Genomic DNA, 56875 nt, shown 5'->3' with positions numbered 1-56875 from the left:
CGGCCAGTCGTGCCTGCTCGCCCGGCGGTTGGTGGAGGCCGGGGTTCCGCTGATCCGCGTGAACTGGACGCGGGTGCCGAACGCGCCGAACAACGGCCACTGGGACACGCACGCGAAGAACACCGAGGGCGTGCGTGCGCTGATGCCGATCCTCGACACGGCGTACACCGCCCTGCTCGAAGACCTCGCCGACCGCGGGATGCTCGACGACACACTCGTGGTGTGGTGCGCGGAGTTCGGTCGCACGCCGAAGATCAACCCGGCCGGCGGCCGCGACCACTGGGGTCCGGTGTTCTCGGTGGCGCTGGCGGGCTGCGGAGTAAAAGGCGGTGCGGTCTACGGCGCGAGCGACAAGCTGGCGGCGTATCCCAGGGACGGCCGCGTCACGCCGCAAGATCTGCACGCGACGATCTACCACTGCCTGGGCATCCCCCGCGACACCGAGATCCGCGACGCGCAGGGCCGCCCGCTACCCATCTGCCGCGGCGAACCCGTGAAGGCGATTCTGGGGTGAGCGATGACCGAGGAAGAGTGGCTGACAACCGCGGATCCCGCCGGAATGCTCGCTGTGTTGCGCGGCAACGGGAGCAACCGCCGGTTGCTGCTCCTCGCTGTCGCCATATTCCGTGGTGATGACCGGGTGGCTGGGAAGAGTCTGCTTCGCCAACTTGTCATCGAGCAATACGCGGACGGTCAAGCCTCATTAACGAGCCTCCGCAGGCTTTGGGGAAGGAATACGGTCGGAGGTTCTTGGCCAGAACGGCCCTTCGAGTGGGCGGAGGCACTAATTACAGGTGAAGGTGGTGCCTACGAGCCTTTCATCTTGGAGACGACGGCTCGTCGAGTTATTCGCGACATCTTCGGCAATCCGTTTCGCCCCGTGACAGTCGATCCCGCGTGGCTCACGTCCGATGTGCTGGCGCTCGCCCGCGGCATCTACGCGGAGCGCGCGTTCGACCGCATGCCGATCCTCGCCGACGCGCTCCAGGACGCGGGGTGCGACAACGAGGACGTGCTGACCCACTGCCGCGACGCATCCGCGCCGCACGTCCGCGGGTGCTGGGTTGTCGATTTGGTGCTTGGGATGGCGTGACCGCTTACCGTTGCAGCCGCGGATGCGGCGACCGATGGTAGCCAGGGGTGCGGCTCGCTGTGCGAGCAAACCCCTGGTCCAGGGCCATGCCAGGGCGCGTGTCGCCCTCCGGGGCTACGATCCGCGATGCGCCGGGGACCAGGGGTTCCAGTCGTCGTGCTCGCTACTCCAATGGCTACCCTCGGTCGCCGCAATCCGCGGCTACAAACACCACTCGCTGACGCCGCACAAAACAAAAAGCCACGGGGACCTCCCCGTGGCTCGATCGGTTCAGACGTGGGTCAGACCGGCGTGTTGTGCGCGACGACCTTCTTCATCCCCTGGGCGCGGTCGCGGGCCTTCGCCTTGTTGGCACGCTCGACGGCGTTGCCGAACGGCAGCGCCTCGGCGTCGGCCGCGGCCTTCGTCGCGATGTCGGCGGTCACCTCGGTCGCCTTGCGGGCGTTCGCCGTCAGCACCGTCACCACGTTCGCCCGGATCTGGACGAACCCCTCCTCGACGAAGTACCGCTCGGCCGCGGTGCCGGTCTTGAGGCGCAACTCGCCGGCCCCGAGGCGGCCGATGAGCGGGGCGCGGCCCGGCAGCACGCCGAGTTCGCCGTCGAACATCGGCAGCACGATGAAGTCCACGATCGTGTCGATGATCGCCTTCTCGGGCGTCACCACCACGCACCGCAGCTTGCCCCGCAGGCGGTCGTCCTGCGCCTGGGTCGCGAAGCTCGGCATCATCGCGTGTTCGACGGCGGACTGAACGGTCGGCTCGGGGTTCGGCATGGCCATGTGGGTGTGTGGGTTTCAGGCGAGCGGGGGACGTGGGTCCCCCGGTGGTGCCACGGGCGGCGTCACGCCTTCATCTTCTCGGCGGCCGCGGCGGCCTGCTCGATCCCGCCGACGTACATGAACGCTCCTTCCGGCAGGTGGTCCCACTTGCCGTCGCACAGCTCCTCGAAGCTCGTGATCGTGTCCTCGAGCTTCGTGAACTCGCCGCTCTTGCCGGTGAACGGCTCGGCGACGAAGAACGGCTGCGACAGGAACCGCTCGATGCGGCGGGCGCGGGCCACGACCTTCTTGTCGTCTTCCGACAACTCGTCGACGCCGAGGATGGCGATGATGTCCTGCAGGTCGCGGTACCGCTGCAGAATGCGCTTCACGCGGTCGGCCACGGCGAAGTGCCGCTCGCCGACGAACTGCGGGTCGAGCAGACGGCTGTTCGACGCGAGCGGGTCGATGGCCGGGTAGATGCCCTTTTCCGAGATCGACCGCTCCAGGTAGATGAAGGCGTCGAGGTGCTGGAACGTGTTGGCCGGGGCCGGGTCGGTGGGGTCGTCGGCCGGCACGTACACGGCCTGCACCGAGGTGATGGCCCCGTCGCTGGTCGTCGTGATGCGTTCCTGAAGTTCGCCCATTTCCGTGGCAAGCGTCGGCTGGTAACCGACGGCGCTCGGCATGCGGCCCAGCAGCGCGGACACCTCGGAGCCGGCCTGCGAGAACCGGAAGATGTTGTCGACGAACAGCAGCGTCTCGGTCTTGCTCACGTCGCGGAACCACTCGGCCATCGTCAGGGCGGAGAGCGCGACGCGGAGGCGGGCGCCCGGGGGCTCGTTCATCTGGCCGAACACCATCGCCGTCGATTCCAGCACGCTCTTGGCGTCGGCCGCGGCGCTGGTCTTGGTCTCCTGCATTTCGAGCCAGAGGTCGTTCCCCTCGCGGGTCCGCTCGCCGACCCCGGCGAACACCGAGTACCCCTTATAGACCTTCGCGATACGGGTGATGAGTTCCTGGAGGATCACCGTCTTGCCGAGGCCGGCCCCGCCGAACAGCCCGGCCTTGCCGCCGCGGACGAGCGGGGTGAGCAGGTCGAGCACCTTGATGCCCGTGACGAGCACCTCGGACTTCGGCGACAGTTGGTCGAACTTCGGCGGCTCGCGGTGGATGCCGCGGACCTCGGTGTTGCCGACCGGGCCGCGGCCGTCGATCGCCTCGCCGAGCACGTTGAACACCCGGCCCAGGGTCGCGAGGCCGACCGGCACCGAGACCGGCGCGCCCGTGTCGGTCGCCACCATCCCGCGGACGAGGCCGTCGGTGCTGCCCAGCGCGACGCACCTGACGCGGCTGCCGCCGAGGTGCTGCTGGACCTCGCCGACCAGGTTGATCTCGACCCCGCCCTCGCTCTTGGCCTCGATCTTGAGGGCGTTGTAGATCTCGGGCAGTTGGCCCTCTTCGAACTCCACGTCGAACGTGGACCCGATGATCTGGACGATCGTGCCGGCCTTCTTCGCGACGGAAACCATGTGTGCCCTCTCGTAGGGCCGGCGGTGCCGGCCGATCGTATAGCGTGGCCGGTGACCCGGCCCTACTTTGCAGTCAGAAAGCCCAGGTGGTGCTCGCAGTGACGCAACTGCAACCGCACCGCCGTGTCCTTGTCCATCGGGCCGAACAGCGGCGAGGGCACGATCGGCCCCGTGTGCGCCTTCAACCGCTCGGCCGCCTGCCGCAGTCTCGCGACCGCGGCGGCCGGGTCCCCGCCCGCGGCCGGGACCGTCTCGGGCACCGTCCGGGTGCCGGGGACGAACCCGTTGGCGAGGACGCCGTCCCGCATCCGCTTCCCCGCCGTCGTCCGCACCAGCCACACGACCGGCTGTAGTAAAAGCGGAACCTTCGGGAACCCTTCGACCGGGTAGCTCAGCCAGTTCGCCAGGTGCCCCGCGACCTGGGCGAGATCCCAGTTCCCGGCCCGGTCGTAGCCGCGTGCCAGCAGGTTCTCGGCGTCCGCGACCACTTCGTCGAGCGAGGCGAACGACAACATGCGGCGATCAATTCGTTGAGCAGGGCGCATGCGACCGACTCACGACAAGACTCGGTTACCTTCCAAACGCATCGCCATATACTCCAGGCTGAAGCCACTTCTTGCACTCGGCCTCGAACAGCTTCAAACCAGCCATGTAATAGTTCACACCAAGCCTTTTGCGAGCGGTGTTGACAAAAAACGTGCTCGCTATGGGCATATTTTCGATCTTCGTGATGTCATCCCATCGGATCAAAGGGTCAGTTCCAAAGAACCCACGGTGGATGATTCCCTCTTCAGTCAAAACAATCTCGCGTCGCTGAATTTCAAATAGCAGCGGCACTGTAAAGAAGCCAGCTATACACGCCCCGAGCAACAACACGTTAACATTCCCTTTCTGCGGCCCCAACCATTGCGTAAACAGGTCAACCACGTAGCCGATGAGCGACGCAATGGTAATCAGTGTACCGATTGCGCCCAAACCTCGAACGAAGTCGCCGTATCGCATCACAATCCTGTCTTGCTCTTTCGTCACCCCTCCACCGACTAGCCTTCCCAACATCACAGCAAGTGCCAAGACAATCAAAGTCGAAAGCGCGGTTATAGCCGCCTTCAGCAGTCCCTCAGGCATTGGCGATCTCCCGGTGGGGTTCTCACTTGAGAGCCTCGGAGCCGGCGATCAGCTCGCTGATTTCCTTGGTGATGTTCGCCTGGCGGTTCCGGTTGTAGACGCGGGTGATCTCCTTGATGAGGTCGCCGGCGTTCTCGGTGGCGGCCTTCATCGCGACGCGGCGGGCGATCTGCTCGCTCACGGCGGCGTCGAGGAACATCTTGAACAACCGCACCTTCAGCGCCGCCGGCACCAGTTCCTCCAGGATGCCCGAGGCGTCCGGGAGGAACTCGTAGTCCACGCGGCCCGCGTCGGGGCCGGGGGCGGCCCCGCCCTTCGCGCTGGCCTTCGTCTCGACCGACACCGACGACAGCGGCAGGAGCGTCTCTACGACGGCCTGCTGCCGGGCGGGGTTGATGAACCTCATGTACGCGACCTTCACCTCGTCGATCTGGCCCGAGACGAACAGGTCGATGTACCGGTTCGCCAGCACGTCCACCTCGGCGAACGTCGGCTTCTCGTTGAAGTTCAGGTACTCGGCGGTCCGCGGGACGCCCTGGAACTTGAAGAACGCGATGCCCCGCTTGCCGGCGACTTCGAGGTCGAACGGCGTGGCCGCGTCGCGGTGCTGGCGGACGACGTGCATCCCCTCGCGGATGATGCTGCCGTTGTACCCGCCGCACAGCCCGCGGTTGGCGGTGACGACGAGGAGCAGCGACTTCTTCACCGGCCGGGTGACGAGCAGCGGGTGCGACACCTCGCCGGCGTTCTTGCTCAGGTCGGCGGCCAACTCGGCGATCTTCCGCGTGTAGGCGTCCGCCTCCTGCGCGCGGGCGAGCGCCTTGGCGAACCGCGCGGTGGCGATGAGTTCCATCGTCCGCGTGATCTTCCGGATGTTCCGGACCGCCTTGCGGCGCTTCAGCAGGATGCGGAGGTTAGCCATCGGGGTACGTTTCGAGTTTCGAGTTTAAGGTTTCACGTTCGACCGTCACCCGCTCGGCCCGCGGGGAGTTCGAAACGCAGTAATCACGAAGATCAGGTCTTCGTCGCCCCGGCCGTTGTACCGCCAGATGATCTTGACCCACCGCCCGTTCGGGAGGCGCCCGTAGCTCTCGACGCCGGGTTCGGGTTCTATCCACCGATCCACGTCGGTGCGGGCGTGCCACGCGAATTCAACTTCTTCTGCCCCAAGTCCGTGCAGGTCCAGTTTCGCAAGGTTCCAGTCGAGCCAGACGAATTCCGCCATGCCTCCTTTCTTCCGGGGTTAACCCCGCCGGGCGCTGTGGCACCGGCGGGCGGAACGCGAACCTTGAACTCGGAACCTTGTACCGCGGTCACGCCTTGAACTGCGGTTGGAAGTCGGCGATGGCGGCGTTGAGCTTGGCCGCCACGTCGTCGGTGATCTTCTTCTCCTTCGCCAGCAGCGCCCGCACCTCGGTCCGCTGCTCCTTCATGAACTTGAGGAACTGGTCCTCCCACGCCTTCACCTTCGGCCGCTCGACCTTGTCGAGTGCGCCCGAGTTGCCGGCGAAGATGATCATGATCTGGTCGATGACGTTGAGCGGGCGGTATTGGCCCTGCTTCAGGATCTCGACCATCCGCTGGCCGCGGTCGAGCTGCCGCTGCGTGGCGGGGTCGAGGTCGGTGCCGAGCTGGGCGAACGCTTCGAGTTCGCGGAACTGGGCGAGCGTCAGCTTCAGGCCGCCGGCGACCCGCTTGTCCTTCATCGCGCCGATCTGGGCGTTGCCGCCGACGCGGGACACCGAGATGCCGACGTCCACGGCCGGCAGGATGCCCGCGTTCTTCAGGTCGGGCTGGAGGTAGATCTGCCCGTCGGTGATGGAGATCACGTTCGTCGGGATGTACGCCGAGACCTCGCCCTCCAGGGTCTCGATGATCGGCAGGGCGGTCAGCGAGCCGCCGGTGCCGGCGACCTTGGCGATCTTCCCGCCGGGGAAGTGCTTCAGGTCGTGCTCGGCCTGGGCCCTGCCGCCGAGTTCGGCCGGGCCGACGTAGACCATGCCCGCGTCGCCCGGGCCGCGGCGCTCGCCCGGCTTCGCCTTCTTGTTGATGCCCCAGTGGGCGTCGGCCCCGGTCGCGTCGGTGTGGCCGTCGAGGATGACCCAGTGCTCGGCCAGCTTGGCGCTCCGCTCGAGCAGGCGGCTGTGGCAGTAGAACACGTCGCCGGGGTACGCCTCGCGGCCCGGGGGCCGGCGGACGAGGAGCGAGAGCTGGCGGTACGCGGCGGCCTGCTTCGACAGGTCGTCGTACACGCACAGGGTGTCGCGGCCCTGCTCGTACATGAAGTACTCGGCCATCGCCGTGCCCGCGTACGGGGCGATGTACTGGAGCGGGGCCGAGTCGGCGGCCGAGGCGACGACGACGATGGTGTACTCCATCGCGCCGGCCTTCCGCAGCAACTCGACCACGCCGGCGACCTTCGACTCCATCTGCCCGCACGCCACGTACACGCAGATGACGTCTTCTTCCTTCTGGTTGATGATCGTGTCGATCGCGATCGCCGTCTTGCCGGTCTTCCGGTCGCCGATGATGAGTTCCCGCTGGCCGCGGCCGATCGGGGTCATGGCGTCGATGGCCTTGATCCCGGTCTGGAGCGGCTGCTTCACCGGCTGCCGCTGCACGATGCCGGCGGCCGGGCTCTCGAGCGGCCGGCGCTTGTCGGAGACGATCGGCCCCTTGCCGTCGAGCGGGTTGCCGAGCGGGTCCACGACGCGGCCGATGAGGCCGGGGCCGACCGGCACCGACAGCAGCTGGCCCGTGGTGCGGACCTCCATCCCCTCGCGGACCTTCAGGTAGTCGCCGAGGATGATGACGGAGACGGACGCCTCTTCGAGGTTGAACGCCAGCCCCTTGACGTCGGCGCCCGGGAAGTCCACGAGTTCGCCGGCCATGACCTGCGACAGGCCGTAGCACCGGGCGATCCCGTCGCCGACCTCGAGCACCTGACCCACCTCACGCGACTCGACCTTGCGGTCGTAGTCGGTGATCTGCTTGGTCAGCACGCTGATGATTTCGCCGGCATTGAATTTAGAGGACATAGCTGCTGCCCTTGTCGAGCAAGAGAGTTCGGAGGTTGTTGAGTCGCGAGCGCACCGACGAGTCGATGACCCGGTCGCCGATCTGGACGACCATCCCGCCGATCAGGGCCGGGTCCACCCGGACCGCCAGGACGGGCTGCTGCTTGAGCGCGGCGGCGAGCGTTGCGGTCAGCTTCTCGCGCTGCGCGGCCGTCAGTTCGCTGGCCGCCGTGACCTTCACCCGGACCCGGCCGGCCCGGTCGTCGAGCAACTGGCGGTACGCGGCGGCGACCCCGCCGAGGAGGTCGAGCCGGCCGTTGGTGGTGAGCACGGTCACCAGCCCGCGGAACAGGTCCGAGGCGTTGCCCGGCAGGGCTGCCTGGAGCGCGGCGGCCTTGGCCCGCTTCCCGACCGCGGGGCTGGCGAGGAACGCGGCGACGCTCGGGCTCTCGCCCAGCACGCCGGCCACGAAGTCGCCCAGTTCGACCCCGAGGGCGTCGACGACCGCGGGGCCGTCGGGCTGGGCGGCGGCGGCGGCGATCAGCGCCTCGGCGTACACCTTGGCCAGCCGGGACTTGATCGACCCGGCTTCCAGGACGGTTTCGCGCGCGTGCGGTGCGTTGGCCATTGTTGTCTCGGTTCCCCGGCTAACCCGGTCGTCAGGCCTTGCTCGTGACGCCCTTCAACTCGGCGATCGACTCGTCGAGCAGGCGGCGGTGGTCCTCCGCCGTGATGTTCCGCTGGAGGGCCTTCTCGGAGATCAGCGCGGCGAGCGCGACGGCCTGCCCGTAGATCTCCTTGAGGGCGGCGTCCCGGGCGGCCTCGATCTCGCGGCGGGCGCGAGCCCGCTCGTCGGCCGCGTCCTTCACGCCGGCCTCGCGCTCGGTGGTGCGGAGCGCGTCGGCGTCGCGGCGGGCCTCGTCGAGCACTTCCTTGGCCTTGAGGGCGGCGGCGTCGAGGTCGGCCTTCGCCTTCACGAGCGCTTCCAGAGCCTCGGCCCGGTCCCGCTTGGCCTGCTCGCGCTCGCCGAGGATCGTCGCCTCGCGCTTCTCGAGCCCCTGCTTGATGCCGGGCCACGCGAACACGTAGAGGATGGCCAGCAGGAGGCCGAACACCACGAGGGTGTAGACGCCCAGGTCCCACCGCTTGATGCCGGTGAAGTCGAGGCCGCTCTTCTCTTCGCCGTGGCCGGCCGCCGCGAGCACGGGGTCGGCGAGGCCGAGCACGACCAGGGCCGCCAGCGCGAAGAACAGGTGTGAGGTCGAGATTCGCATGGGGGAGTTCCGTCGGCGTCGGAGGCGAGAACCCACACGCCCGCCCGTCGCGACGGGCGGGCGCGAGCCGCGATCACAGGAAGACGAGGGCCAGGCACAGCACGAGGGCGATGATCCCGGCCCCTTCGATCAGGCCGGCGAGGATGAACATCGCGCCCTGGATGGCCCCGGCCTGCTCCGGCTGGCGGGCGATGCCGCCCAGCGCGGCGTAGCCGACGATGCCGATCCCGACGCCGATCCCAATGATCGCCAGGCCCATCCCGATCCCGGCCCCGATGCCGACGTACGGCCCCGAACCCTCGGCGGCGAACAGCGGCGTCGCGGTGGCGAGAACCCCGAGCAGGGCAACAAGCAGGAAGTTGGCGAGGCGCATCGTCGGAACCCTCCAAAGTCAGGTTTAGTTCGTCAGGGCAATTCGGAATTCGCAGTGCGGAGTTCGGGTCGCGGGCACGCTGCCCCAACCCAATCCACCGCCGTCAACACTTCGCTCTGTTGTCTCTGATTCCGCACTCCGCATTTCAATCAGTGCGGCGGGTGCTTGGCGAGGCCGATGAACACCGCGGTCAGGAACGTGAAGATGAACGCCTGGAGGCCCGCGATGAACAGCTCCAGCAGGCTCAGGGCGGTCACCAGCGCCACGCTGAACGGCATCACGCCCCAGAAGACCCACGGGTTCTCCTTCGCGAACGGGACCTGGTAGGCCGGGTCGCTCACGAGCGCGATGAAGAACAGGATCATGAACAGAACGGTGTGCCCGGCCAGCATATTGGCGAACAACCGCACGGCCAACACGCCGACGCGGATGAACGCCGTGGCGTACTCGAGGATCGCCATGCCGAACATGATGGCGAACCCCATCAGCTTCATCGGCAGCCCGCCCTCGAGCTCGATGTGCGGGATGAACGTCTTCAGGTACCCGCCGAACCCGTTCGACGCGACGCCCGACACGTGGATCACCAGGAAGCTCACCAGTGCCAGCGCGGCGGTCACCGGGATCGCCGCCGTGGGCGACCCGAGGAACGGCACCATGCCGATCAGGTTCATCGCGAAGATGAACAGGAACAGGGTCGCGAGGTACGGCAGGTAGGCGTTCGCGTCGTGCTCGCCGACGCCCGGCCGCACGATCTTGTCGCGGATGAAGAACAGCAGGCTCTCCAACAGGTTCCACAGCTTGCCCGTGGGCGGGTCGCCGTCCCGCATCATCTCCGACAGGTAGATCATCGCGGCCGCCACGACCAGCGCGCTCACCGTAATCAGGATGATGAACTTGAGCGGGAACCCCTCGTACTCGAGGTCCTCGATGACCGCCCCGGCCGTCGGCAGGATCTCGATGTGGTTCGAATCGACGACGTGCGCGAACGGGTCGATCTTCGCCTTCTCGTGCTTCTCGTCGGCGTGCTTGGCGTGCGGCGCGGGGGCCGGTTCGGCGTGCGCCGGTGCGGCAGCGCTGGCGGCACCCGCGGCCACAACGGCACCGAGGGCGGCGAGCAAAACGAGGGTCGGACGAAGTCTCGGCATCGCTTTACCTTCTCGCTTTTGCCATCATCTCGGTACCGATGAGCGCCAACTCCACGGTCAGCGTCGTCAGGTACAGTCCGAGCACCCAGCCCATGAACACCAGCGGTTCGCCGCGGAACGCACCGCCGCCCGCGACCAGCAACAACACCGCCCCGCCGAACCCCACCGCGACCCGCAGGAACATCCCGGCCGCCATCGCCAGAACCGGCCCATAGACCAGAACCCGCCCCGACCGGAACGCTAACCGCAGCGTCACCATGCCGACGGGCACCGTCAGGGCGACCGCCGCGGCCGCGAACTTCCCGTGCTGTGGGCCGCGCCACTGTGCCAGTGGTGCGGCGACCGCGACCGCGAGTAACACGGGGACACACAACATGATCGCGAGCCGCCGCGTCACGCCCCGCCCCCGGTCCCGCCCGTCGCCCCGCCGCCCGGCTTCGGCCGCTTTCTCGCCATCACCTTTGCCATCTGCGTCAGGTGGAAGAAAGACGCAACCAACCCCAGCAGCGTCAGACCGATCGTGAACCCCGGCATCGTTCCGAGGTAGTAATCGAGGATCAGGCCGATGACCGAGAACGTCGCCATCTCGGAACCTGCCATCAGGAAGCCGAGTGGCATGTTCGGGCCGCGGTTCGGCTCATTGGCTGGCGGCCCCGCGGACATTGTCTGGGTCCGTGAGCAAGGGCGATCCTAGTGTGGCGGAACGAAGGCGTATTGTGCTTGGTCAACAGGCGAAGTCAACGGGCATCTCGTGAAAAAAATCACAAGGTTACAACACGCGTCGCAAGACCTAATGAGGTATAGACTAACGCAATCTCCACCGACGCGATGAATTTTCGACGCGGGACACGATCCGCCGCGCCCGCGGCCGTTGATCGGACTGAAATGGAGCCCCGCTGCACAGACCGAGTGCAGGGAGGGCGGCTTCAGCGAATCGCGAGAATGCGGCTCGGCAACGCTCTGACGGCGGCGACAGGACGGGAATCTTTGGCACCGCCAATTCAGGTCGTACCGCCTTCGGGTGCGGCCAACTCCCCGCGAACTGCCAAATCGCGTTGACACACCGCGGCCGAAAAAATTAGTATGGAGGTATCGACGGGGTTGTCAGTTACGTCGGATGCTGAGTGAGTCGTTCCGCGGCCCTGCCCCACACCCACTGCAAGAACGCGGGGGGTCTCTCGACCGCACCGCTCCACCGGGTGTTTTGACACCTTGGGCCGGCCGAATGTTGGTGCATGCAATATAATGGCCGGAATGTCCGCCGGGGCGGAGGCTCACTCCCCTTGCGTGGACGGATTCCGGAACCGCCAGGAAGGCCACAGTTTCCGCACGGACGCACCGTGTCCGTCACCGTCCCGTGTGCGTCACCGACGCGAGGGAGTGGCTTCCCGATGAGTAACGCTGGCGTGCTAAACGATCGGCCCAAAACCGAACTTGCCAAGTTGGCCAGTCGGCGCGGCATCCGCGGCTGGGAGTCGATGAACAAGGGGGAGTTGGTGAAGGCTCTTTCCCGTCCTGGTGCTTCCAAGCCCGCGGCCAAGCCGTCGCGGCCGACCCCGACCATCAAGCCCGCCAAGCCCGCCGCCCGGGCCACCACCAAGCCGGTCGCGAAGCCGGCGGCGGTCCCGCTCCCCAAGCCGGCCGCGAAGTCGGCCGCCAAGGTGACGCGGCCCGCCCCGAAGCCCGCGGCGGCCCCGACCGCCTCGCGGATCGCCGGGCACGTCGGCCCCACCAACGGAGCCGCGAAGCCCGCGGCCGCGAAGTCGGCCGCGACCAAGCCCGAGGCCGGCAAGAACGGGTCCGCCAAGCCCGTCGCCAAGGCGCTCCCCGTCGGGGGCCCGAGCAAGGACCGCATCTTCATCGCCGTCCCCGACCCGCACTGGCTCCACGTCATCTGGGAGCTGACCGCGCAGTCCGTGCAGCGGGCCGAGGCCGCGCTCAAGCAGGACTGGTACGGGGCGAAGCTCATCATCCGCCTGTCCGACGTGACCAGCCACGACACGACGAGCACGTCGGAGACCCCGATCCGCGACATCGTGATCGAGGGCGACTGCAACACGTGGTACATCAACGTGTCGCAGCCGCCGCGCCAGTACCGGGCCGACATCGGGTACGTGTCCCGCCGCGGCGACTTCTTCCCGCTCGCGAAGTCGAACGTCGCCACGCCGCCGAAGGCCGGCAGCTCGGAGGCGCTCGACCCGGCCTGGAACCTCGGCGACGCCAAGCAGGCCGAGCGCACGCTGGCCCGCTCGTCGGGGTTCGAGTCGGCCGGGAACCCCGAGCTGCGCGAGTACTTCGAGGAGCGGCTCAAGCGGTCCCTCGGCGCGCCGAAGGAGACCGGGTTCGGCAGCGGCGCGACCCCGCCGGGCAGCATGAAGAAGTTCTTCTTCGACATTGATGCCCGCCTCGTCGTCTACGGCCGCACCGACCCGACCGCCCACCTGACCCTCGGCAACGACCCCGTGTCGCTCAAGCCGGACGGCACGTTCGCGATGTGGTTCAGCCTCCCGGACAGCCGGCAGATCATCCCCGCCGTCGCCACCTCGTCCGACGGCGTCGAGGAGCGGACCATTGTGCTCGCCGTCGAGCGCAACACGAAGTACCTCGACCCGATGATCCACGACCACATGAACGACGTGTAACCCGCTTCGCGGGGAGCACGAAATTCGAAGCACGAAATCCGAAAGGAAGACCCCCGTTTCGGGTTGTCCTTTCGGATTTCGTGCTTCGAATTTCGAATTTTCCCACCATGCTCGATCTCCTCTTCCCCCTTGACGAGCCCGAAACCCCGCCCGGCGAGTTCGTCCTGGTTCGCGTCAGCCGCCGGGCGATGGCCACGACGTTCGAGGTCGCGGTCCCCGTCGGTGCCCACCCCGAGCCCGTCGCTGCCGCGGCCGCCGCCCTCGACCTCATCGACGACCTCGAAGACCAGATGACCGTGTACCGCGACTCCTCCGAGGTGGCGCGGCTCAACGCTTCCGCGGCCGACGCTCCGGTCGAAGTCGAGGAGCAGTTGTTCGACCTGTTCGAGCGGTGCGCCGGCTGGACGCACGAGACCGACGGCGCGTTCGACGTTGCGACCGGGGCGATCACCAAGGCGTGGGGGTTCTTCGGGCGTGGGGGCCGCGTGCCGACGCCGCCGGAGCGGATCGCCGCGATGCGCCGCACCGGGTTCCGGCACGTCGTCCTGAACCCGGACGCCCGCACCGTGAAGTTCCGCGTGCCGGGGCTGGAGCTGAACCTCGGCGCAGTGGGCAAGGGGTACGCGCTCGACCGGGCCGCTTCGCTGCTCCGCGAGTCGGGTGTGAAGTCCGCCCTGCTCCACGGCGGCGGCAGCAGCGTGTACGCGATCGGGCACCCACCCGGCGACCCGCGGGGCTGGCCGGTGCGGCTGCGGCACCCGACGGACACTCGGGCGGGTCTGGGCACCGTATACTTGCGGAATCAGGGACTCGGAACGTCAGCGGCCACGTTCCAGTTCTTCGAATATAAAGGCCAGAAGCTCGGGCACCTACTCGACCCGCGGCTCGGCTGGCCGGCCCGCGGCGTGCAAAGCGCCTCGGTCGTGGCGCCCACGGCGGCCGAGGCCGACGCGATGTCCACGGCCGCGTTCGTCCTCGGCGTCGCCGGGACCGAGCGGTTGCTGCGGCTGAAGCCCAACCTCGCCGCGGTGGTGCTGCCCGACGCGAGCGCCGCCCCGGCAACGTTCAACTTCCGTCCGGACTCGTTCACCCCCGCAACCGCGGACCGACCCACATGAACTCTCCCATCCCGCTCGGCGTCCTCTACGCGGGGCTCGCGGGCACGCTCCTGGCCCTGATCGTTGCGACCGCCCAGCAGAAGTGGTCGTGCAAGGTGTTCTTCCTCCTGGCGCTGCGGCTCGCCATCGGCTGGCACTTCATGTTCGAGGGGTTCCACAAGATCCACTCGACGCACACCGGGCCGACCGAGACGAACCGGCCGTTCACGAGCGAGCCGTACTTCAAGGTCGCCCCCGGCCCGATCGGCGAGAAGATGCGGAAGAACTTCGGCGACCCGGCCGCGGTGATCGACGCGAAGGTGAGGGCCCCGCAGAGCATCAAGCCCGAGGCGTTCGCCAAGCTGAGCGACGCCGATCAGGCCGCCGCGTGCCCGGCCGCGGTCGCGGCGGAGTTCGACGGCCCCGCCTTCGCCGAGAAGGCCGAGGTGGCCGTGAAGGCCGAGGCCGCGAAGGACCGCGAGGCCGCCGAGAGCGCCGAGAAAAAGGCGCTGGAGGCCGCGAAGACCGACGAGGACCGGGCGAAGATCAAGGCCAACGCCGACGAGGCCCGTGCCGCGGCCCAGAAGAAGGACGCCGAGGCGAAGGCGATCGCGGCGAAGCGGATCGTCGAGGCGAAGGCCGCGTACGCCCGGTGGGTGTACGGCGTGGACGGCCGCGAGACCAAGATCAAGGTCATCACCGGGGCCGTGGCCCTCACCGCCCCGCAGCGGCTCGAGCACATCGACTGGCTGCGGTCGCAGGTGACCGACGTGCAGAACCGCACCGCGGCGGGGCTCGGCAACGGGTACGGGATGGAGTCGAAGCGCGGCTCCGAGGTCCGCATGGACTACGTCGCCGGCGAGACCGAGCTGGCCAAGGACGCCGAGGCGTTCGTCCTCGAACTCCAGAAGTCGATCGGCGACAACGTCGCGCCCGAGGCCGCACCCGCCAAGTCGGTCGGCCAGACGCTCGACACGTTCACGATGTGGTTCCTGGTGGTCACCGGGGCGTGCCTGATGGGCGGGCTCCTCACGCGGTTCTTCTGCGTCATGGGGGCGGGGTTCCTGGTGATGACGTACCTGGCGCACCCGGCGTTCCCGTGGTACCCGCTGCCGCCGAACACCGAGGGCAACCCGGTGTTCATCAACAAGAACATCATCGAGTGCCTCGCGCTGCTCGCGCTCGCGTGCCTGCCGACCGGCCGCTGGCTCGGCCTCGACGCGCTGCTGTACCGCGTGTGCTGCGGCCGCGAGACGACGGAGCCGACCGTCGCGACCGCACCGGCGAAGGTGTGACGTGGTCGGGCAGGCATTCGTGCCTGCCTCCCGGCGCCTCACGAGGCAGGCACGAATGCCTGCCCCACCAGAATAGACACAACCGGCAGCGCTCGCCCGAACCCGATTTCCGCTTCCCAAACACCCGCACACCGCACCACAATAAAGACTCACCCTCCCGGAGTGGTTTCATGGCTCTCGACCTGACCCCCGAACAGAAGGCCACCGGCAAGGCCAACTTCGAGCAGGCCGCCGGCGACCTCGCCCGCGCCGGCAAGATGAACACGATGGCCGTCGGCGGCACGCCCGTCCGCGAGGGCGACAAGCCCGCGCCCCCGCCCGACCGCCGCGACTTCCTCAAGGTCGGCCTCGCGGCCGGGGCCGTGGTGCCGGTGTCGGCCGCGGTGTACTACGGCTACCAGTCGTGGAAGGGGAACAAGGCGGTCCGCACGGCGCTGATCGGCACCGGCGACGAGGGCGGCGTCCTCATCGGCGACCACAACCCCGAGTTCAACGAGTTCGTCGCGGTGTGCGACGTCCGCCCGTCGAACCTCGACCGCATCTTCGACGGCGAGCCGGCCGGCCCGCGGAAGGGGCTCAACAAGATCTACGGCAAGGACACGGCCGCGAAGATCGCCAGGTACGACGACGTCGAGAAGCTCCTGGCCGACAAGAGCAAGCTCGGCCTCGAAGCGGTCGTCATCGCGACCCCGCTCAACACGCACGACGTGATCGCCAAGAAGTGCATGGACGCCGGGCTGCACGTCCTGTGCGAGAAGCTGATGGCCCGGACCATTGGCAAGTGCAAGGGCATGACGCAGTACGCCAAGGAGAAGGGGCTGCTCCTCTCCGTCGGGCACCAGCGGCACTACAGCACCCTCTACGCCCAGGCGCTGGAGGTCATCAACGCCGGGGTGCTCGGCGACATCAAGCACATCCGGGCACAGTGGCCGCGGAACAACTCGTTCCTGTTCTCCGCGACCGAGGCCGAGAAGGCCAAGTTCGCCCCGGGGTTCGACCTGCCGTACTTCCGCGACGGGTGGTGCAAGCCGATCCTCAAGCAGGACGCCGACGCGCTGTCGCCCGAGAGGCTCCAGCAGCTCGCGTTCGGCGATGTGGACCAGTACGGGTTCAAGGACGTGAAGGAACTCGTGCGGTGGCGGCTCTACGACAAGACCGGCGGCGGCTTGATGGCCGAACTCGGCAGCCACCAGCTCGACGCCTCGTCGATCATCCTCGGCCACGTCCACCCGCTCGCGGTCAGCGGCATCGGCGGGAAGTTCTTCTACGGACCGGGCCGCAACGACCGCGAGAGCGACGACGGCGTGTTCGTGACCTACGAGTTCCCCGGCCCGACGCACCCCAAGGGCGCGAAGAAGGGGACGAACGAGAACGACATCGTGATCGTGACGTACTCGTCGTTCAACACGAACAGCTTCGAGGACTACGGCGAGTGCGTCATGGGCAGCCGCGGCACCATGATCCTGTCGAAGGAGGCCGAGGTGTACCTGTACAAGGAGCCGGAGCCGGGCAAGAAGGACAGCGGCGGCCGCGACACGAAGGTGACCGTTGGCACCGGCGGCAAGGATGGCCCGGCGCTGGTGTCGACGAGCACCTGGGGCGGTGGCGGCGGGGCCGCGATCAGCAAGGCCCCCGGCGCGGGGGCGTGGGACAGCGCCGTCCGCGGCTACCGGACCGAGATGGAGCACTTCGCGTACTGCCTGCGGCGGTGGCAGGAGCTGAAGCAGCCGGTGAGCTACGAGAAGGACAAGGACGGGCACCTGAAGCACGCCGACATCATCCCCCGGTGCCACGGCGAGGTGGCGATGGCCGACGCGATCCTCGCGCTGACCGGCAACATGGCGATGGCGAAGAAGGAGCGGATCGTGTTCGAGGAGGACTGGTTCAAGACCGAGTCCCCCGAGGTGCCCGAGACCAAGCACGCCTCGAAGAAGGCGTAAAGACGAGACCAACCACAGAGGCACAGAGACACAGAGAAGACAAGAGAGCAGAGTTCTTTGAACAGTACTCGCCTCTTCTTGTCTTCTCTGTGTCTCTGTGCCTCTGTGGTTAATCCTTCTTTTCTGTCCCAAGCGGCGCGATGCGGATGTTGCGGAATAGCAAATCCGTCGTCGGGTCGTGGCCCTGGATCGAGATCGGCCCCTTCGCCGCACGGTAGCCCTGCCGCGGGTTCTCGCTCTCCTTGCGGTCGTCGGTCCAGTCCACGGTCTGGTAGCCGTTCACCCACGTCGCGATGTGCTTCCCGTCGGCGACCACCGTCATCGTGAACCACTCCTTGTCGTTGCTCACCACCTTGCGAGACGCGACCCGGCGGTAGATCGCGCCGGTGCCGAAGTCCTTCGGCTTGGTGCGGTCGTTGTCGAGGTAGCTGTTCTGCACCTGCGTCTCGTACCCGTTCTGGTACTGCCCCGGGATGCACCGGAAGAAGAACCCGCTGTTGAGCCCCTCGCCGAGCGTCTTGCACTCGAATTGCAGGACGAAGTTGTCGAACTCCTTCTCGGTAACGAGGTCGCCGGGACCGTTCTTGACCGACAGCTCGCCGTCCTTGGTCACCTCGAACTTCGACGCCATCCGCTTCGGGTCGGCCCCGTTCACCTTCCACCCGTCGATGGTCTTGCCGTCGAACAGCTTGGTGCTTGCTGCGGCGTGGCTGATTCTGATGTGTCGAAGTTGGACCACGGTCCCGGCCGGCACCGTTACTTTCGGCCGGGTCAAAGCACCGTCCGCGAACGCACTGAGAGCCGATTTGCCTTTGAGCGGAGCGTTCTCAGATTTCGAATTGAGAGAGAGCCGCGCTTGCTTATCGTCGGGCACGTCGCTCGCGTGCTTGATTTCGAGCGCGACGAACTCCGCGGGTAGGGCCGTGTTGCACGTTGCGGTCGTCGCCTTGGTGCCGCCCAACACCAGCCACCCGTCCTTAACCGTTACCTCCCCTTCGATCGTCCACCCGAACGTCGTCTCGCCATCGAACAACAGGAGCCAGCCGTCGGCGATCTCCTTCGGCGTCAGGGTGTTCTGCTTCGGCTTGTCGTCGGCACGGGCAGACGCCGCGAACAGCAGGATCACGCAGGCGGCAGCGGTCGCGAGTCGCATCGGGTGGTCTCCGGAAGGGTGGGATCAGTGTAGTCGGGCTGTGACCGCCGTCCGACGCTCAAAATGTGGGTGCGGTGAGGATTTGGGATGGCCCCTGTGGGAGACGCGGGTAGGCTGGGAGGTGCGTCGCTCGGACGACGTTTATACTGCCCATTCTCCTGCGAGGTGCGCCATGTCGCTCCGGCGTCGCGCGTTCACACTCATTGAGCTGCTGGTGGTGATCGCCATTATCGCGATCCTGATCGGGCTGCTCCTCCCCGCCGTGCAGAAGGTCCGCGAGGCCGCCGCCCGGCTCCAGTGCCAGAACAACCAGAAGCAGATCGGCGTCGCGTGCCACGCCTACCACGACTCGGTCGGCAACCTGCCGCCGTGCGTTCTTCTCAATGCCTCGGTCACCGACCCGACCCGCTTCGGGCAGAACTTCGGCCCGAACTGGGCCGTGCTGATCCTCCCGTACATCGAGCAGGGGAACCTGTACTCGCAGGTCTCGGCGAGCATCCAGGCCTACCCGACTACACTTGCAGAGGCCGGGTGGCGGGCGATCGTCGGCACGCGCATCAAGACCTACCTGTGCCCGTCCGATGTCGGGGGCGAGATCGCCTGCACGCGGGCCAGTAACAACTGGGCGCGCGGCAACTACGGCGGCAACGCCGGGCCGGGGATGTTCTGGTTCACTACTCGCTCTGTCGGGGACGCCAGCGCCGCAGCCATCCTCGACTCCGGCGGGGGCAAGTACGGCGACAACAGCCCAAACTTCAGCGGGGCCGGCGGGTACCCGATGCTCCAATACCCTGGTGGCGGCGTTCTGGTCGTGAACAACGGCATCAAGTTGCTCGCGATCACCGACGGCACTTCGTCCACGATCATGGTCGACGAGTTGCGGATCGGGCCGTCGGCGAACGACCTTCGCGGGACGTGGGCAATGGGCCAGTGCGGCGCGAGCATCTCGGCCGGCAACGGCCGCGGTGACAGCCCCGGCCCGAACATCTCGCAGAGCGGGCAGGACGATATCGACGGCGGCGACGACGAGCCCAAAATCGGGATGGGTGCCTGCGGCGCGGTCCTTGGGTGCGGGAGCCAACAGGTGACGGCGAAGAGCAAGCACACCGGCGGGGTGAACACACTGTTCGGCGACGGGAGCATCCGGTTCATCCGCGACGGCGTCGACCAGCGCACGTGGTTCCTGCTCCACAGCCGGAACGACGGCCAGGTCATCTCCGCGGACTACTAACCGGAGGGACGCCGTGCGCCGCATCGTTCCCTGTGCATACTTCGCAGTCGCACTCGCCGTGATCTTCGCCGGGTGCGGCCCCGACGCCTCGCGGATCACGGGCCGGGTACTCGACAACGGGCAGCCCGTCGCCGTGCCGGGTTCGGGCGCCCCGCAGTCGGTCGTGTTTGAGTCGGTCAGCGCAGACGGGGCGACCGCGACGGGCCGGATGTACTCGGCCGCACTCGGTGCCGACGGGACGTTCGAACTGGTCGCCGCGGGCGGATCGGTCCCGCCGGGTTCGTACCGCGTCTCGTTCGACGTCACACTCCCCGGCAATGACGGCGAGAAGTTCAAGCGGTTCCGCGGCCCGGGCTCGCCACTCCGCCGCGAGCTGAAGCCGGGGTCGAACGACCTCACGATCGACCTCGCAAAGCCCGAGGGCTGAGGTGCCCGTCGCCACCGGCATCAGAAACCCACCCTTCCGGGTGGGTTTCAGCATTTTTGCGGCACTTTCCACATTTTCGCGTGTTGACTCATTTGCGTCTTGTCGTCGAATGTGGTTAGATAAGCCTTCCCGCCAGCGCTTGTCCCTTTTGCGCCCCTGCTAGCGCGACGCTTTGCCCTCACCCGCCAACCCTCCCGAGCCAGCCCGTATGAGCACGATCGTTGAGAACGACGCGGCGATGATCGAGAAACTCCGCGAGGCCCACCAGAAGCTCAAGAAGGAGATCGGGAAGATCATCATCGGGCAGGAGAAGGTGCTCGACGAACTGCTCATGGCCATCTTCTGCCGCAGCCACGCCCTGCTCATGGGCGTGCCCGGCCTCGCCAAGACCCTCATGGTCTCGACGCTCGCGCAGGCGCTCGACCTCAGCTTCAAGCGGATCCAGTTCACCCCGGACCTGATGCCGTCGGACATCACCGGTTCCGAGGTCATCCAGGACGACCCGGTGACCCGCGAGCGGATGTTCAAGTTCATGGCCGGGCCGATCTTCGCGAACATCGTGCTGGCCGACGAGATCAACCGGACCCCGCCCAAGACGCAGGCCGCGCTCCTCGAAGCGATGCAGGAGCGGAAGACCAGCATCGGCGGCGTCGACCACCCGATGAAGGCCCCGTTCTTCGTGCTCGCGACGCAGAACCCGATCGAGCAGGAAGGGACCTACCCGCTCCCCGAGGCCCAGCTCGACCGGTTCCTGTTCCTCATCAAGGTCGACTACCCGACCGACGCCGAGGAGGAGCAGATCATGCGGATCGGCACGTCGGACACGAAGACGACGGTGTCGCCGGTGCTGTCGGGCGAGGACATCATCGGGCTCCAGCAGATCGTGCGGCGGGTGCCGGTGTCGGACAAGATCTTCCAGTTCGCCAAGAAGATCACGCGTCTGAGCCGGCCGGGGACGCCCGAGGCGGCCGACTTCGTGCAGAAGTGGTTCACGTGGGGCGCGGGGCCGCGGGCCAGCATGAACCTGATCCTCGCCGCCAAGGCCCACGCCCTGCTCCGCGGGTCGAACCACGTGGCCGGCGACGACGTGGTCGCGGTCGCGACGCCGATCCTCCGGCACCGCATCATCCTGAACTTCGCCGCCCAGAGCGAGGGCATCACCATCGACCAGGTCATCAAGGACCTGATCAAGGCGGCGGCAAAGGCGACCTCGACCTGAGGTGCCGTTTCGAGTTTTCTTCTTCAGCCGCGGAGCGGCGGCGGACGGTAGCCAGGGGTGGAGCGAGTCCTCGAGCGCAACCCCTGGTCCCCGGCCAATACGGATCGCAGCCCCAGAGGGGCGACAGAGACGACGGGTGTTCTCCGTTCGCCTCGGACCAGGGGTTTGCCCGCACGCGGGCCGCACCCCTGGCTACCATCGGTCGCCCCTCCGGGGCTCAAACACCGGCCCCGCGGAGCGGCGAGAGATCCCATGCCGAACTACCTCGAACCCGACATCCTCGCCCGCGCCGAGTCCCTGGGCATGAAGGCCCGCCAGGTCGTCGAGGGGCTGCGGGTCGGCGACCACAAGAGCCCGTTCAAGGGGTTCTCCGTCGAGTTCGTCCAGCACCGCGAGTACGTCCCCGGGGACGACATCCGGCACATCGACTGGAAGAGCTACGGCCGCAGCGAGCGGTACACGATCAAGCAGTACGAGCAGGAAACCAACTTCAGTTGCCACGTCCTGCTCGACGCGTCCAACTCGATGCGGTACGGGTCCGGGGCCACGAACAAGCTCGAGTACGCCAAGCTCCTCGCCGCGTCGCTCGCGTACCTCGTGATCCGCCAGCGCGACACGGTGAGCCTCCGGGTGTTCAACACCCGGGTCGTCACCGAGCTGCCCCAGAGCAGCCAGATGGGGCACATCAACACCATCACCCGCACGCTCGAGGCGCTGGAGCCCAGCGAGGGCACCAACCTCGGGCCGATGCTCGACCAGGTCGCCGAGCGCACCGGCCGCCGCGGCATCGTCGTGCTGATCTCGGACTGCCTCGAGGAACTCGAACCGACGCTCGCCGGGCTCCGCCAGATGCGGTTCCGCGGGCACGAGGTGATCCTGTTCCACGTCCTGCACCCGGACGAGGTGAACTTCCCGCTCGACGGCAACATCCGGTTCGTCGGTCTGGAGGGGTTCGAGGAGCTGATGACGCGGCCGCACCTGCTCCGCCCGTCGTACCTGAAGATCGTCCAGAAGTACCTCGCCGACATCCGCCGCGGGTGCGACGGCAGCGGCGTCGACTACATGCAACTGCTCACCGACCGGCCGCTGTCGAACGCGCTGGCCGAGTACCTCGTGCGCCGGCTGCAGGCGGGCCGCCGATGAGTGACCCCGTTAAAGGCGAGCAGCCGGGAGCAGGGGGCGCGATCCCCCCCAGCCGGCCCGAAGCGCCGCCACCCTCTCCCGCAAGGGGTGAGGGCAAGAACCAGCGCAAGCGCCGCTGGCTCGTGGTCGGCTCGCTCGGCCTGCTCGTGGCGGTTGGGGCGTGGTACTTCCTGATCCGCACGACCGAGCCGCGGAACGACGGCGAGCGGTTCCAGGGCGACTGGCAGATCGCCGTCGCCGGGCGGAACACGCCCAACGCGGTGACCGTCGCCGGGGACCGCTGGGAGAACCTCGGCGGCAAGGCGTACCGGCTGACGCTCAACGAGGCCGCCGACCCGCGCGAGATCGACCTGGAGTTGATCGACGCGCCGAAGATGACCGGCCCCGCGGTGAAGTTGCACGGCGTCTATGCGTTCGAGGGCAACGCGACCGTGCGGATGCGGCTCGCCCCCGGCACGCAGCCGCGGCCGAAGTCGCTCGACGCCGCCGACGCCTCCGAGTGGGTGCTGACCCGCGTGAAACTGCAAGAGGCTCCCGGACCCGGACGGTGAACCTGGCTCGGGTATGGCTGCCAGGGGTTGACACCCCTGGCTATTGACGGTGACCCCGTTGGGGTCAAGAACCCGATTGCAGCCCCGAAGGGGCGACCGTTAATAGCCAGGGGTGTCAACCCCTGGAGCGCGATCGTTAATAGCCAGGGGTGTCAACCCCTGGTGACTTTCAGGGCTCCCCGCGATGACGTTCCTGGCTCCGATGATGTTGGCGGGTGCGGCGGCGGTGTCCGTCCCGGTCGCGCTCCACTTCTTCTACCGCGCCCGGCACACGCCGCTTCCGTGGGGGCCGATGCGGTTCCTCAAGGAGGCCATCGAGCAGACGAGCCGCCGGCTCAAGTTCCAGGAGGTCATCCTGCTCCTGCTGCGGTGCCTCGCCATCTGCCTCGTGGCGCTCGCGATCGCGCGGCCGGGGGCCGAGAACGCGGCGCTGTCGAGCCGCGGCGACCCGGTGGACGCGGTGTTCGTCATCGACACGTCGTTCAGCATGGGCGCCCGCGACGGCGAGAAGACGCGACTGGAGCGCGCCAAGGAGGCCGCCATCGCGGTCATCGACACGCTCCCCGCGAACTCGTCGGTGCAGGTGATTAGCTGCGCCGACCGCGCCGCGCTCGTCGGCCCGGTCCAGAAGATGAACATGGACCAGGCCCGCCAGGCGGTCGGCTCGGTGCAGATCACCAGCTTGTCGTCGGACCTGCTCCCCGGGCTCTCCGAGGCGCTCGCGGTCGCGAAGGCCGGCACCGCCGGGGCCAAGGAGGTGTACGTCTTCACCGACCTCCAGAAGGAAGCGTTCGAGCGGCAGCAGGGGGCCGTGCGGGCGAAGTGCGAGGAGATCAAGGCGGCCGGGAACCTCGTGTTCGTCCGGTGCGGGGACGTGAACCGGAAGATCCCGAACGTAGCCGTCGAGGACGTCACCTGGCACACCGAGAGCATCCCGCACACCCGCACCCGCATCCCGTTCGTCGTCACCCTGCGGAACACCAGTTCCGAGCCAATCAAGGGGGTGGACGTGTCCCTCGAACTCGACGGCAAGGCGGTCGAGAAGGACGCCGTGCGGGTCGAGCAGATCGACCCGGACCAGACGTTCCCGGTCAGCCTCACCGGGAGCCTCGACCGGGCCGGCGTCAGCGTCGTCGGCGTGCGGATCAAGAACGACGACGTGCCCGGCGACGACGTGTTCTACAAGACCATCCTCGTGCGTGACAAGGTCCGCGTGCTGCTGGTCAACGGCACCCCGACGCCCGAGAACCCGACCGGCTCGGGGGACCACTTCGTCCGCACCGCGCTGAACCCCGCGAAGGTGCCCGAGTACTACATCGAGACCGAGACCGTCGCCGCCAACGAGGCGAGCCCCAAGAACCTCGACGGTACCGACATCGTCTACCTGCTCAACGCCCCGGTCCGCGAGGCCGCCGACCCGATCGCCGGCATGTCGGCCGACTTCACGCTCGCACTCGACAAGTTCGTGCAGAGCGGCGGCGGGCTCGTCGTCGCGCCCGGCGACCAGGTGACCGCGGAGGCGTACAATGCGGTGCTCGGCAGCGGCGGGTCGAAGCTGCTCCCGTTCGACCTCGGGAAGATCCTCAGCGCGACGGAAACGTCGCCGTTCCACCCGGCGTCCGACACGGTGGACGAGGCGTCGTTCCTGAACAAGTTCCGCGTTGCCCCCTACGCCCAGGCGCTTCAAGCGGTGTCGCTGTTCCGCCTGTTCGGCGTCTCAGAAGCCGGCGCGAACGGCCGCGTGCTGGTCCGCACGACGAGCGGGCTGCCGTACGTCGCCTCGAAGGTGGTCGGCGGCGGCGAGGTGGTGCTGGTCACCAGTTCGCTCGACGAGACGTGGGGGAACTTCTCGTCCGACCCCGGGTCGTTCCAGGTGCCGCTGGCGGTGTTCACCGTCACGCACCTGACGGGCCGCAAGGAGGCCGGCGGCACGGCGGTCGCCGGCACCGCCCTCGTGTACAACCCGCCGCCCGAACTCGGCAGCGCGTTCGAGTTGGTGCAGCCGTCGCCGGGCGGCGACAAGCTCCGCCCGCGGGTGAAACTGGAGGCGGTCGAGGCCGACGGCCGCCGCGCCGTCACCGCGACCGACACGCTGCTCGCGGGCGTGTACCACATCGTCCCGGTCGGCAAGGCCGACGACAGCGGGGCCGTGTTCACGGTGAACCCGGACCTGCGCGAGTCGCGGAAGTTGACCCCCGCGACCGACGACGACATCGAAGGGTGGCTCGGGTTCCGCCCGGCGGTCGTGCAGGCCGGGGCCGGCACCGACGCCGCGGTCACGCAACTCCGCACCCGCAGCGAATGGACCGAGTACGTCCTGCTCGCGCTGCTCGTGCTGTTGGTGGCGGAATCGGCCTGGGCGTGGGTGTGCGGCCGCGCGTGGTAACGTTCTCCAAGCCCTCGCGTCGCGACGCGGCGGCTTCCTCGGGTTGAATCACAATGCCTCACCTGTTCGCAATACTCTGGCTCTCCCACCTGCAACTGCGGGGCTCGTTCCCGTGGCTGGTCGCAGCGGCCCTCGGCCTCGCCGCGGTCGCCGCGGTCGTGGCGCTCTACGTCCGCGAGTCGGCGAAGGTCGCGCTCGCGCCGCGGATCGCGATGGCCCTCGTGCGCGTCGCCGTCGTCGCCACGGTCGCGGTGCTGCTCCTGCGCCCCGTGTGGGTCTCGGAGGAGAAGCGCGACAAGGTGCGGCCGGTCGCGGTGCTGATCGACGTGTCGCAGAGCATGGACAGCGCCGACCCGCGGACCACGCCCGACGACCAGGGTCGGGCCGCCATCGCGTTCGGCCTCATCGACGCCGACAAGGGGCTGCCGACCGAGTCGCTCTCCGCGTCGCACGAGAAGACGCTCGAGCGGCCGAAGCGGATCGAGGTCGCACGCGCCGCCCTTACCAACCCGAAGATCGACCTGTTCAAGAGCCTCGCCAAGGTCGGCCCGCTGGAGGTGTACACGTTCGGCACCCAGCGCGTCGGGCGCGACGCGGGCAAGGACGACTGGCTCACGGGGCTCGCGGCGACGGAGCCGAAGACGGCGCTCGTCGAGGCCGCGTTCGAGCTACTCAACCGCGACGACGCCGACGCGCCCGCGGCCATCGTCATCGTCTCCGACGGCCGCGAGAACACCGGCCCGCGGAGCCTCGACGACCTCGCCCGCGCGTGCAACCGCCGCGGCATCCCGATCTCCGTGTACGGCGTCGGCAGCTCGAGCTTCGGCCAGCTCCAGGTCGCGTTCGGCTCGGGCGCGGCCGACAAGGGCGGGGCCGGGAGCCGCGTCGGCACCGACACCGACGTGCCCAACACGCTGTTCGTGGACGACATCACCACCGTCCCCGTGCGGTACACCGTGAAGGGGGTCGCCGAGGGGACCGCGAACATCACGCTGAAGTACGGCGACCGCGAGGTCGCCACGAAGAAGGAGACGTTCACCCTCTCGCCCGAGGAGCTCCGCGACGGCAAGACGTTCGCCACGCTCCTGAAGTTCGCCCCGACCAAGGCCGACGCCGAGGGGAAGAAGCAGGAGTACAGCGTGGCGGTGGCGGTGACCCCGGCCGGGGCGCGCGAGGCCATCGACACCCTCACCGGAGGCCTGTCGCGGCCCGCCCAGGTGGTGAGCCGCAAGCTCAAGCTCCTGTGGGTCGACGGGCTGCCCCGCCGCGACTTCCAGTTCCTCCAGCGCGACCTGCTCCGGGACCGCCGCGTCGACGCCAAGTTCTACCTCACCGAGGGGGACCGCGCCGCGATGCGGTCCGGCCCGCCGTGGATGATCGAGTTCTCCCGCGAGGTGAACGGCACCCTCAACATCGACCGGCCCGAGTTCCGCAAGATCCTGTTCGACTTCGACCTGATTGTGATCGGCGACGTGCCCGGCAAGTTCTTCACGCGGGACCAGCAGGAGGTCATCAAGGAGTTCGTGAAGGAGGGCGGCGGGCTCATCCACGTCGCCGGGCGGTGGAACGCGCCGGCCGCGTGGGCGGCCGAGAAGGGCGGGCCGGTCAAGGGCGACGGGAGCCCGATCGCCGAGGTGCTGCCGGTCGACTTCGACGCGGTGCGGTTCCCGATCCAGTCGCTGGAGAACCCGGTCGGGTTCGTGCCGGTCCTGGCCCCGGCCGCGAACCGCACGCAGATCGTCGCGCTCGAGGACGACCCGATCGACAACGCCGAGCGGTGGGGCAAGCGCGGGAACCAGTCCGCCCTCGGCGGCAGCGGCAAGCGGCTGGAGCCGCTGTACTGGTACTACCCGGTGACCAAGGTGAAGCCGGCCGCGGACGTGTTCCTCGTCCACCCGACGGCCCGCACCCCGGCCCCGGACAACAAGGAGATGCCGCTCCTCGCCGGGCACTACTACGGCAAGGGGTACGCCCTGTGGGTCGGGTTCGACGACACGTGGCGGTGGCGGTTCAACCTCCAGAACAAGCTCACCAGCCGGTTCTGGACCCAGGCGATCTATAGCGCCGGCATCCCGCGGGTGGTCGGCACGAAGCTCACACAACTGTCCACGAACACCATCGCCCCGGTCGAGGGGACCACCGGCGAGTACTACGTCCGCGTGTTCAACGACAACTTCCAGCCCCTCGCGGCCGACGAGGTCGAGGGCACGCTGGAGCGCGTGGACGCGGGCACCGACGACAAGGACCGCACGGTCCCGGTGAAGTTCCAGAAGGTGCCCGGGACCGAGGGCGAGTACGCGATGACGCTGCCGTACAACAAGGTCGGCCAGTACCGGCTGACCGTCGACCCGAAGAACAAGAGCCCGGCGACGCTGAACTTCCCGGTGGTGTACCGCGACAACCACGAACTCGCGCCCGGCGCGCTCGACGAGCCGGCCATGCGGAAGCTGAGCCGCCAGAGCCGCGGCTCGGAGGCCGACGCCGGGTTCTACCGCGAGGAGACGCTGGTGAAGCTCGCCGGCGACCTGAAGGCGCAGAAGTCCCCGCAGTCGAGCCGCGACGAGGTGCTGCTGTGGAACAAGTGGGCCATGCTCCTGCTCCTCGGCCTGCTGCCCACCGAGTGGTTCCTCCGCAAGTTCAACGGCATGAGCTGAGACCGGTTCTTCGCCCTCTCCGCTTGCGGGAGAGGGCAGCGAGGCTTTGCGAGCGGGTGAGGGGTTGAACCTGTTGAGATGTTGACGCTTGACCCCTCACCCGGCCGCGAAGCGCGGCCACCCTCTCCCGCAAGGGGAGAGGGCAATAACAGACGCCACGTACGACCCGACGACAACCGACCATGAACAGCGTCCTCACCCAACTGAACCACTGGCGGCTCCGCGAGCGGGCGCTCACCTTCGCGTGGGGCGCGGCCCGGTGGGCTACTGTCGTCGCCCTGGTGCTCGCGGTCGCGTGCGCCGCCGACTGGGCCATCGACCGGTACTCCGGCTCGGCCGGGTGGCGCAAGGCGGTCCGGTGGACCGGCGTGCTCGCCACCGACCCGCTCGCCGTCGGGCACACCCCGTTCGGCGTCCGGTTCCTCATGACCGCCGCGCAACTCGCCCTCGCCGGGGCGGTGGCGTACTACCTCGTCGTCCGCCCGTGGCGCACGACCCCGCACATCGACGACCTCGCGCTGCGGGCCGAGCGGGCGCACCCGGAGTTCGACCACCGGCTCGTCACCGCGCTCCAACTGAACCGGCCCACCGCCGACACCCGCGGCATGTCGCAGGCGCTCATCGCCGACGTCACCCGCGAGGCCGGCGAGATCGCCGCGAAGCACGACTTCGGCGCGCTCGTCGACTACCGCCGCCTCAAGCTCGCGGCCGCCGTGCTGGTGCCGGCCCTCGTCGTGTGGGGCGCGTTCGCCGCGGTCAACGCGCCGCTGGCCGCGATCCTCGTGCAGCGGCAGGCGCTCTTGAAGGTCGAGATCCCCCGCGACACCCGCCTGGAGAACCGCACCCCCGGGGTGTTCCCGACCGGGGCCGAGGTCACGGTCCGGTACGCCGCGAGCGGCAAGTTCACGCCGAACTCGGTCGGCACCCTCGTCGTCGTCCCGACCGGCCAGCCCGCCGAGTTCTACGAACTGACCAACGAGAAGGGGCCGGACGGCGCGCCGACCGACATCTTCTCGGTGAAGCTCCCGGCGTCGTCGATCGACTTCACCTTCCAGGCGCGGCTCGAGGACGGCCGCACCGACGAGGCGAGCACGGTGCGGTTCGAGTCGCCTCCGCAACTGGCCCGCGACGACCCGAGCCGCCCGCCGCTGACCGCCGAGCAGGTGCTCCCGGCGTACCTCGGCACCCGGCCGAACGGGCAGGCGTACTTCCGCAAGAACGACGGGTGGACCCGCGGCGAGGTGATCGACGCGCTGCCCCGGTCCACGATCATCGTCGAGGCGCTGTTCAACAAGCCGGTCGCGACGGCCGCGCTCGTCCCGATCGTCCGCGGCGATGGGCTCACCGAGCGCGAGTTGCCGCCTGTCGCCCCCGCCGAGATGGGCAAGGACCGGCAGTCGGCGTCGTTCGTCGTGCCGACCGTCCCGAGGATGATCGGCTACCGCATCGACCTGACCGACTCCTACGGGTTCACGAACCCGACCCCGATCCGCCGCAACGTCCGCATGTGGGACGACCGCCCGCCGGTCGTGGACTTCCGGCCCGAGTCCACCCGGAACCCGAACCCGGAGACGTTCGACGGCACCGGGAACCCGAAGGACTACGAGTTCGACATGGCGCTCGCCCCGGACGGGCTCGTCATGGTCACCTATGCGGCCCGGTCCGAGGTCGGCGTGCGGGCGGCGAACATCCGGTTCCGGGTCATCCCCAAGGGGGTGCAGTTCGACCTGTACCCCGAGGAGTACAAGGCGATCCAGCACCCCCGCGACGACCCGAACCTGATCGTCTACGACCGGCTCCCGCTCACGCGGTTCGTGCCGCCCAAAAATGCCGACCTGGGGCCGTTCGTCCAAGACCTGGGGCTGTTCGCGTACTCGTTCACCCGCACCGTCGAGGTCCTCGGCTTCGAGTTCCAGATGGACGCGGTGCCGCGGAACAACCGGAACCGGGTGAACGTGCAGTTCTACCCGTTCCCGTCCCGCGACCCGGCCGAGGAGCCCGGCGAGTTGGAGGCCGGCGGGCGGTACAACTTCGAGATCGCCGGGCTCCAGAAGAAGTACCCCGAGGTGCAGTCCGACGGGAAAATTGTTCTGAAGCGCGCGAAACTTGAGGTCGGCGACACGGTTGAAGTGTACGTCGAGGTGTTCGACAAGCTCCCGGTCGTCGACGCCAAGGGGAAGCCGCTCCTGGGGGACGACGGCAAGCCGCTGTCGCCCCGGCCCGCCGGGTACACCCGCGAGGCCCGCCGGAAGATCGTCGTCACCGAGGCCGACGCGGCGATGGCCCTGCTCGCCCGCGACGAGTCCCGCATGAAGCTCCGCGACAAGGTGAACGAACTGGCCCGCGACCAGTTCGACGTGTTCAAGCCGAAGAAGAAGTGAGCCCGGGGCGGCACATTCGTCTTCCGGTCCGGGCGTCACGCGGGTGTAACGCCCCGGCCGGCGTCGGAAACCGAGACGCGCTGTAACTCGTCCCAGTTTCGTGTTGCAAACGGTTCGTGGCACACCGATAGTAAATGGACCTACCTGGGTCGTCCTCTCTCGACCCAACCCGCCTCAAGGAGGCCCGCCGATGGCCGCCGGACGTCGCAGTCGAATGTTCGCGATCCTGGTTCTGGTCGGGGCCACCACCTCGATCGCGATTTCCAAGGACACCGACCCGGCCAAGCAGCGGGACGAGCAGAAGAAGATCAAGCAGCGGGTCGACGAGACGGCGCGCCGCCTGGGCTCCACGCTCGACGCCATGTCGTTCCAGCGGCTCGCCCCGACCGTCGAGCGGAAGATGCTCGACCGGATGGTGACCGAGTTCCGCGGGCTGAGCGACAACGAGATCCGCGACATCCTCGGCAAGCTCGAAGCGGCCATCGCCGCCACCAACCCGGACACCGCCACCGCCGCACAGAAGGAGGCGGTCGCCAAGCAGCGGGCCGTCGTCGAGCAACTCCGCGGCATGCTGTTCAAGCTGGACATCGTGCGGAACCTCGACGAGGCCGCCGCCCGGCTCGACCGCGCCGCCGACACCCAACTGAACATCAACGTCGAGACCCTCACCAACTCCCGGCTGCCCCGCAAGCCCGGCCGCGTCGTGATCGACGACCGCGAGCAGCTCGGCATCGAGGAAGAGGACCTCCGCAAGGAGGTCGCCTCGGTGTTCGACCAGGTTGCGGTGCTGGTCAACGACCCGGAGATCTCGAAGAGCCTGAGCCAGGAGCAGAAGGACCGGATCGCGGCCGCCGAGGTGCTCCCCCGGGGGAACCGCCTCGTCGCCGAGATCGACGTGACCGTCCGCACCCTCCGCGGCGCGAACTTCACCGACGCCGGCGAGCGGCAGCGCCGCCACGCCAAGGAACTCAAGGACCTCGCCGCCGCGCTGCGGACCCCGCCGGCCGACCGCCTCACCGCGCTGAAGCAGGCCGCCGACAAGGTCGCCAAGGCACTCGACGCGCAGACCAAGGTGAACAACGACAGCGCCGAGAAGGCGACCAAGGAAGAGGAAGCGAAGGCCCGCAAGGCCGGCCAGGACCCGAAGGTCGTGAAGGGCAACGAACTCGCCAACCAGCAGACCAAGGCCGAGTTCGCCACCCGCGACGCCCGCAAGGCCGCGGAGCAGGCCGCCCCGGAGGTCGCCGAGATGCTCAAGCCGGCCGAGAACAACCAGTGGAAGGCCGAGGACGCGCTCCGCGAGGGTAAGGTCGCCGAGGCCAAGAAGCCCCAGGACAAGGCCCTGGAGGACCTGAAGACCGCCAAGGCCGAACTCGACCGCCAGATCGCCGCCGCCGAGATGGCCAAGCAGGACCCGCTCGCCGCCGTCAAGCAGGCCGCCGAGCGCGTCGAGCAGCTCATCAAGGACCAGAAGGACGCCGCCAAGAAAGCCGAGAAGGCCGAGGCCAACCCGAACAAGCTCGCCGACGCGAAGGTCGCGCAGAAGGACGTCAGCAAGGCGACCGACGAGGTCCGCGAGATGCCGCTGCCGCCGAACGAGCAGGCCAAGGCCGCGCTCGACAAGGCCGCCGAGGCCCAGAAGAAGGCCAACGAGAAGCTCGACAACAAGAACGCCGCCGACGCCAAGCAGCCCCAGAAGGAGGCCATCAAGGCGCTCGAGGAGGCCAAGGCCGCGCTCGACCAGCAGGCCAAGAACATCGAGGAGCGCCGCGCCGAGATCGCCAAGCTCGAGGAGATCAAGGACAAGCTCGATCAACTGGCGAAGAACGAGAAGGACGTCGCCAAGGACGCCAACAAGGCCGCCGCCGACCCGAAGAAGCCGGACACCGCCGACGTCGCCAAGAAGCAGGACGACCTCAAGGAGCCGACCAAGAACGCGGCCGACGCGCTCAAGGAGATCGCCGACAAGAACAAGGCTGCCGACCCGATGGCCGCCGAGAAGATCAACGAGGCCGCCAAGAAGGTCGACGACGCCAACATGAAGCAGGACGGGGCCAAGAAGGACCTCGACATGAACATGCCGATGGCCGGCGGTGAGAAGGCGATGGAGGCCGCCAAGAAGATCGAGGACGCCGCCAAGGACGTCCAGGCCCAGATCGACCAGAAGAAGGGCCAGGAGGCGAAGGACCAGGCCGCCCTCCAGCCGAACAAGGTCGACCCGATGAACGCCGCCGAGCAGGTCCAGAAGGCGCTCGAACAGGCGAAGATGGCCGCCGAGAAGGCCAACGAGGCCAACATGGCCGGCGCGATGCCCCCGATGATGGGCGAGAAGGGCGAGCCGATGGCCGGCGAAAAGGGCATGCCCACGGCCGGCGAGAAGGGCGAGCCGATGATGGGCGAGAAGGGCATGATGGAAAAGGGCATGCCTAACATCGCCGAGCTCCAGAAGCAGATCGCCAAGCAGGCCGCCGACCAGAAGCTCCCCGAGGCCGCCAAGGCCGCCGACATGGCCGCCAAGGCCATCGAGAAGGGCGACCTCCCCGCCGCCATCGAGAACCAGCAGAAGGCCCTCGACCAACTCAAGATGGCCGCCGAGAAGGGCATGATGGAAGGCGGCATGATGGGCGAGAAGGGCATGCAGCCCATGGGTGAGAAGGGTATGGGCGAGAAGGGTATGGGCGAGAAGGGTATGGGCGAGAAGGGTATGGGTGAAAAGGGTATGGGAATGGGCGAAGGGATGGGAATGGGCATGGGGATGATGCCCGGTGAGCTTGCGAAGCAGCAGGAACAGGTGCTCGAAGCGACCAAGGCCCTCCAGCAGTCCCAGCAGGCGAACAACGCCGCCCAGGCCGCCGTCCAACAGGCCCAGGCCAACGCGCCGATGGCCGTCCAGATGCAACTGCAGCAGGCCCAGATGCAACTGCAACAGGCCCAGATGCAACTGCAACAGGGTCAACCGGGCCAGGCCGGCATGAACCAGGAAGGGGCCGCCCAGGCGCTCCAGAAGGCCCTCGACACGCTCCAGGCCGCCCAGCAACCCGGCATGATGGGCATGGGGATGGGAATGGGCATGGCGATGGGTGAAGGGATGGGTATGGGCATGGGCATGGCCCAAGGCATGGGAATGGGGATGGGCATGGGAATGGGAATGGCCCAAGGCATGGGCATGGGGATGGGCATGGGGATGGGCATGGGAATGGGGACCGCCCAGCAGGGCATGAACATGGGCATGGGCGAGGGTGACATGGAGGGCGGCGACAAGCTCAAGAACGCGGCCTCGAACGGCACCGTGGCCACCGGCGACGGCACCTTCATCAAGCTCCGCGACAAGCAGCGCGACAAGGTCCAGCAGGGTGCCGACACCCAGTTCCCGGCCGAGTTCCGCGAGCTGATCAAGCAGTACAATGTGAACATCAAGAACGCCAAGCCCGCCGGCGGGAAGTGACGCCCGACCGTGCCTGACATTCCCGCGGGCCGGTGGGTCGAGACCGCTCGATTCACCGGCCCCGTTCGTCCGCCCCGCCGAACTCCGAACACTTCCACCGAGACCCCCGCGATGACCCGGCACTTCCTCCTAACCTGCACGCTCGCCGCCCTCCTCGCCGTTCCGGCCGCGGCGGCCCAGGCGCCCGCGTCCAAGACCGACCCGAAGCCGGCGGGCAGCGTGCCCGAGGACAAGGTGAAGATGGACGCCGAGACCAAGGCGGCCGTCGAGAAGGCGCTGAAGTACCTCGCGAAGGAGCAGGCGGCCGACGGGTCGTGGGGCAACACCGCGATCACCGGGTTCACGCTCATGGCGTTCATGGCCAACGGCCACGCCCCGAACCAGGGCGACTACGGCAAGGTCGTCGCGACCGGGGTCCGGTTCCTGCTCGCCCAGTGCCGCGACGACGGGTACCTCGTCGGCTCCCGCGGCGGCAACATGTACTGCCACGGCATGGCCGCCCTGGCGCTCACGCAGGTGTACGGCATGACCGGCGACGAGGACGTGAAGAAGGTGACCAAGAAGGCCATCGACCTCATCATCAAGACGCAGAACAACGAGGGCGGGTGGCGGTACGACCCGTCGCCCACCGGGGCCGACATCTCGGTCACCATCATGCAGGTGATGGCCCTCCGCGGGGCCAAGGACGCCGGCCTCCAGGTGCCCGACAAGACCATGGCCGACTCGATCAAGTACATCGGCAAGTGCCGCGACAAGAACAGCGGCGGGTACAAGTACCAGCCGTACGGCGGGTCCGCCGGGTACGCCCGCACCGCGGCCGGGGTGTGCGTCCTGCAACTGTGCGGCGAGTACGAGGCCGAGGAGATCAAGAAGGCCGTCGAGTACATGGAGAAGACCGGCGACGACCGCGGGCACTACTGGTACGGCCACTACTACGCGGCCCACGCCATGAACCAGGTCGGCGGCGAACTCTGGGAGAAGTACTACAAGCGGATGCGGGACAAGCTCCTCGCCTCGTCCTACCAGAAGGACAACGGGTCGTGGTACGACACCAGCCGCGAGGCCGGGTACGGCCCGGTGTACCAGACCTCGATCGCGGTCCTGATCCTCAGCGTGCCGACCCACTACCTGCCCATCTACCAGAAGTGACGCCCCCCAACGAGGCCCCGCGGTCGCGACCGCGGGGCCTCTCCGCGCGCCTCTCGTGAACCCCAAATGCCCCGGACGTGTCCCTCGCACCTACCGGTTCAGGTGGAGGGCGTGTCGTGGACGGCGTGTGGCGAATCCCGGGGTGCCCCGAGCCGCCCGACTTTCGGGTGGACCTCGCCGCGCTCCGTGCGACGTTCCCGTGGCTCGAACCGCTCGGCGAGTGCCCGCAAGACCCCGTCTTCCACGCCGAGGGCGACGTCCTCACGCACCTGGGCATGGTGCTGACCGAACTCGCCGCCCTGCCCGCGTTCCGCGAACTGGGCGAGGCCGACCGGCACGTCGCGTTCGCGGGCACCCTGCTCCACGACGTCGCCAAACCCGAGTGCACGCGGGTCGACCCCGACGGCCGCGTGCGGTCGCCCGGCCACGCGGTGAAGGGCGTGTACAAGGCCCGCCGCATCCTCACCGACGACCCGGCGTTCGCCCCGTTCGGGACGCCGTTCCCCGTCCGCGAACAGGTGCTCGGGCTGGTCCGCTGGCACGGGCTGCCGTGCAACTACCTGGAGAAGCCGGACCCTGAGCGGGCGGTGATCCTCGCAGCCGAGACGACGAGGACCGACCTGCTCGCGATCGTCGCCGAGGCCGACCACCGCGGGCGGATCGTCGCCGCCCCGGACGACGACGCGCTGACGCGGGTCCAGTTGTTCGCGACGTTCTGCGAGGAGTGCGGGGTCGCGGCCGGCCCGCGGGCGTTCGCCAACGACCACTCGCGGTTCACCTACTTCCGCACCCCGGGCGAGCACCCGACGCTGTCCCTGTACGACGACACGCGGTGCGAAGTCACGATCCTCTCGGGGCTCCCCGGCAGCGGCAAGGACACCTGGCTCGCCGACCACGCGGGCGACCGCGAGGTGATCTCGCTCGACCAGATCCGCGGCGAGTTGGGCGTCGATCCCGCGGACAACCAGAGCGCGGTCGTCGCCGCGGCCTACGACCGGGCGCGGGGGTTCCTGCGGAGGGCGGTGCCGTTCGTGTGGAACGCGACGAACGTGTCGCGGGTGCTCCGGGAGAAGGTCATCGGGCTGTGCGCCGACTACAAGGCGCGGGTCCGGGTGGTGTACCTGGAGCCGCCGGTCCCACTGATCCGCGACCGCAACCGCGGCCGCGAGCGGAAGGTGCCGGTGCGGGTGTGGGAGCGGCTGTTCGACCGGCTCGACGTGCCGACCGCCGCCGAGTGTCACGCGGTGGAGTACCGCGTGGGCTGATCCCCGCGTGCCCGGCCGCTCGCCTCTGAGCGGCCGGGCGATTCGGTCTGACATTGTTTCTTCCGGAGGGGTTATTGATTCCGGAATGATTCCGGAGGACGGTGTGGGTGTCGACCGGAACCATTTGGTCCGGGCCTGGGCAGCCGGTGCGTTCGACCCGAGTGGATCCGTCGGTCATTGGGGCGAACGATGCCGGAGTTTGGCCGGACCGCGGCCCGACCCATCCCGTTCCGGCCGCCGTATCATAAAATGAACCACCTCCGACCGATGCTTCACCGTGCCGGCCGACCGTGTAAGTCGCCCGCTGTGCCGCCGGTATCACTCACCGGGATGCCCTGAATGGCCGAGCCGCCGCTCACCCGGGTCACCCTGCTCACACGCATCCGGGACGGCCGCGACACGGTCGCCTGGCGCGAGTTCGTGCAGTTGTACGGCCCGGTGGTGTACCGGTTCGCCCGCAACCGCGGCCTCCAGGACGCCGACGCGGCCGACCTGATGCAGGACGTGCTCCGGAGCGTCGCCCGCAACGCCCACCGGATGGAGTACGACCCGAAGCGGGGCACGTTCCGCGGGTGGCTGTACACGGTCACCCGGAACAAGATCTACAACTTCCTGAGCAGCCAGCGGAACCGGCCCCGCGGGACCGGCGACGCCGACGCCCAGGAGCGGCTGGAGGCCGCCCCGGCCCGCGACGACGACGGCCCGGACGCCGAGTGGGAGAAGGAGTACCAGCGGCGGCTGACGGCCCGGGCGATGGAGCGCGTCAAGGACGAGTTCCAGCCGGCGACGTGGCAGGCGTTCTGGCAGACGGCCGTCGAGGGGGCGGCCGCGGCGGACGTCGGGGTGGGGTTGAAAATGACCCCCGGGGCCGTGTACGTCGCCAAGAGCCGCGTCCTGGCCCGGCTCCGGGACGAGGTGAAGAAGCTCATGGACGACGAGGACAACAGCAGCCCGTGACCCGTTCGGGAGTTTGATGTTTCGAGTTGAACGGTTCGAGTCGCAGCGGCGAGTCCACACCAGGTACGGGTCCGTTCGTCACCCTTGCACGTTAATCTCGAAACTCGAAGCGACCCATGTCTACCAACGCGACGACCAGTGTGTGCCCGCCGAGCGGCGACCTCGAGCGCCTCGTCCGCGGGCGGCTCACCGAGGCCCGGGCCGCGGTCCTGTCCGACCACGTCGGCTCGTGCGTGAGCTGCCAGGTGCGGCTCGACGCGATGACCGGGGCCGGGGCCGGCGACCTGACCACCAACCTCCGCCAGTGCCACAAGGACACCCCGCCGGGCGACTCCGCGTACTGGAACGCGCTGTCGGCCGCCGAGAACGAGGTGCGCGCGACGGCGGCGTTCGCCAACGCCCCCGAGGACATCGACGGCACGCCCCTGCCCATCGACTTCCTCCAGCCGGCCGACGAGCCGGGCAAGCTCGGCAAGCTCGGCACGTTCGGCATCATCCGGGTCGTCGGCCGCGGCGGCATGGGCGTGGTGCTGCACGCCTACGACCCGTGCCTGGCCCGCGACGTCGCGGTCAAGGTGATCGACCCGAAGCTCGCGAACAACGAGGTCGCCCGGCAGCGGTTCTGCCGCGAGGCCCGGGCCGCCGCGGCCGTCACCCACGACAACCTCGTCGCCGTCCACCAGGTGGACGAGGACGAGGCGTCCGGCCTGCCGTACCTGGTGATGCAGCTCATCAACGGCGAGTCGCTCGAGCAGCGTATCAAGCGGACCGGCAAGCTCCCGCCGCTGGAGGTCGCCCGGCTCGGGATGCAGGCCGCCGCCGGGCTCGCCGCGGCGCACGCCGGCGGGCTCATCCACCGCGACATCAAGCCCGGGAACATCCTCCTCGAGGCCACGACGGACCGGGTGAAGCTCACCGACTTCGGGCTCGCGCGGGCCGTCGAGGACGTGAAGCTGACCCGCACCGGGTTCGTGGCCGGGAGCCCGCTGTACATGGCCCCGGAGCAGGCCCGGGGCGACGAGATCGACCACCGGGCCGACCTGTTCAGCCTCGGGAGCGTGCTCTACGAGGCGGCCACCGGCTCGCCGCCGTTCGAGGCGAAGACGCCGCTCGCGGTGCTCCGCCGCGTGTCCGACGAGACCCCGAAGCCGCTCTCCGAGGTGAGCCCGAACGTCCCGCACTGGCTGTCCGACCTCGTGGACCGGTTGCTGGCGAAGGAGCCGAAGGACCGCCCGCAGACGGCCGCCGAGGTCGCCGAGGAACTGGCCGGGGAGCTGACCCGCGCCCACGCCCTGAACCCGCTCGACGTGCCCGCCGAGGTGTGCGCCGGGTCGTCGACGCGGAGCGGAACGACCGCTCAGCGCCGCCGGAAGGTGTGCTGGGCGGGGGTCGCGTGCCGCACCACCCCGGTCGCCGCGGGACTGGCCCTCGGCGCGGCGCTCGTGGGCCTGTTCTGGTCGCCCGGGGTCGTCGAGCGGGTGGTCGAGAAGACGGTCGAGGTGCCCGCGGCCCCGCCGCCGGCCGACGCCGGGCCGGCCCCGAGGGTCGTCCTCCAGGGCGAGTCGGGGACCGTGTGGACCATCGCGTTCCTGGGCGACGACAGCCTCGTCGTCGGCATGGACGACGGGCAGGTCAAGATCTGGGACATCAAGAAGGGGTCCGTGTCGAAGGCGCTGGAGCCGCGGCAGGGCGGGACCGTGTGGTCCGTGGACGTGTCGGCGGACGGGAAGCGGCTGGCGACGACGTGCGACGCCTCGGTCGTCACCGTGTGGAACCTCGACAACTACAGGGTCGAGAACTCGTTCCCGCAGCCGACCTCGACGAAGGCCGCGGTGTTCAGCCCGGACGGGAACCACCTCGCCACCGGGGACCGGAACGCGACGATCCGCGTCTGGGACCTGGCGGCGCAGATCCCGGTGGAACTCCGCGGGCACTACGGCACGGTCCACAGCCTCGCGTTCAGCCCGGACGGGACTCGGCTGGCCAGCGCCGGGTCCGACGGCACCGCGAAGGTGTGGAACTGGCGCGACCGGGACGCCGTCCCGGTGAACCTGGGCCAGCACAAGGGGCCGGTGTACGGGGTCGCGTTCAGCCCCGACGGGACGAAGCTCGCGACGACCGGGTGGGACGGGACGGTCCGCCTCTGGGACGTGCAGAACGACCGCGGGGAGTTGCTCCACACGATCACCAACGCCCACGACGGCGACGCGTGGTCGGTGAGCTTCGGGGGCGGCGGGAAGTGGCTCGCCAGCGCCGGGCAGGACGGGGTGCGGGTGTGGGACGTGGCGACGCACGCCGAGGTGTTCTCGTACCGCGGGCGGCGGGCGTTCCACACGGTCCGGTTCGCGAAGAACGGCACCACGCTGGCCGCCGGCGGCCGCGACGGGAGCGTCCGCGTGTGGGAACTGCCGAAGTAGGCCGGGGCCGCACGGCCCCGCCCCACCCGGACTCGGCGTCACTTCCCGAAGGCCGCGGCCTTCGGCACCGCGTACAGTTTGACGTGCTGTCGCAGGTCGCGGGTCCGGCCCGGGGCGTACTCGGTCACCAGCACGGTCGCCGTGCCCGCTTCCTTGGCGGCGAGGGTGAGCTTGTCCTGGCCCGAGCCGGCCCACGCGAACAGCACGAGCTTCTCCGTCTTGAAGTCCACCACCTTCGCGATCGCCCCGGCCGCGTCCTTGAGAACGGGCGACTTCGCCAGGTCGTCGGCCGTCTCGATGACGGTCGGCACGCCCGCCTTCCCCTGCTCCGGGAATGTCACCTTCAGGTCCGCCGTCGGGATCTCCCGCACGGTCGGCTTTTCTTCTGCACCGGCCGCCGCCGCGAACAGTGACAGCGCCAGAATCACACAGGTACGCATCGGACACCTCGAGCGTGGTGAACGGGAAGTGGGAGGGGTGCTGTTGCTGTATGGACCGCGGCGGCGAGCGCGCACCGCGGGCGGAGCGACCGTTACAGTGCCCGGTGCATCACGAGCGCGTCCACGAACCCGAGGTCCGCGTGGCGGAACGCGCCCGGCACGCGGCCGACGACCGCGAACCCGCACGCCTCCCAGACCCGCACGGCCGCGGCGTTCGACGCCACGACAAAGTTGAACTGCACCGCGGTGAAGCCGAGCCGCCGGGCGGTGCCGAGCGAGTGCTCGCACATCGCGCGGGCCAGCCCGCGGCCGCGGAACGCCGGCGCGACCATGTACCCCGCGTTGGCGACGTGGCCCCCGCGGCCGGCGGCGTTCGGGCGGACGTAGTACGTCCCCGCGAAGTGCCCGTCGATCTCGGCGACGAGGCACGTGACCGGCGGGTCGAACCACAGCTTCCGGGCGGCGTCCTCGGTGGTGGACTCGTCGTACGCGAACACGTCCCCGCCGGCCGCGACGAGGCGGAACAGTTCCCAAACGCTCGGCCAGTCGGCCCCGGTCGCGGGTCGGATGAGCACGAACACACCTCGGTCTAAAGCACCCACCGGTCAGGTCGCTGTGTTAGAATACCACCGCTCATTCGAGGGAGGACAGCGCATGGTTATGGTGTACGTCGGCGGGAAGGCCGTGAGCTGGGCCGATGCCGAGAAGGTGTTCGCCGAGGCCGCGCAGGTGCAACCGGTCGAGTTCCGTGACGAGACGGGCCGCGTCCTCGCGACCACGGTCCCACGGGCCGAGCCCGCCCCGGCGTGGGAAGCCGCCATCACCCCCGAGGAAACGGCCCGCCGCATGGCCGAGCCCGCGTACACCTTCGAAGAGATGAAGAAGCGGCTGGGCTGGCAATGACCTACACCGTCTCGTGGCGACAGTCGGCCATTCAGGAAGCCGCCGCAGTTGAGGCCGCCGCGGACGACCCGGCGCGGGTGCGCGAAGCCGCCGCGCGGATCGACTTCATGCTCCGAAGGTATCCCCGGGACATGGGCGAGTCGCGGGAACCGGGGTTCCGCATCTGGTACGAGGACGTCCTCGGCGTGTACTACCGGATCGACGAGACCAACCTCCGCGTCGAGGTGCTCTACGCCGGCCCGTCGCGCCGCTGACTTGACGCGCACCGAGGCACCGTTCCACGCATGGACGACCACGACCAGCGGTTCAAGGCGCTGCTCCACGAGTTCCTGCCGGAGTTCGTCGCGCTCTTCTTCCCGAACTGGTACCCGCGGTTCGACTTCTCCGGCACCGAGTGGCTGGAGCAGGAATCGTTCCTCGACCCGCCGCAGGGCGACAACCGCGTCCTCGACCTGGTCGCCCGGGTGCGGACCCGCGAACCGATCCCGGACCCGTTCTACCGGCCGGCCGACTCGTCCCTCGTGCTCATCAACATCGAGATCGAGTCGCCCGAGCGGTCCACCGACATCCGCGGCCGCATGGTGTGGCACTATGAGGCGCTCCGCCACCGGTACGGCCTGCCCGTGTTCCCGGTGTGCCTGTTCCTGCGGGTCGGGCTCGACGGGCTCGGCTGGGACGCCTACGAGGAGCGGCTCTGGGACCGCACCCTGCTCAAGTTCGAGTACCCGTACATCGGGCTCCCGGCCCTCGACGGCTTGGCGTACTTGGGCGGCGACAACCCGCTCGGCCTGGCGCTGTCGGCGCTCATGAAACTGCCCGCCGCGGACCGGGCCGGGATCAAGGCGGAAGGGCTGGCGAAAATCGCCCGCTCGCAGGAGAATGACGCGAAGCGGGCGCTGCTCGCCGAGTGTTTCGACAACTACCTTGAGTTGGACGATGCCAGCCAGGCGCAGTTCGAACAGCTCGCCGCCGCCAACAACCCGGAGACCGCGACGATGTTCAACTCGATCGAAGCGAGGGCGATCCGGCGCATCATCCCCAAGCTGGTCGCGGAAAAGTTCGGGCCGCTGCCGCCCTACGTGGCCGGACAGTTGTCGGTGCTCCCGCCAAATCAGTTGGAAGAGATCGCTCTGAAGTTAATACGGGCCGAGTCGCTCGCCGCGCTCGGGCTCGGCGAGCCGCCCCCGGCCCCCGTGGTCCCCACCGGCCCCGCCGCGAGCGGCGAGTGACGTCGCTTGTTGCCGGGCCGCGGCGCACCTACAATGACCGTTCGACTTTCGCCGCACACGACCACGACGAGCCGCACCGGATGACGACCAAGAGCCTGCCGCTGGCCGCCGAACCCAACGGGGGCACGTCCCGCGGCGCGACCGACCCCAAGGGGAACTTCGCGTTCATCTCGCTCGGGTGCCCCAAGAACCTCGTCGACTCCGAGCGGATGCTCGGCAAGCTCGCCCAGGACGGGTACACGCTCCAGCCCGACGCGGCCGGGGCCGACGTCGTCGTCATCAACACGTGCGGGTTCATCGAGCAGGCCCGCCAGGAGTCCCTGTCCGTCATCCGCGAGATGCTCGCGCTCAAGGCGAGCGGCAAGGTCGGGTCCGTCGTCGTCGCCGGGTGCATGGCCGAGCGGCAGCGCGACGTGCTCCTCGAACAGGTGCCCGAGGTCGACCAGATCGTCGGCGTGTTCGGCCGCGAGGAGATCGCCGCGGTCGTGGACCGCGCCACCCACCGCCAGCCGCAGCTCGCCGACGAGCAGCGGTCGCTGTTCCGCCCGGCCCCGGTGCGTGCGCTCGAGGACACCGCCCGCCTCCGCATCACCCCGCGGCACTTCGCGTACCTCAAGATCAGCGAGGGGTGCGACCGGCTCTGCACCTACTGCGCGATCCCCAAGATGCGGGGCAAGCACGTCACCAAGCCGATCGAGGAAGTGGTCCGCGAGGCGCGGGAACTCGTCGCCGACGGGGTCCGCGAACTCATCATCGTCGCCCAGGACACGACCTACTACGGCATGGACCTGTACGGCCGCACGCGGCTCCCGGACCTGATCCGGGCGCTCGACAAGGTCGAGGGGCTGGAGTGGGTCCGCACGCTGTACGCCTACCCCGAGCACCTCTCGGACGAGGTCATCGACGCCCTCGCCGGGTCCAGCAAGGTGATCCCGTACCTCGACATGCCGCTCCAGCACATCAGCGACCGGGTGCTGAAGCGGATGATCCGCCGCGTCGACCGATCCGCGACCGAGAAGCTCCTGCACCGGCTCCGGGCGAAGTGGCCGGACCTCGCGATCCGCACGACCTTCATCGCCGGGTTCCCGGGCGAGACCGACGCCGAGTTCGAGGAACTGCGGCAGTTCGTGGCCGACTTCAAGTTCGAGCGGCTCGGCGTGTTCCCGTACTCGCTCGAACCCGGCACGCCGGCCGAGAAGCTCGACGGCCACATGCCCGACGACGTGAAGCAGGCCCGCGTCGCCGCGATCATGGAGGTGCAGCAACAGGTCGCGTTCGGGTGGGCGAACGCGCAGGTGGGCAAGGAGCACCCGGTCATCATCGACGGGCCGGACCCGGAGTTCGCCGGGCACGTCCGCGGCCGCACCACCGCCGACACGCCCGACATCGACTGCGCCGTCCGCGTGAAGGGGAAGAACCTGAAGCCCGGCGACTTCGCCCGCGTGAAGGTCACCGCCGCCGACGGGTACGACCTCGCCGGCCGCGCCATCGGCCAGCCGTGGTGACGCGAACCGGTCGCGCTTCCCGCGCGTCCCTCCCCTCGTAACATGCAGGGGACGTTGCGGGAGGTTCCGGCTGTACGACCGGGTGCCACGCGGCGTCACACAAGGACTCCGTCACATGGCATCTGAAGCCGAACTCAAGGCCGCGGGCGACAAGTACATCCCCAGGGACTACGACCCCACCCTCTACAAGCTCCGGCACTCGCTCGCGCACGTCCTCGCGCAGGCCGTCGTCGAGAAGTTCCCGCAGGCCAAGCCCACCATCGGCCCGCCCATCGAGTACGGGTTCTACTACGACTTCGACCTCGACGTGAACCCCACCGACGGCGAGCTGGAGTGGATCGCCAACCGGATGAAGCAGATCATCAAGGGGAGGCACCCGTTCAAGGTGCGCGAGATCAGCGCCGACGAGGGGCGCGCACTCTTCAAGGACAACCCGTACAAGGTCGAACTCATCGACGGGCTCAGCAAGGGTCAGGACGAGTACGGGAACGCCGCGGGCGGCGCGGCGACCATCACCGTGTACCAACAGGACACGTTCGTCGACCTGTGCCGCGGGCCGCACGTCGAGACCACCGGCGACCTCGACTCGAAAGCATTCAAGATCACCCAGGTGACCGGGTCGTACTGGCGGGGCGACAGCAAGAACAAGATGCTGAAGCGGTTCCACGCGACCGCGTGGGCCAGCGCCGACGACCTCAAGGCACACCTCGCCCGCGTCGAGGAGGCCGCCAAGCGCGACCACCGCAAGGTCGGCCGCGACCTCGAACTGTTCGCCAACGAGCCGGTGTTCGGGGCCGGGTTCCCGATGCTGCTCCCGAAGGGCGCGACCGTGCGCCGCCTGCTCGAACAGTTCATCACCGACTACGAGCGGAAGGCCGGCTACCTGCACGTCTACACCCCGGACGCGGCGAAGAAGGAGCTGTACAAGATCAGCGGCCACTGGGAGCACTACAAGGACAGCATGTTCCCGCCGATGGACATGGGCGAGGGCGGCAGCGACGACGAGGAACTGTGCCTGCGGCCGATGTGCTGCCCGCACCACATCCAGGTGTACAAGAGCAAGCCGCGGAGCTACCGCGACCTGCCGATCCGCATCGCCGAACTCGGGAAGATGTACCGGTACGAGCGATCGGGCGTCGTCGGCGGCCTGAGCCGTGTGCGGTGCATGACGCTCAACGACGCGCACCTGTTCGTGCGGCCGGACCAGGTGAAGGCCGAGATCGCGGGCGTGCTGGCGCTCATGAAGAAGGCGTACGCCGACCTCGGCATTACCGAGTACCGGTTCCGGCTCTCGAAGAACGACGACCCCGAGACCACCGCGGCCGGCAAGGGCGGCAAGTACGTCGACAACCCGGCGCTGTGGGAAACCAGCACCGCGATGCTGCGCGAGGTGCTGCGGGAGTCCGGGCTGCCGTTCTTCGAGGCGTGGGGCGAGGCCGCGTTCTACGGCCCGAAGATCGACGTCCAGGTCAAGGACATGATGGGCCGCGAGGAGACGCTCTCGACCATCCAGGCCGACCAGCACCTGCCCGAGCAGTTCAAGCTCGAGTTCAAGGACAGCGACGACACCCCGAAGCGGCCGGTGATGATCCACCGCGGCGTCATCAGCACGATGGAGCGGATGATGTCGTACCTGATCGAGCTGTACGCGGGCGCGTTCCCGGTGTGGCTCGCGCCGGTGCAGGTCGCGATCGTCCCCATCGCCGACCGGCACTTCGAGTTCGCCCAGCAACTCGGCGCGGCCCTCACCGAGAAGGACTACCGCGTGGACGTGGACCTCGGCACCGGCCGGATGCAGGCGAAGATCCGCGACGCGCAGATCATGAAGGTGCCGTACGTGCTGGTGATCGGCGACAAGGAGATGGCCGCGAACGCGGTCGCGGTCCGGCTCCGCACCGGCGACGACCTCGGCGCGAAGCCGGTCGCCGAGTTCGAGGCGCTGCTGGAGCAGGTGGTGAAGTCGCGGACGCTGAAGCTCGTGCCGTGAGCCGCGAAGCGAATGCAGCGAAGAGAGTGATCCGCAGATTACGCAGACGGACGCAGATTTTCAGACAGAGGACAGAGGACAGAGGACAGAGGACAGAGGACAGAGGACAGAGGAGCATGCCGAACGAGTGCCAGCCGATCTCTGACTTCTGATCTCTGTCCTCTGATTTCCAATCTCTGTCCATCTGCGTAATCTGCGGATCAACACTCTTCTTCCCGAGTCACCCCTCGTCGGACGGGTCGTCCGCGTCGACCGGCGGCACGGCCTTGTACGCCTCGACGCCCGCGGGGTCCGACTTCCGCCCGAGTGGATCGGCGCACACCTGGTACCGGAAGTTCCCGATCTGCAACTCGTCCCCGGGGCGGAGCCGGCCCTCGGGCACCCGCTCGCCGTTCACCCGCACCCCGTTGGTGCTCCCCAGGTCGCGGATCACGAGGTCGTCGTTCACCTGCGCCAGCACGCAGTGGAGCCGCGACACCTTCTTGGAATTGAGTTGCACGTCGCACTCCTCGTGGCGGCCGAACAGCAGGATCGGCTTGTCGATGAGGATGCTCGGGCCGTCGGTCAGGGACAGGAGGTGCTGGGGCATGGGTTCGGGGCGGGTTGCCCACCGTGTCGGTCTGTTGGAAGGGGCCGCGTCAGTCGCCAGCGTTCTCGTCCCCGGGCTCGCCGCCGTCATCGCCGTCGCCGGGGACCATCCCGGTGATGGTGGCGAGCAGTTCCCTCATGCTCACCGGGAACACCATGACCGCGCCGCGGTCGTGCTCGTTGGCGCCGAGCGAAAGTTCGACCTGCTTCTCGGCCAGGAGGAGCACGGCGGCGAGGTCGAGGTCGGCCGCGTCGGCCGCGGCGAGCATGTGGTTGTACAGGTCGACGCCGCCGTCGCCGACCGAGCCGGCGTCCACGATGAGCGCGTGGTACGGTTGCTCGGCGTACCGCTTCACCGCCTGGGCCGGGTCGGTCGAGATGAGGACGCGGAACCCGTGGGCCTTGAACCGCTCGCGGAACGCCTCCTTGAGCCGCTCGTTCTTCTCGACGGCGAACAGCGTCTTCTGCCCCGGCGGGGTGCGGTTCTTCGCGGGGGCAGCGGGCGCGGCGGGTCCGGGCGCGGGCGGCTCCTCGCCCTTCAGCTCGGCCCGGCACGCGCGGAGCGCCTCGACCAGTTCCGCGGGGGTCTGGTACCGCTGGTTCGGGTCGAACTTGACCGCCCGGGTCACCACCGCCAGCAGCGGCGGCGGGACGCCGAGGGCCGGCCCGCTCCGCTGGAGCCTGGCCTCGACCTCCTGGTACCGGCGGGCCTGCATCCGCTCGACGCGGTCCTTGGTGGCCGGCATGAGGGGGGTGCCGGTCACGCACTCGAACAGCACGGCCCCGAGGAAGTACAGGTCGCTGCGGACGTCGCCCGGCTTGACGTTGGTGGCCTTCTCCAGCCCCGCGTAGTCCACGGTGCGGTCCACCGTCACGTCGTTGTCGTCCTTGTCGTCGCTGCCGGACCCGCCGGAGCCGGGCGCGCCGTCGGCGATCTCGGCGAGGCCGAAGTCCACGAGCTTGGCCTGCCCGTTGGTGACGGCGATGAGGATGTTCGTGGGCTTGATGTCGCGGTGCGTCATCCCCCGCTGGTACGAGTGCGCCAGCCCCTGGGCCGACTCCTCGATGATGCGGGCCGCGTCCGCGGGCGGGAGCTTCTTGCGGATCTGGAGCAGGTCGCGGAGGTTCCCCCCCTCGATGAACTCCATCACGATGAAGTACTGCCCGGTCCTGCTGTCCTGGCCGACCGCCAGCACCGACACGAGGTTCGCGTGCCGGATCGACATGCCGAGCTTCCCCTCCCGCAGGAAGAGGTCGACCTTCTGCTTGTCCTGCATCCACTTGTTGCGGAGCACCTTGACGGCGACGACCTGCCCGGTGCGGGGGTCGTCGCCCCGGTACACGCGGCCGAAGCTGCCCGACGCGATCCGGTACAGGAGCCGGTACCCGCCGAGGAAGTACCCCTCGGTGTCGCCCTTGAGCACCTTCGCGCCCTGCCACGCCGACAGGTACCGCTTCCGCTCCAGGAACCGGACCAGATCGACCCCGGGCACCTTCTTGTTGGGCAACTCCAGCAGGCACTCGCTCACCTGGTCCTCGGTGGCGAGCCCGAGGCGCAAGATGAGTTGGGCGGTGCCGGCGGCGTCCGGGTTGGAGGCCATACGAAGGTCAGCGTTGGACGTTGGGTCGGTCCCCAACAAGTTTCGTCACGAGGATAACTTACCACCGGCGCACGCGGGACGCAATCCGGTCCGTCGAATCGGGTTGAGAGGAAAGTCCTTGCGTCGGGGGGGAGGGTGACCTAGAGTGGACCGGAACTCCCGTTCCATTCTTCATTCCTTACACACCCCACCCAACAGGGGTGAGCGATGAAATTCTTTCTGATCGTCACCAAGGGCAAGAAGCGCGGCCTGCCGATCCCCATCGAAGTCGACCTGTTCCTGATCGGCACCACCGGGATGTGCCAGCTCCGGGCGGCCCACGACGACATCGGCCCCCAGCACTGCGCGTTCGCGGTCCGGGGCACCAAGGTGTTCATCCGCGACATGGGCAGCGGCAAGGCCACGATGGTGAACGGCGAGGTCATGCCGCCCAGCGAGGAGTGGCCGCTCCACAAGGGCGACAAGATCGCCGTCGGCCCGCTCGAGTTCATGATCAACTTCCGCGAGAAGCAGCTCAACCAGCGGGACCTTGAGGAGTGGGCCCTCAAGCAACTCGACGAGGACACCGGCCCGAAGGCGTCGGCCCTCGAGGAACTCGCCCGGGCCGCCAACGTCGCCGTGGACGAGGACAACGCCTCGTCGGTCGCCAACGCCATCATCGGCAAGCTCAACGCCGCCAAGGGCGTGGTCCGGGGCCGGCTCCGGATCTCGCAGGAGGGGCCGATCACCATCGTCCGCATCCAGGACGTGTACCTCGTGGACGACGCCGAACTCGTCCACCTCAAGAAGGAACTGCACGACAACCTGAAGAGCCCGAACCTGCGGGTGCTGCTCGACTTCAAGAACGTGCGGCGGATGTCCACGTCGGCCGCGGAGATGTTCGGCGACTTCACCCAGTGGCTCCGCCGCCAGGGGAGCACCCTCGCGATGTGCCGGCTGCGGCCGGACCTCAAGTCGATGCTCGAAGGGCTCCAGTCGATGTACACCTTCCGCATGTACGCCGACAAGGACGCCGCCATCGCCGAGCGCTGGTGACGGCGCCCGGGGCCGGTTGTGCGGGCCGTGCCGGTTGTCCGCACCGGTGCGGCACCGTAACTCCCGCAATCCGCCGCGCCGGCGTGGCCCGCATTCCCCGCACAGGCCGATACTCGGGGTGAATCGTCACCCCCTGGAAGACCGGCCATGGCCACGTTCTACCTCCTTCCGCCCCGCGCGTGCCTCGAACAGGCGCTCAGCGACGCCCTCGGCCGGCTCCTCCCCGGGCTCCCGCTGCCCGCCGAGACCTGGGACGCTGTCACCGACCGCGTCGGGGCGGCCGCGAGTTGGCCCGCCGACGTGTTCCTCGTCCCCCGCGACGACCTGCCCGACGGCGAGCCGGTCGGCGAGGCGCTCGGGGCCGCGTTCGGGGCCGAGCCCGGCGACCGGGTGGTGGAGGTGAGCCTCGCGCGCGGCCCCGCGGCGGCCCGTTCCTGGGTGCTCGGCCCGGCGGACGTTTCCGGCCTCTCGGCAGCGCGATAGAATCACCGTATCACGGCCGATCACCCCGACCGTGTGCCCCGGCGCGTCCGCCCGGGGCCACGGCGTTTTGCTTTCCCCACAGACCACCATGCCAGACACCGAAGACGACTGGGCGGAACTCGCCCGCGAACTCGAGCGCGAGACCCCGCCCGCACCGAGCCCCGAGCCGGTCCCCGCCGAGGACGACCAGACCGAGGCGTACGGCGAGGCGGACAGCGAAGAGTTCGAGGACGCCGAGGCCGGGACCGAGGGCGAGGGCGGCGAGGGCGACGGCGAGCCCGGCGACGGCACCCCCGGCACCGGGCGGAAGCGCCGCCGCCGCCGCCGCCGCCGCCGCAAGGGCGGGGTCGGTCAGCCGGCCGAGGGCGCGGAAGTGGCCGAGGGCGGGGCGGTCGCCGCCACCGCGGGCGAGGTCGATACCGAGGCCGAGGCCCCGGCGGAAGCCGCCCACGACGAGGACGACGAGGACGCGGACGACGCCCCCGAGGCGACCGAGGCCGACGCTGCCGAGGACGCGGGCGGCGAGTTGCTCCGCGAGCTGATCGCCAACTGGAACGTACCGTCCTGGGACGACATCGTGTCCGGCCTGCACCGGCCGTGACCGCGGGCCGGAATGAAAAAGGGAAAAAGTAAAAGGTAAAGGCCGGAGCGCACCGGTGCTCGCGGCTTCCTCCTACTTTTTCCCTTTTACCTTTTGCACTCCCGTGAGGGGTTCACATGGCGGACGCCGTCATTGACATTGTCGGCCAGGGCGACCTGCCGCTCATCGTCGAGCTGTACAACCAGGTGTTCCGGCCGGCGAAGACCGTCGAGTCGTTCACCCGGCGGTACCTGGGCCGGCACAACGTGCTCCAGATGGTCGCCCGGGTGAAGGACAAGCCGGCGGGCTTCTTCCTGGGGTTCGAGTTGAAGCCCGACACGTTCTTCGGCTGGTTCTACGGCGTCATGCCGGAGTTCCGGCGGATGGGGATCGGCTCGCAGCTCATGGAGGCGGCGCAGGGCTGGGCGGCGCAGAACGAGTACGAGACGTTCCGGGTCGAGTGCCACAACACGCACCGCCCGATGATGCACCTGGCGATCGAACTGGGGTACGACGTGGTCGGCATCCGCTGGGACGCCGACCGCGGCGATAACCTCGTGCTGTTCGAGAAGAGCCTGACCGCCGGGCGGTAGCACGCGGTCCACGGGCCGCCCACGTGTTGCGGGCCGTTGCTCGTCCGAGCCCGAGCGCCGAGCGAGGGTTCACGTTGTCCCCTCGCTCGGCGCTCGGGCTCGGACCGGAACTCGTAACGTCTTGTCACACCGGGGCGAGTTTCAAGAAGTTCCGCAGGATCGTCGGGCCTTCCACCGTGAGGAAGCTCTCGGGGTGGAACTGGACGCCGTGCAGCGGCCACGCCCTGTGCCGCACGCCCATGATCTCGCCCTCGTCGGTCCAGGCCGTCACCTCGAAGTCCGGGTTCGTCCACGTCTCCTTCTTGATGACCAACGAGTGGTACCGGGTCGCGTCGAACGGGTTCGACATGCCCTCGAACACGCCCTTTCCGTCGTGGTGGATCGGCGACACCTTCCCGTGCATGATGCGGTAGTTGCGGATCACCTCGCCGCCGAAGGTGTGGCCGATGCACTGGTGCCCGAGGCACACGCCGAAGATCGGCGTGGTGGGTGCGAACCGCGCGAGCACGTCGTTGCAGATGCCGGCTTCCTTGGGCGTGCACGGCCCCGGCGACAGGATGATGTGCGTCGGCGCGAGCGCCGCGATCTCGTCGAGCGTGATCTGGTCGTTGCGGACCACCGTCATCGGCAGCGCCGGGTCGATCTCCCCGAACCGCTGGACGAGGTTGTACGTGAACGAGTCGTAGTTATCGATCAGCAGAATCATGATTGTGGGTGGTGTGGTGTGTGATTCCGATGTGGGGCCGCGTCAGAGCCGTGTTACAGCCATTTTAGGGCGAAGCTGAAAGCCACAATGACGAGGAGACCGTTCAGACCGGCGGCCAGCCTCGCGTGGAACAGTGGTTCCCCTTCGTAGTGTCGCGAACTGACTGCGAGTGCGCATCCGACCAAAGCAGCCAGTCCGAAGGACGCGGCAAGCACGGGATCACCCGTTGCGCCGCCAAGGTTCCTCATCCCGAACAGCGAGGGGAGCACCACGACGCAGAACCAACCGACGGACCAGAAGAAAAGTCCGATCCCCAAAGCGGCCCACCCGACGGCGCGAACGGCCTCCCGTTCGCGCCGCTTGTTCGCGAGTTCAAGAGGCGACAGCTCGCGGGGTTGATCCATCGGGTCGGGTTACCCCTGCCGCGTCGGGAGCTTCTGGGCGCTGGTGGCGGTCGGGTCGAACTTGCCCTTCGCCTCGTCGTCGGGGACCACTTCCAGGTGGTCGGCGAGCGCCGGGATGTCGTACCACGCGCCGTCGGCGAAGTCCACGATCGCCTTGCCGCCGTAGTTCACCGTGACGACCCGGCCCACCTTCCCGGCGAACCGCTCGTACTGCGGCAGCCCCGCTTTCACCCGGACGAACTTGTCGGTCCAGGTGCGCTTGAGCGCCTCGGCCTCGGCGAAGGTGGGGAACCGCATCGCGAACCTCCACGTGCCCACTTACCGCTTCGCGCCGCGCTGCGGCGGGTCGAAGTCGATGGCCCGCACGAACCGGCAGGCGTCGACCGCGCCGTACTCGCGGTCCATCCCGGGGTCGTGCCAGTCGACCGACAGCGCCCCGTCGTACCCGATCGCGTTGAGCGTCCGGATGATGCCGGGCCAGTCGATCCCGCCGTGGCCCGGGGAGCGGAACTGCCACCCGGCCCGCGGGTCGCCGCTCGGCCAGTACCCCGCGAGGACGCCGGCCCGGCCGTTGAGCGCGAGCTGCGCGTCCTTCACGTGGACATGATAGATGCGGTCCGGGAAACGTCGCAAGAACTCGACCGGGTCGACCCCCTGCCAGTGCATGTGGCTCGGGTCGAACGTGAACCCGAACTCCTCGCGATGGTCGATGGCCTCCAGCACCAACTCGGCGGAGTACAGGTCGAACGCGAGTTGCCCCGGGTGGACCTCGCAGGCGAACCGCACGCCGCACTCGCGGGCGACGTCGAGGATCGGGTGCCACTGCTTCGCGAACTGCTTCATCGCGTCGGCGATGTCGGCCGCCCGCGGGGCCGGGTAGCCGGCCACGTACCCCCAGATCGGCGAGCCGGTGAACCCGCTCACCACCCCGGCCCCGAGCCGCTCGGCGAGCCGGAACGTCGCCGTCATTTCCTCCGCGGCCCGCTGCTGCACCCCGGCCGGGTCGCCGTCGCCCCAGACGTACTCGGGCACGAGCGCCTGGTGCCGGCGGTCGATCGGGTCGCACACCGCCTGCCCGACCTTGTGGTTGGCGACGACGGGCACCTGGAGGTCGTGGCGGGTGAGAAGGTCGAGCCGGGCCGGGCCGTAGTCGTCGTCGCTGAGGCCGCGCTGCACCTCGAGGTGGTCGCCCCAGCAGCACAGCTCGAACCCGGAGTAGCCCCACCCGGCGGCCTTGGCCGCGAGCACGTCCAGGGGCACGTCGGCCCACGGGCCGGTAAACAGGAGCACCTGGCGGGGCATGGATCCCTCCGTAAGTGGTCAGTGGGCAGCGGGGAGTGGAAGACCCGGCAAGGCGCACCGCCCGCCGCTTCCGCTCCCCACTGCCCACTCCCCACTGCCCACGAACGAACTCACGCCACCGGCTTGTCGTCGTCCGGCTTCGGCGGGTCGAACGCCTTCGGCGCGTCGAACGCCTTCGGCGCGTCGAACGCCTTCGGCTCGGCGGCCGGCGGCGTGAACGGGATCGTCGCGGGCGGCGGCACCGGCGGCGACAGGTCCACGACCGGGATCGGCGGCAGCGGCGGCGGGGGGACCGGGACCGGCGGCGCGACCGGCGGAACCACCGGCGCGGTGATGACCGGCAGCGAGGTCGTCGGGGCCGGCGGCGCGCCCGTCCCCTCGGCCAGCTTCGGCGGGGCCGGGGGCACCACCGGCTCCTCCTCGTCGAGGAACACCTCGTCCAGTTCGGCCTCGTCCACCTTCTTCCGCATCAGGAAGTAGATGACCGTCGCGGCGGTCCAGAAGAAGCTGTAACTGAACCCGAGCATCATGAGGAACATGAGCGTGAGCCAGAAGCAGACGATCCCCGCGCCCCACGTGTTGTAGGCGTAGAACTCCTTGCGGGCCTGGGCGTACGTGTTCGCGTTCACCGGGTCGTACTTGTACACCTCGCGGCCGCTCGGGTTGTTCTCGACCTTCTGCCACTGGCCGCGGACCGCGTAGGGACTGTCCTTGGTGAGCAGCTCCTTCCACCCGAACGACTCGGGGGCGTAGATGAACAGGTACTCGGGCTTGCGGTCGGTCCACACGGTGCTGGCGGTGAGCCCGGCCGCCCACTTGCCGACGTACACCGTCAGCGAGCAGAAGAACAGGATGAACAGCGTGACCGCGGCCCCGTAGAAGATGGCGACGAGCCAGTACCAGATGTAGTGCCACGGGGACTGGTACACGTAGTTGATGGACCGGCTCAGGGCGTCGAACGTGTCGCTCTGGTCGCCCTCGGCGCTGAGGGTGCAGTACATGAGCGGGTAGCCCACGAGCCCGACGAGGAACACGGCCATCACGGCCCCGCCGACGATCAGGACCGGCAGGCCCAGGCCGAACACCACCAGGTCGCCGATCACCGGGATCAGCCCGACGAGGCCGTACACGATGAGCCCGACCACGCACGCCCCGATGATGACGAGCGGCACCAGCGGCGCGCCCAGGTACGCGGTGTACCGCTTGGCCACGAACCGGACCGCCTGCTTCAGCGAGATCGGCCCCTTGTTCGCCAGTTGCACGGCGGCGATGCGGGTGATGACGCCGGCGCAGAACGCCCACACGGCGACGTTGGCCAGCAGGATCAGGAACAGGTACAGCCGGGTCTTGAAGTTCACCCCGGGGGAGATCAGCTTCGCGACCGGGATCAGCATCTTCACGAGCGGCTCGACGAGCACCGGGACGGACCCGGACACGAACCCGGTGATCGCGTTGGCCCGGTCCTGGGCGGTGCCGCTGATCACGTCGGTGACGAACAGGAACGGGTTCGGCCCGCGGTACTCGTCCCACGGCATCGTACTCAGGCGGCCGCGGGTGCCGGCCAGCGAGTCGAGCACCCGCCACTCCTCGAAGTCGGTCGAGTACCGCTCGGTCGCGATCTGGCGGAAGTCGTCCTCGGTGTAGTTGGACCCGTCCGGCTTCTTCTTGTCGCCCAACTCGCGCTGGATCGTGTTGTTCTGGTACTGCGGCTCGCTCGGCTCCGGGGCCTTGGAGTGGAAGATGACCGACAGCAGCCACCACAGGAACGACATCACCAGGATGCCGGCCGCGGCGACGAGTAACTTCCGCGGGTCGAGGGCGACCTGGAAGCAGCGGAAGATCTCCATCCACGAGGCGGGGCGGTCGCCGGTCGTGGAATTCGGTGCGCGGCCGTCGGCCATGCTGGCTCCTCAGTCGAAGGAAGTACCCGGTCGGGTCGCGGCGCCCGCGGTGCGGGGGGCCGGGGGACGGGGCAGATTATACCCGGAGTGCGGGGCGAGGCAATCGGGGCTGGAAAGTGCGCCGGCGGTGGGTGATGCGCGGGATCCGCGGGGACGCGTCGGGCGGAGCCGGTGGCGCGCGGCGGGCGGCCCGCGGGCCTCTCGCGGTTCGGTTCGGCCCCCCGCCCGGCCGCGGACCGGACCACGCGCGGGAAACGCAAGCCGGCCCCGGCGGCCCCCGCTTCGATGCGGGGGCCGCCGGAGCCACGGGCTCGGGGATGTCGACAGGGCGGGGTCGTCCGCCCGGTCCCTTAGAAGAAGAACCCGATCCCCAGGTTGAACCCGTGCAGGAGGCGGAACGCCTTGAACTCGTACTGCGGGGCGATGTTGCCGAAGTTGAACCCGACCGGGTCCTTCATGTACAGCGTGTTGTAGAACGTGAGCGCCTGGTACCCGAGGCGGACCTGCACGCCCTCGATCGGGTACCACCACCCGTTGACCGCGAGGTTCGCGTTCGGGGTGAGCCGCCACTCCTGGTTGCCCCACTTCGACTGCACCGTCTGGTCCCCGAGCTTGTACTTGGCCCGCTCCTTGACCACGTTCAGCAGCATCGAGCCGGTCGCGTCGAGGCTGAGCGAGAACTGGTTGGCGACGAAGATCTCGTGCCCGCACCCGATGAACGGACCGTACATCCGCTGCGACAGGGTGTTGGTGTAGTTGGCCGCGTCCTGCGGGATCGTGTTCCCGTCCGGCGGGATCGACACGGCCCGCCAGTGGAACCGCTCGAAGAACCACGAGAACTGGAGGCCGGCGGTGCCGTACACCCGGCTGTAATCGGTCATCAGCATCGGCACCCGGGCCCCGGCCTGGGCCTGTTGGTACCGCTGGGTGAACTTCATGTCCATCTGGCTGGCGGCGTTCCAGATGCCGTACACCGAGTTGTCGTTCACCCCGGCGACCTTCCCCTGGGGGCCGGCGAAGAACGAGTTGAAGCTGTACACCGGGGACGACACGAAACTGTCGGCCAGGGTGATCTGGTTGTTCTGGAGCGGCACCGCGTAGTACGGCGGGACCAGGCTGGCCCCGACCGAGTAGTGCGCGTCGTACAGCTGCATGTAGTTGGCGAACACCCGGGTGCCGTCCTCGAACCGGTACCCGAGTTCGACGTTGAAGCCCGGCTGGTACGTCGGCGAGCCCCGGAACATCCGCGGGTTCAGGGCCTCGCGGCCCGAGCCGATGAGCGTCCCGGGGGCGACCCCGGACTGCCCGGTGAGGTCGTAGAACCCGTACCGGGCGATGGTCTGGTTCCCGATGGCCCTGGTCTGCTGCAGGAACACGAACTCGGCGCTGGTGTAGAACCCGGCGTCGCCCGAGACCCCGGTCGGCAGGTACGACGGCACCGCCTCCTGGCGGGGCGCCGGGAACCCGCCGTCCGACCCGTCCGTGGACGGGATCGTGCCGTTCATGGGCTGGGCGCGGGCGTCTGCCGGACCAGCCAGCATCGAAACGGCCGCGAGCAACGCTCCCCCGATGTACCGATATCGCATAACCCGGATCCCCCTTCACAGCTTTGACGACCGGTCCGCGGCAGGCTCCCCAACCCGTCCGCCGACCCGACACCCTCTCGGGCGTCGTTCCCCTGTCGAGTTCCTTCGCGCACTAGGGCGGAAAGTCGCGGGACAATAGCCGCGCGTCCCGTCTGGTCAAGCGCCATTGGCCGGAAAATCGGCCCCGCCGAGGGATTTCCTCACGGAACACGCCGCGCGGCGCGAAGCTGCGCCGGGCCCGGGCGGGGGGCGAACGTGGGGCGTGTGCCCCGCGGCGCGGGGGCAGGAAAGGGGGAGCGGATGGGGGGCCGGGCCGGGTGCCCAGGTTCGCGCGGGCGGCGGCGCGGCGTGAGCCCGCCGGTG

52 protein-coding genes (1 of these 52 cut by a window edge) are annotated in these 56875 nt (G+C 68.7%); 28 read left to right on the top strand and 24 right to left on the bottom strand.

The window, feature by feature from the left end:
• Both ACTIGN_RS19770 and ACTIGN_RS19765 read left to right on the top strand, forming a co-directional pair.
• On the top strand, nt 1-514 hold the final stretch of the coding sequence (locus ACTIGN_RS19770; RefSeq protein WP_439626968.1) for a DUF1501 domain-containing protein. Its footprint begins 818 nt before the window's first position; 514 of the gene's 1332 nt are visible here — the last part of the coding sequence; its start codon lies off the left edge, out of view; it ends in the stop codon at nt 512-514.
• Between the two features lie 366 nt (nt 515-880).
• Nucleotides 881-1093: a hypothetical protein gene (locus ACTIGN_RS19765; protein ID WP_439626966.1), complete on the top strand. Its 213-nt coding sequence runs from the start codon at nt 881-883 to the stop codon at nt 1091-1093.
• Nucleotides 1094-1374: 281 nt separating this feature from the next.
• On the opposite strand, the gene atpC is transcribed toward ACTIGN_RS19765, so the two are convergent.
• The 13 genes from atpC to ACTIGN_RS19700 form a co-directional block, all read right to left on the bottom strand.
• The gene (gene atpC / locus ACTIGN_RS19760; protein ID WP_439626964.1) at nt 1375-1872 is read right to left on the bottom strand and encodes an ATP synthase F1 subunit epsilon; all 498 of its coding nucleotides are present in this window, start codon (nt 1870-1872) and stop codon (nt 1375-1377) included.
• A 62-nt stretch (nt 1873-1934) separates the two neighbouring features.
• Nucleotides 1935-3383, bottom strand: coding sequence for a F0F1 ATP synthase subunit beta (gene atpD / locus ACTIGN_RS19755; protein WP_439626962.1), 1449 nt, complete (start codon nt 3381-3383; stop codon nt 1935-1937).
• A 62-nt stretch (nt 3384-3445) separates the two neighbouring features.
• Nucleotides 3446-3898 (bottom strand): DUF1569 domain-containing protein, encoded by a 453-nt coding sequence (locus tag ACTIGN_RS19750; RefSeq protein ID WP_439626960.1) that lies wholly within the window; start codon nt 3896-3898, stop codon nt 3446-3448.
• 55 nt (nt 3899-3953) lie between these two features.
• Nucleotides 3954-4508 carry a hypothetical protein gene (locus tag ACTIGN_RS19745; protein WP_439626958.1) on the bottom strand — a complete coding sequence of 185 codons (555 nt, stop codon included), beginning with the start codon at nt 4506-4508 and terminating at the stop codon, nt 3954-3956.
• 22 nt (nt 4509-4530) lie between these two features.
• Nucleotides 4531-5430 (bottom strand): ATP synthase F1 subunit gamma, encoded by a 900-nt coding sequence (atpG, locus tag ACTIGN_RS19740; protein ID WP_439626956.1) that lies wholly within the window; start codon nt 5428-5430, stop codon nt 4531-4533.
• A gap of 45 nt (nt 5431-5475) precedes the next feature.
• Nucleotides 5476-5733: a hypothetical protein gene (locus ACTIGN_RS19735; protein WP_439626954.1), complete on the bottom strand. Its 258-nt coding sequence runs from the start codon at nt 5731-5733 to the stop codon at nt 5476-5478.
• Between the two features lie 88 nt (nt 5734-5821).
• Nucleotides 5822-7546 (bottom strand): F0F1 ATP synthase subunit alpha, encoded by a 1725-nt coding sequence (gene atpA, locus ACTIGN_RS19730; RefSeq protein WP_439626952.1) that lies wholly within the window; start codon nt 7544-7546, stop codon nt 5822-5824.
• Nucleotides 7536-8153 carry an ATP synthase F1 subunit delta gene (gene atpH / locus ACTIGN_RS19725; protein WP_439626950.1) on the bottom strand — a complete coding sequence of 206 codons (618 nt, stop codon included), beginning with the start codon at nt 8151-8153 and terminating at the stop codon, nt 7536-7538. Before atpH ends, atpA begins: the two co-directional genes overlap by 11 nt.
• A 31-nt stretch (nt 8154-8184) precedes the next feature.
• A complete protein-coding gene (locus ACTIGN_RS19720; protein ID WP_439626948.1) occupies nt 8185-8799 on the bottom strand; it encodes a F0F1 ATP synthase subunit B family protein in 615 nt (204 codons plus the stop codon).
• Between the two features lie 73 nt (nt 8800-8872).
• Nucleotides 8873-9172 (bottom strand): ATP synthase F0 subunit C, encoded by a 300-nt coding sequence (atpE, locus tag ACTIGN_RS19715; protein ID WP_439626946.1) that lies wholly within the window; start codon nt 9170-9172, stop codon nt 8873-8875.
• A gap of 149 nt (nt 9173-9321) precedes the next feature.
• On the bottom strand, nt 9322-10317 hold the full coding sequence (atpB, locus tag ACTIGN_RS19710; protein WP_439626944.1) for a F0F1 ATP synthase subunit A: 996 nt from the start codon (nt 10315-10317) through the stop codon (nt 9322-9324).
• A gap of 4 nt (nt 10318-10321) precedes the next feature.
• Nucleotides 10322-10714 (bottom strand): hypothetical protein, encoded by a 393-nt coding sequence (locus ACTIGN_RS19705; protein ID WP_439626942.1) that lies wholly within the window; start codon nt 10712-10714, stop codon nt 10322-10324.
• Nucleotides 10711-10935, bottom strand: a complete 225-nt coding sequence (locus ACTIGN_RS19700) for an AtpZ/AtpI family protein (protein ID WP_439626940.1) — start codon at nt 10933-10935, stop codon at nt 10711-10713. Before ACTIGN_RS19700 ends, ACTIGN_RS19705 begins: the two co-directional genes overlap by 4 nt.
• An 824-nt stretch (nt 10936-11759) precedes the next feature.
• On the opposite strand from ACTIGN_RS19700, the gene ACTIGN_RS19695 reads away from it, so the two are divergent.
• The 4 genes from ACTIGN_RS19695 (at nt 11760) to ACTIGN_RS19680 (ending at nt 17291) form a co-directional block, all read left to right on the top strand.
• Nucleotides 11760-12959, top strand: coding sequence for a DUF4912 domain-containing protein (locus ACTIGN_RS19695; protein ID WP_439626938.1), 1200 nt, complete (start codon nt 11760-11762; stop codon nt 12957-12959).
• A 107-nt stretch (nt 12960-13066) separates the two neighbouring features.
• On the top strand, nt 13067-14077 hold the full coding sequence (locus tag ACTIGN_RS19690; RefSeq protein WP_439626936.1) for an FAD:protein FMN transferase: 1011 nt from the start codon (nt 13067-13069) through the stop codon (nt 14075-14077).
• Nucleotides 14074-15351: a hypothetical protein gene (locus ACTIGN_RS19685; protein WP_439626934.1), complete on the top strand. Its 1278-nt coding sequence runs from the start codon at nt 14074-14076 to the stop codon at nt 15349-15351. The genes ACTIGN_RS19690 and ACTIGN_RS19685 overlap by 4 nt, the downstream gene beginning before the upstream one ends.
• Nucleotides 15352-15521: 170 nt before the next feature.
• Nucleotides 15522-17291: a Gfo/Idh/MocA family protein gene (locus tag ACTIGN_RS19680; RefSeq protein WP_439626932.1), complete on the top strand. Its 1770-nt coding sequence runs from the start codon at nt 15522-15524 to the stop codon at nt 17289-17291.
• A gap of 109 nt (nt 17292-17400) precedes the next feature.
• Here the strand turns inward: ACTIGN_RS19680 and ACTIGN_RS19675 are convergent, their stop codons facing one another.
• Nucleotides 17401-18444 (bottom strand): 3-keto-disaccharide hydrolase, encoded by a 1044-nt coding sequence (locus ACTIGN_RS19675; protein WP_439626930.1) that lies wholly within the window; start codon nt 18442-18444, stop codon nt 17401-17403.
• 172 nt (nt 18445-18616) lie between these two features.
• Here ACTIGN_RS19675 and ACTIGN_RS19670 point away from each other — a divergent pair, with 172 nt between their 5' ends.
• The 13 genes from ACTIGN_RS19670 (at nt 18617) to ACTIGN_RS19610 (ending at nt 39669) form a co-directional block, all read left to right on the top strand.
• Nucleotides 18617-19675 (top strand): DUF1559 domain-containing protein, encoded by a 1059-nt coding sequence (locus ACTIGN_RS19670; RefSeq protein WP_439626928.1) that lies wholly within the window; start codon nt 18617-18619, stop codon nt 19673-19675.
• A gap of 13 nt (nt 19676-19688) precedes the next feature.
• Nucleotides 19689-20102: a carboxypeptidase-like regulatory domain-containing protein gene (locus tag ACTIGN_RS19665; protein ID WP_439626926.1), complete on the top strand. Its 414-nt coding sequence runs from the start codon at nt 19689-19691 to the stop codon at nt 20100-20102.
• Between the two features lie 208 nt (nt 20103-20310).
• Nucleotides 20311-21321: an AAA family ATPase gene (locus ACTIGN_RS19660; RefSeq protein WP_439626924.1), complete on the top strand. Its 1011-nt coding sequence runs from the start codon at nt 20311-20313 to the stop codon at nt 21319-21321.
• A gap of 252 nt (nt 21322-21573) precedes the next feature.
• Nucleotides 21574-22464: a DUF58 domain-containing protein gene (locus tag ACTIGN_RS19655; protein WP_439626922.1), complete on the top strand. Its 891-nt coding sequence runs from the start codon at nt 21574-21576 to the stop codon at nt 22462-22464.
• On the top strand, nt 22461-23015 hold the full coding sequence (locus ACTIGN_RS19650; protein WP_439626920.1) for a hypothetical protein: 555 nt from the start codon (nt 22461-22463) through the stop codon (nt 23013-23015). The genes ACTIGN_RS19655 and ACTIGN_RS19650 overlap by 4 nt, the downstream gene beginning before the upstream one ends.
• A 184-nt stretch (nt 23016-23199) precedes the next feature.
• Nucleotides 23200-25401: a BatA domain-containing protein gene (locus tag ACTIGN_RS19645; protein WP_439626918.1), complete on the top strand. Its 2202-nt coding sequence runs from the start codon at nt 23200-23202 to the stop codon at nt 25399-25401.
• Between the two features lie 53 nt (nt 25402-25454).
• Entirely contained in the window at nt 25455-28055 is a 2601-nt protein-coding gene (locus tag ACTIGN_RS19640) for a hypothetical protein (RefSeq protein ID WP_439626916.1), read from the top strand.
• Nucleotides 28056-28237: 182 nt separating this feature from the next.
• The gene (locus ACTIGN_RS19635) at nt 28238-30436 is read left to right on the top strand and encodes a hypothetical protein (RefSeq protein ID WP_439626914.1); all 2199 of its coding nucleotides are present in this window, start codon (nt 28238-28240) and stop codon (nt 30434-30436) included.
• A 190-nt stretch (nt 30437-30626) separates the two neighbouring features.
• A complete protein-coding gene (locus tag ACTIGN_RS19630; protein ID WP_439626913.1) occupies nt 30627-33881 on the top strand; it encodes a hypothetical protein in 3255 nt (1084 codons plus the stop codon).
• Between the two features lie 111 nt (nt 33882-33992).
• Nucleotides 33993-35030 (top strand): prenyltransferase/squalene oxidase repeat-containing protein, encoded by a 1038-nt coding sequence (locus ACTIGN_RS19625; RefSeq protein ID WP_439626911.1) that lies wholly within the window; start codon nt 33993-33995, stop codon nt 35028-35030.
• A gap of 116 nt (nt 35031-35146) precedes the next feature.
• Nucleotides 35147-36295 carry an AAA family ATPase gene (locus ACTIGN_RS19620; RefSeq protein ID WP_439626909.1) on the top strand — a complete coding sequence of 383 codons (1149 nt, stop codon included), beginning with the start codon at nt 35147-35149 and terminating at the stop codon, nt 36293-36295.
• A 339-nt stretch (nt 36296-36634) separates the two neighbouring features.
• A complete protein-coding gene (locus ACTIGN_RS19615) occupies nt 36635-37252 on the top strand; it encodes an RNA polymerase sigma factor (RefSeq protein ID WP_439626907.1) in 618 nt (205 codons plus the stop codon).
• Nucleotides 37253-37368: 116 nt separating this feature from the next.
• Entirely contained in the window at nt 37369-39669 is a 2301-nt protein-coding gene (locus tag ACTIGN_RS19610) for a WD40 repeat domain-containing serine/threonine protein kinase (RefSeq protein ID WP_439626905.1), read from the top strand.
• Nucleotides 39670-39707: 38 nt separating this feature from the next.
• Here ACTIGN_RS19610 and ACTIGN_RS19605 read toward each other — a convergent pair whose 3' ends face one another.
• Both ACTIGN_RS19605 and ACTIGN_RS19600 read right to left on the bottom strand, forming a co-directional pair.
• Complete coding sequence (locus tag ACTIGN_RS19605; RefSeq protein WP_439626903.1) at nt 39708-40109, bottom strand: hypothetical protein; 402 nt, start codon at nt 40107-40109, stop codon at nt 39708-39710.
• Between the two features lie 92 nt (nt 40110-40201).
• Nucleotides 40202-40684: a GNAT family N-acetyltransferase gene (locus ACTIGN_RS19600; protein ID WP_439626901.1), complete on the bottom strand. Its 483-nt coding sequence runs from the start codon at nt 40682-40684 to the stop codon at nt 40202-40204.
• A 79-nt stretch (nt 40685-40763) separates the two neighbouring features.
• Between ACTIGN_RS19600 and ACTIGN_RS19595 the strand changes: the two genes are divergently transcribed.
• The 5 genes from ACTIGN_RS19595 to thrS all read left to right on the top strand — a co-directional run bounded on the left by ACTIGN_RS19595 (nt 40764) and on the right by thrS (nt 45733).
• Nucleotides 40764-41012 (top strand): hypothetical protein, encoded by a 249-nt coding sequence (locus ACTIGN_RS19595; protein WP_439626899.1) that lies wholly within the window; start codon nt 40764-40766, stop codon nt 41010-41012.
• Complete coding sequence (locus ACTIGN_RS19590; RefSeq protein ID WP_439626897.1) at nt 41009-41266, top strand: hypothetical protein; 258 nt, start codon at nt 41009-41011, stop codon at nt 41264-41266. Before ACTIGN_RS19595 ends, ACTIGN_RS19590 begins: the two co-directional genes overlap by 4 nt.
• 30 nt (nt 41267-41296) lie before the next feature.
• Complete coding sequence (locus tag ACTIGN_RS19585) at nt 41297-42241, top strand: hypothetical protein (protein ID WP_439626895.1); 945 nt, start codon at nt 41297-41299, stop codon at nt 42239-42241.
• Nucleotides 42242-42321: 80 nt separating this feature from the next.
• Complete coding sequence (rimO, locus tag ACTIGN_RS19580) at nt 42322-43746, top strand: 30S ribosomal protein S12 methylthiotransferase RimO (RefSeq protein WP_439626893.1); 1425 nt, start codon at nt 42322-42324, stop codon at nt 43744-43746.
• A gap of 115 nt (nt 43747-43861) precedes the next feature.
• Nucleotides 43862-45733, top strand: coding sequence for a threonine--tRNA ligase (thrS, locus tag ACTIGN_RS19575; protein WP_439626891.1), 1872 nt, complete (start codon nt 43862-43864; stop codon nt 45731-45733).
• 220 nt (nt 45734-45953) lie between these two features.
• Here the strand turns inward: thrS and ACTIGN_RS19570 are convergent, their stop codons facing one another.
• Nucleotides 45954-46322: an FHA domain-containing protein gene (locus ACTIGN_RS19570; protein WP_144945277.1), complete on the bottom strand. Its 369-nt coding sequence runs from the start codon at nt 46320-46322 to the stop codon at nt 45954-45956.
• A 49-nt stretch (nt 46323-46371) separates the two neighbouring features.
• The gene (locus tag ACTIGN_RS19565; protein WP_439626889.1) at nt 46372-47922 is read right to left on the bottom strand and encodes a protein kinase domain-containing protein; all 1551 of its coding nucleotides are present in this window, start codon (nt 47920-47922) and stop codon (nt 46372-46374) included.
• A 207-nt stretch (nt 47923-48129) separates the two neighbouring features.
• On the opposite strand from ACTIGN_RS19565, the gene ACTIGN_RS19560 reads away from it, so the two are divergent.
• From ACTIGN_RS19560 to ACTIGN_RS19545, 4 genes are all read left to right on the top strand, one after another.
• Nucleotides 48130-48957 carry an FHA domain-containing protein gene (locus ACTIGN_RS19560; RefSeq protein ID WP_439626887.1) on the top strand — a complete coding sequence of 276 codons (828 nt, stop codon included), beginning with the start codon at nt 48130-48132 and terminating at the stop codon, nt 48955-48957.
• A 147-nt stretch (nt 48958-49104) separates the two neighbouring features.
• On the top strand, nt 49105-49440 hold the full coding sequence (locus tag ACTIGN_RS19555; protein WP_439626885.1) for a hypothetical protein: 336 nt from the start codon (nt 49105-49107) through the stop codon (nt 49438-49440).
• An 88-nt stretch (nt 49441-49528) separates the two neighbouring features.
• A complete protein-coding gene (locus ACTIGN_RS19550; RefSeq protein ID WP_439626883.1) occupies nt 49529-50041 on the top strand; it encodes a hypothetical protein in 513 nt (170 codons plus the stop codon).
• Nucleotides 50042-50157: 116 nt separating this feature from the next.
• On the top strand, nt 50158-50613 hold the full coding sequence (locus tag ACTIGN_RS19545; RefSeq protein ID WP_439626881.1) for a GNAT family N-acetyltransferase: 456 nt from the start codon (nt 50158-50160) through the stop codon (nt 50611-50613).
• Nucleotides 50614-50737: 124 nt separating this feature from the next.
• Here ACTIGN_RS19545 and ACTIGN_RS19540 read toward each other — a convergent pair whose 3' ends face one another.
• From ACTIGN_RS19540 to ACTIGN_RS19515, 6 genes are all read right to left on the bottom strand, one after another.
• Nucleotides 50738-51319, bottom strand: coding sequence for an anthranilate synthase component II (locus ACTIGN_RS19540; RefSeq protein ID WP_439626879.1), 582 nt, complete (start codon nt 51317-51319; stop codon nt 50738-50740).
• 53 nt (nt 51320-51372) lie between these two features.
• Nucleotides 51373-51723: a hypothetical protein gene (locus ACTIGN_RS19535; RefSeq protein ID WP_439626877.1), complete on the bottom strand. Its 351-nt coding sequence runs from the start codon at nt 51721-51723 to the stop codon at nt 51373-51375.
• A 9-nt stretch (nt 51724-51732) separates the two neighbouring features.
• Nucleotides 51733-52020, bottom strand: a complete 288-nt coding sequence (locus ACTIGN_RS19530; RefSeq protein WP_439626875.1) for a hypothetical protein — start codon at nt 52018-52020, stop codon at nt 51733-51735.
• A gap of 21 nt (nt 52021-52041) precedes the next feature.
• A complete protein-coding gene (locus tag ACTIGN_RS19525) occupies nt 52042-53025 on the bottom strand; it encodes a sugar phosphate isomerase/epimerase family protein (protein ID WP_439626873.1) in 984 nt (327 codons plus the stop codon).
• A gap of 110 nt (nt 53026-53135) precedes the next feature.
• On the bottom strand, nt 53136-54926 hold the full coding sequence (locus tag ACTIGN_RS19520; RefSeq protein ID WP_439626871.1) for a hypothetical protein: 1791 nt from the start codon (nt 54924-54926) through the stop codon (nt 53136-53138).
• A 350-nt stretch (nt 54927-55276) separates the two neighbouring features.
• Nucleotides 55277-56512, bottom strand: a complete 1236-nt coding sequence (locus ACTIGN_RS19515) for a hypothetical protein (RefSeq protein ID WP_439626869.1) — start codon at nt 56510-56512, stop codon at nt 55277-55279.
• Nucleotides 56513-56875 lie beyond the last annotated feature (363 nt).

The organism is Gemmata sp. (assembly GCF_051859125.1).
Classification (GTDB): Bacteria; Planctomycetota; Planctomycetia; order Gemmatales; family Gemmataceae; genus Gemmata.
Note: the sequence above shows the minus strand (reverse complement) of the source record. Positions and strands in the feature narration are given on the sequence as shown.

Coding starts and splice junctions, on each gene's coding strand:
- atpC (WP_439626964.1), bottom strand. CDS start 1,872: ATGGCCATGCCGAACCCCGAGCCGACCGTTCAGTCCGCCGTCGAACAC.
- atpD (WP_439626962.1), bottom strand. CDS start 3,383: ATGGTTTCCGTCGCGAAGAAGGCCGGCACGATCGTCCAGATCATCGGG.
- ACTIGN_RS19750 (WP_439626960.1), bottom strand. CDS start 3,898: ATGTTGTCGTTCGCCTCGCTCGACGAAGTGGTCGCGGACGCCGAGAAC.
- ACTIGN_RS19745 (WP_439626958.1), bottom strand. CDS start 4,508: ATGCCTGAGGGACTGCTGAAGGCGGCTATAACCGCGCTTTCGACTTTG.
- atpG (WP_439626956.1), bottom strand. CDS start 5,430: ATGGCTAACCTCCGCATCCTGCTGAAGCGCCGCAAGGCGGTCCGGAAC.
- ACTIGN_RS19735 (WP_439626954.1), bottom strand. CDS start 5,733: ATGGCGGAATTCGTCTGGCTCGACTGGAACCTTGCGAAACTGGACCTG.
- atpA (WP_439626952.1), bottom strand. CDS start 7,546: ATGTCCTCTAAATTCAATGCCGGCGAAATCATCAGCGTGCTGACCAAG.
- atpH (WP_439626950.1), bottom strand. CDS start 8,153: ATGGCCAACGCACCGCACGCGCGCGAAACCGTCCTGGAAGCCGGGTCG.
- ACTIGN_RS19720 (WP_439626948.1), bottom strand. CDS start 8,799: ATGCGAATCTCGACCTCACACCTGTTCTTCGCGCTGGCGGCCCTGGTC.
- atpE (WP_439626946.1), bottom strand. CDS start 9,172: ATGCGCCTCGCCAACTTCCTGCTTGTTGCCCTGCTCGGGGTTCTCGCC.
- atpB (WP_439626944.1), bottom strand. CDS start 10,317: ATGCCGAGACTTCGTCCGACCCTCGTTTTGCTCGCCGCCCTCGGTGCC.
- ACTIGN_RS19700 (WP_439626940.1), bottom strand. CDS start 10,935: ATGCCACTCGGCTTCCTGATGGCAGGTTCCGAGATGGCGACGTTCTCG.
- ACTIGN_RS19690 (WP_439626936.1), top strand. CDS start 13,067: ATGCTCGATCTCCTCTTCCCCCTTGACGAGCCCGAAACCCCGCCCGGC.
- ACTIGN_RS19685 (WP_439626934.1), top strand. CDS start 14,074: ATGAACTCTCCCATCCCGCTCGGCGTCCTCTACGCGGGGCTCGCGGGC.
- ACTIGN_RS19680 (WP_439626932.1), top strand. CDS start 15,522: ATGGCTCTCGACCTGACCCCCGAACAGAAGGCCACCGGCAAGGCCAAC.
- ACTIGN_RS19675 (WP_439626930.1), bottom strand. CDS start 18,444: ATGCGACTCGCGACCGCTGCCGCCTGCGTGATCCTGCTGTTCGCGGCG.
- ACTIGN_RS19670 (WP_439626928.1), top strand. CDS start 18,617: ATGTCGCTCCGGCGTCGCGCGTTCACACTCATTGAGCTGCTGGTGGTG.
- ACTIGN_RS19660 (WP_439626924.1), top strand. CDS start 20,311: ATGAGCACGATCGTTGAGAACGACGCGGCGATGATCGAGAAACTCCGC.
- ACTIGN_RS19655 (WP_439626922.1), top strand. CDS start 21,574: ATGCCGAACTACCTCGAACCCGACATCCTCGCCCGCGCCGAGTCCCTG.
- ACTIGN_RS19650 (WP_439626920.1), top strand. CDS start 22,461: ATGAGTGACCCCGTTAAAGGCGAGCAGCCGGGAGCAGGGGGCGCGATC.
- ACTIGN_RS19645 (WP_439626918.1), top strand. CDS start 23,200: ATGACGTTCCTGGCTCCGATGATGTTGGCGGGTGCGGCGGCGGTGTCC.
- ACTIGN_RS19640 (WP_439626916.1), top strand. CDS start 25,455: ATGCCTCACCTGTTCGCAATACTCTGGCTCTCCCACCTGCAACTGCGG.
- ACTIGN_RS19635 (WP_439626914.1), top strand. CDS start 28,238: ATGAACAGCGTCCTCACCCAACTGAACCACTGGCGGCTCCGCGAGCGG.
- ACTIGN_RS19630 (WP_439626913.1), top strand. CDS start 30,627: ATGGCCGCCGGACGTCGCAGTCGAATGTTCGCGATCCTGGTTCTGGTC.
- ACTIGN_RS19625 (WP_439626911.1), top strand. CDS start 33,993: ATGACCCGGCACTTCCTCCTAACCTGCACGCTCGCCGCCCTCCTCGCC.
- ACTIGN_RS19615 (WP_439626907.1), top strand. CDS start 36,635: ATGGCCGAGCCGCCGCTCACCCGGGTCACCCTGCTCACACGCATCCGG.
- ACTIGN_RS19610 (WP_439626905.1), top strand. CDS start 37,369: ATGTCTACCAACGCGACGACCAGTGTGTGCCCGCCGAGCGGCGACCTC.
- ACTIGN_RS19605 (WP_439626903.1), bottom strand. CDS start 40,109: ATGCGTACCTGTGTGATTCTGGCGCTGTCACTGTTCGCGGCGGCGGCC.
- ACTIGN_RS19595 (WP_439626899.1), top strand. CDS start 40,764: ATGGTTATGGTGTACGTCGGCGGGAAGGCCGTGAGCTGGGCCGATGCC.
- ACTIGN_RS19590 (WP_439626897.1), top strand. CDS start 41,009: ATGACCTACACCGTCTCGTGGCGACAGTCGGCCATTCAGGAAGCCGCC.
- ACTIGN_RS19585 (WP_439626895.1), top strand. CDS start 41,297: ATGGACGACCACGACCAGCGGTTCAAGGCGCTGCTCCACGAGTTCCTG.
- rimO (WP_439626893.1), top strand. CDS start 42,322: ATGACGACCAAGAGCCTGCCGCTGGCCGCCGAACCCAACGGGGGCACG.
- thrS (WP_439626891.1), top strand. CDS start 43,862: ATGGCATCTGAAGCCGAACTCAAGGCCGCGGGCGACAAGTACATCCCC.
- ACTIGN_RS19570 (WP_144945277.1), bottom strand. CDS start 46,322: ATGCCCCAGCACCTCCTGTCCCTGACCGACGGCCCGAGCATCCTCATC.
- ACTIGN_RS19565 (WP_439626889.1), bottom strand. CDS start 47,922: ATGGCCTCCAACCCGGACGCCGCCGGCACCGCCCAACTCATCTTGCGC.
- ACTIGN_RS19560 (WP_439626887.1), top strand. CDS start 48,130: ATGAAATTCTTTCTGATCGTCACCAAGGGCAAGAAGCGCGGCCTGCCG.
- ACTIGN_RS19555 (WP_439626885.1), top strand. CDS start 49,105: ATGGCCACGTTCTACCTCCTTCCGCCCCGCGCGTGCCTCGAACAGGCG.
- ACTIGN_RS19550 (WP_439626883.1), top strand. CDS start 49,529: ATGCCAGACACCGAAGACGACTGGGCGGAACTCGCCCGCGAACTCGAG.
- ACTIGN_RS19545 (WP_439626881.1), top strand. CDS start 50,158: ATGGCGGACGCCGTCATTGACATTGTCGGCCAGGGCGACCTGCCGCTC.
- ACTIGN_RS19540 (WP_439626879.1), bottom strand. CDS start 51,319: ATGATTCTGCTGATCGATAACTACGACTCGTTCACGTACAACCTCGTC.
- ACTIGN_RS19535 (WP_439626877.1), bottom strand. CDS start 51,723: ATGGATCAACCCCGCGAGCTGTCGCCTCTTGAACTCGCGAACAAGCGG.
- ACTIGN_RS19530 (WP_439626875.1), bottom strand. CDS start 52,020: ATGCGGTTCCCCACCTTCGCCGAGGCCGAGGCGCTCAAGCGCACCTGG.
- ACTIGN_RS19525 (WP_439626873.1), bottom strand. CDS start 53,025: ATGCCCCGCCAGGTGCTCCTGTTTACCGGCCCGTGGGCCGACGTGCCC.
- ACTIGN_RS19520 (WP_439626871.1), bottom strand. CDS start 54,926: ATGGCCGACGGCCGCGCACCGAATTCCACGACCGGCGACCGCCCCGCC.
- ACTIGN_RS19515 (WP_439626869.1), bottom strand. CDS start 56,512: ATGCGATATCGGTACATCGGGGGAGCGTTGCTCGCGGCCGTTTCGATG.